The sequence below is a fragment of the Pararhizobium sp. genome, from assembly GCF_035497515.1.
In the GTDB taxonomy this organism is placed as follows: Bacteria; Pseudomonadota; Alphaproteobacteria; order Rhizobiales; family Rhizobiaceae; genus Pararhizobium.
Genome location: NZ_DATJDJ010000184.1, coordinates 1 through 52,826 on the forward strand (window position 1 = coordinate 1; position 52,826 = coordinate 52,826).

Consider the following 52,826-nt stretch of genomic DNA (forward strand, 5'->3'; position numbering starts at 1 on the left):
GATGATACCACTGTCGCGAAGTGCCGTTTGTCGTCAACGGTTTGAGCGCTCCGGAGAGGGCGTCGTCGACGGCCTTGACGACGATATCGGTGGAGGCCGCCGTCTGCAGCAGCGGATAGGTGTGCATCGTGTCGCTTTTCGACGGTTTCATGCGTGTCTGATAGAGAATGCCGCCGGTATCCACGCCGGCATCGACGAGATGCACGGTCGCGCCGAAATTCTCTTCGTCGTCCTCGACCCGCGCCCAGTAACCACCCATCAGGCCGCGATATTGCGGGTTGATGCCGGCATGGAAATTGATGACGGGGCAGGGCATGGCGGCCAGTGTCGCCGGCGACAACATGCGGCAACTGACGAGAAGGATGACGGACGGCAGGAGGGCGTGAATGTGCCGGATCGCCTGCTGGCTGTTGATCGATTCGATGGATGTCGTCGGGATTGACGGGGCGATGCGGTCGCTCACGCCGTAGTCGCGGATGATGTCGTCGGCGCGTTGCTCTGTAAACCGCTTGCCCAGCCGTGAGGCGATCATCGTCGCCAATTGCCCGATGGCGGTGATCCAGCCGAGCTTGCGGGCGCGTCGCTTGACGAAGGTGGCTTTGGATTCCTGCTGTTCCTGCAACACGGCGACGTCGCCAAAGCGCGCTGCCACGGCATTGATGAGGATCTGCGGATTTCTGCCGCCGGCGGTGACGACGAGGATTATTTTGTTGGCGGCTGGCGTCATGCTCGACACTGTTCCGGCCCTAGAAAATAAAGGTCAGGAGCGCGCCGGCGGCCAGCACCACTGCGCCTGCGACGGCAAGCGAGACGATACCGATCAGGGCGCCGGCAGCAAGACCCAATCCGTCCCGCTCCGTATGGGCAAAGCCGATGACGGCGAGTGCGAAAGCGGGCAGCCAGTTGCCGAAAGGAATTGGCAGGAAGATGACGATGGCGAGGATCAGCGCAAGGAGCCCGACCAGGCGTTCGGCAAGCCGGCTGCCAAGAAACCAGGCACGGGGCCGGACCAGCGTTTCGGCACGCTGGAGCCAGGGCGAGATGCGGTTGACGAAAACGAAGAATGTGGCGTTTTCGAAGGCGTAGTCGCCCATGCGCCTGGGCAGCCAGATGCGGGGGCGGCGCGAGGCGAACATCTGCCAGGCAACGAAGATCAGTGGCAGGCCAAGGATGAAGGTGGCGCCCGGCGGCAGCGGAATGAGATTGGGCAGGGCGAAGACGACGAGAAAGGCGCCGAAGGAGCGGTCCTCCATGGCGACGGCGAGATCGCGGAGCGTGATTTTCGGACCGGCATTAAGGGCGAGGTTGCGCAGAAGCTGTGAAAGCTGCTGCGGATGCGCGTGTGCCGCCGTTGCCGGTGAAATCCCCGCCGCGAAAGTGTCCGTCATCCCCGTCGTCCTTTTGTTATGTTTGTAGGACGGAGTGTGGGGCTGAGCCCTTACGATGGGCTTAATCAAATGCGCCTGTCGGAGCAAACTGGGCTCAAGGCTAACAGATCGTTGCTTGCGGCCGACTACGCCTGCAGCAGCGCCGGTGTCAGATCGCCATAGCCGGTGAAACGGTATTGGTATTCAAGACCAAGCGTTTGCGCCGCCTTCTTCGCTTTTTCCTGCAGCTTTTCATCCTCGACCTGCGAGAGATAAACGAGCTTTTTGTAATGGCCGAAATACATGTCACGCAGTTCCGGATGCCTGTCGAGGCCGAGCGGTTCGATCACGAAGGCCTCGAATTGGCGGGCGAGGAAGTCGGTCAGGAAAAACGAGGTGAAATCGTCGTCCCAGCCGGCCTGGAAGGCATCGTTGCCGGCGAAGAAGGAAAAACAGTGCGGCCCGGCGATCCGTTCCACCTTTTCCTCTTCACAGAGCTTGTCGAGCAGGCCGCCGGTGCCGCAATCGGCATAGGCGACGAAGATGCGGCCAAATCCTTCGGCGCGGGCCTTGTCGATCGCCGCCTTCAGGCCAGGCGTGATCTTGTCCGGCGTGTTGTGCCAGATGGCGGGAAGACAGGTCAGGTCGATGTGGCCGAGCTTGTTGACCTCACAGACGGCAAGGATTTCGCGGGCGATGGCGCCACAACCGATGATGTGAACTTTTTCTGCTTTCGCGCGTTCCATAGCCGAAGATCTTTCTTCCACGTCAATCTACCCGTCAAAAGTGTAAGGAATCCAGTCCATGACAGCAAAGACAATCGCCACGATCGGTATCGTTCTGTTCTCGATCACGACACTCGCCTCTTGCGGCAACACCATTCGCGGCATGGGCCAGGATGCAGCCAACACGGTGGACGCAACGCAGGATGCCGGCCGCAAGGTCGATCGCGCCGCCAACTGACGGCTTTTCCAACATATAAGAAAACCGGCCCCGCGTTTCATCAGCGCAGCCGGTTTTCTATGCCCAAATTCGTTGGATCAGGCGCCGGACAGCTGGTTGTGCTTGCGCGTCATGTATTCCTTGGCCGTTTCAACGGCTACGGCGGCGTCGCGGCAATAGGCGTCGGCACCGACGGCCTTGCCGAACTCCTCATTCAGGGGCGCGCCGCCAACCAGAACGATATAGTCGTCGCGCATGCCCTTCTCTTTCATCGTGTCGATCACGACCTTCATGTAAGGCATGGTTGTCGTCAGAAGCGCGGACATGCCGAGGATATCGGGCTTTTCGCGTTCGATGGCGTCCAGATAGTTTTCGACCGGGTTGTTGATACCCAGATCGATGACGTCGAAACCGGCGCCTTCCATCATCATGCCGACGAGGTTCTTGCCGATGTCATGGATGTCGCCCTTGACGGTGCCGATCACGACCTTGCCCTGCTTCGGCGCGCCGGTGGCGGCAAGCAGCGGCCGCAGGATGGACATGCCAGCCTTCATCGCGTTGGCGGAGAGAAGAACTTCCGGAACGAACAGGATGCCATCGCGGAAATCGACGCCGACGATGCGCATGCCCTCGACCAGCGCCTGTGTCAGCACGTCGTACGGTGCCCAGCCACGCTTCAAGAGGATGTTCGTGCCATCCTCGATCTCTTCCTTCAAGCCGTCATAGAGGTCGTCGTGCATCTGCTGCACGAGCTCGTCGTCGGAAAGATCCTCGAGAATGATTTCGTCGTCTGCCATGATAGGTTTCCTCGGTTCCAGGCGGTGTCAGGTCTATGCCTCCCGACGCACGCACTATACTTAGCTTTGTTGTTTCCAAAAGCTCTTTTCGAAAGCGACGTCGCATGCGATGAAAAACGACGGTCATGCGATCGCGCCAAGTGGTCTTACAGCGCCGTGCGTCAAATATGACGCGCGAAGGTCGCTGTAACGCTCTAGTTATGCAGTAGCAAAAACAATAGATTATATGCCGTTCCGGGACGAAGATATGCTATCGGGTCGGCGTGGAACAGGGAGCGCGCCGATGAGCGTCGCGGGCGGAACATTGCGTTGGCGTCGCATGAAGGCAATCGTGTTCGAGTTGCGCCACCCGTTGGCGCATTGAGAACCGTTCGGATGCGAAGGCTTGCTAGCATAGGTCCAGCATTGCGCAGACGAGGCGCGGGAGAGGATAAGACATGACTGAGTTGACGGAACAGACGGAAGAGACCGGTGGCCGCCGTTCGCGTGGCGAAGGCCGGGGCGCCGCTGCACGGCGCGCCTCACGCACCGGTGGCGGTGCTGCACCTTCCTTGCCCAATATCACCCGCAGGATTCGCGAATATGAAGTGCTGGACGAGGAAGGCCTGGCGCTGATCGAGGCCAATGCCGACATCATCCTGGAAGAAATCGGCATCGAGTTCCGCGACGACGCCGAAGCACTGGAACTATGGAAGCAGGCGGGCGCCGACGTGCGCGGCCAGCGCGTGCATTTTCCCAAGGGTCTCTGCCGTGAACTGCTGAAGACCGCGCCGAAGGAATTCACCTGGCATGCGCGCAATCCCGAGCGCAATGTCCATATCGGCGGAAAGGCAACCGTGTTTGCGCCGGTCTATGGCCCTCCCTTCGTGCGTGACCTCGAAGGCGTGCGCCGCTATGCGACGATCGAGGATTTTCGCAATTTCGTGAAACTCGCCTATATGGCGCCGTCGATGCATTCGTCTGGCGGCACGGTCTGCGAACCGGTCGATGTGCCGGTCAACAAGCGCCATCTCGACATGGTCTACAGCCACATCAAATATTCCGACAAGCCGTTCATGGGCTCGGTCACCGCGCCCGAGCGTGCCGAAGACACGATCGCCATGGCCAAGCTCGTCTTCGGCGATGATTTCGTCGAAAACAACTGCGTGACGCTGAACCTGATCAACGCCAATTCGCCGATGGTGTTTGACGAGACCATGCTCGGCGCGCTGAAGGTCTATGCCCGCCACAACCAGGCCTGCGTGGTGTCTCCCTTTATCCTGTCCGGCGCCATGAGCCCGGTGACGGTCACCGGCACGCTGACGCAGATCCTCGCTGAAGTGCTCGCCGGTGCGTCCTTTACCCAGCTCATCCGCAAGGGCGCACCCGTCCTGTTCGGTACGTTCGCCGCCTCGATCTCGATGCAGTCGGGTGCTCCGACTTTCGGGACACCGGAGCCGTCGCTGGTGTCCTACGGTGCGGCCCAGCTTGCCCGCCGTCTCGGCCTGCCGTTCCGTACCGGTGGTTCGCTCTGTGGCTCCAAGGTTCCGGATGCGCAGGCAGCCCATGAATCGGCCAACACGCTGAACATGACGCTGCTCGCCGGCACCAATTTTGTCCTGCACGCCGCCGGCTGGCTGGAGGGCGGTCTGGTATCGTCCTACGAAAAGTTCATGATCGACCAGGATCAACTCGGCATGATGCAGAAAATGGCTGAAGGCATCGATCTCTCGGAAAGCGCCCAGGCGCTTGACGCGATCCGTGAAGTCGGCCCTGGCAGCCATTATCTCGGCTGCGCCCATACCCAGGCGAACTTCCAGACAGCCTTCTATCGTTCGGCTCTCGCCGACAACAATTCCTTCGAACAATGGGAAATCGAAGGTGAAAAGCGTGTCGAGCAGCGTGCCAACGCGCTGGCCCGCAGCTGGCTCGAACATTACGAGCGCCCGCCGCTCGACGCCGCCATTGACGCTGCCCTTCTCGACTTCATCGCCAGGAAGAAGGATTCGATGCCCGACGCCTTCACTTGAAGAGAGCCCGAACAAGCCAGGGAGCAAGGCGGAGCGGCGCAGGTAGCAGACTTCATCCAGAAGGAAGTCTGGCGCCCACATTATGACAGGCAGGGACCGAAACCAAAATGACCGGTCCCGTGGCATCCCATTTCGATGTCTTGAATGAACTTCGTGCCGCGCTTGCGCCGCACGGAGTTTTTTTGCGCGGTGTCGTCAATTTTTCGGAAGGTGATGTCGCGCCATTGTTGCGGGACGGGACCTCTGCCGGCAGCGTCGTATTGCTGGGGAATGTCGGCGGCTCGATCTGGCCGGCGTTTGACCGCTGGCGGGCAGTCATGCCGGACAGGGGTGGCGACAATCCACTCGATGACTGGTCGAAGGCGGTGATCGAGCCGGTCGCACATCTGTTCGGTGCGACGGCCTATTTCCCGTCCGATCCGCCCTGGCAGCCGTTCCAGCAATGGGCGATGCGGGCCGAAGGACTGAAAGCCTCGCCGCTCGGCATTCTTATCCACCCGGTCTATGGGCTCTGGCACGGCTATCGCGGCGCGCTGGGCTTTGACCGTCCTCTGGACGCGCACTCGCCGTTGTCGGGTCGCCATCCCTGTGATCACTGTCCGGACAAGCCCTGTCTCTCGACGTGTCCCGCCGAGGCCGTCCCATCGTCCGGATTCCAGTTGAGGTCCTGCCGCACGCATCTGAAAACCAAGGCCGGACAAGCGGGCTGCATGCAAGGCGGCTGTCTGGCTCGGAATGCCTGTCCTGTCGGTATCGATTATCGCTATTCGGCAGAGCAACTGCGCTTTCATATGGCTGCCCTGACTTTGTAGATTTTCCGCCCCGATTTCGCTTTTGTCGCATGACAAATCGAGGGAAATTGGAGAAGGGTGGACTATGTTTCGTTCCCTGTGCATCGGGCTGGCCATGGCTGCATTTCTACCCTTCGCTGACTCGGCCGTTGCCGCCTGCCGCAGGGTGACGCATCTGACTCAGGATTATGCTGTCTGCGGCTTCGATCCCGCGACGAGCGATATCCGCATCCACCACCGCGGCCGTGACGGGTTGCCCTATGGCGGTTTCGAAAATCTCGCACGGGATCTTCGGCAGGAGGGGGAATATCTGGAATTCGCCATGAACGGCGGCATGTACGAATCCGATCTGACTTCGGTCGGCCTGTTGGTGACGGATGGCGTCGAGCGCAAGCCGATCGACCGGGGGCACAGCTGGGGCAATTTCTACCTGAAGCCCAATGGCGTATTTTTTCTGAAAGGAGACCGGGCGGGCGTGCTGGAAACCGAAGCCTATATGGATGCCGATCCGCATCCGGATTTCGCCACGCAATCAGGGCCGATGCTGGTCATCGACGGCGCCCTTCATCCGGCCTTCCTGCCGCAGAGCGACAGCCTGCAGATACGAAACGGCGTCGGGGTGGATAGCGCTGGCAAGGTCGCCTTCGTCATTTCGCTGGAGCCGGTTCGCTTCCATGATTTCGCGACCCTGTTCCGCGATCAGCTCGATTGCGCCAATGCACTCTTTCTCGATGGCTCGATTTCCAGCCTGTTTGCGCCGGGGCTCGATCGTTATGACAGCATCCATCCGATGGGGGCGATCATCGCGGTGACTCGGAAAATGCCGGGCTTCCAAAAATAATTTCAAACCCGGCCCAAGGATCGGGCGGGACCGAACGTCTTAATATCAGTTGCAATCAATCCGGGCGGAAGACTTGGACGAGGATCTGATCGACAAAGCGCAGCGAGGCGACCGAAACGCCTTCGGACTGCTGATGGAGCGTCACTATGATTTCGTGCATGCCGTCGCCTGGCGTTGGTCCGGCAATGTCAGCGATGCGGAAGATATCGCCCAGACGGTCTGCCTCAAGCTCGCCAGCGCCATTCGCGGGTTTCGCGGCACCAGCCGGTTTCGCACCTGGCTCTATACGCTGACCTTGAATGCGGCCCGCGATCACCAGCGCAGCCGGTCGCGGGAGCGGCGAAACGCCGCAAACTTTCTCGCCGACCCGACAAGCGGCGCCGCCAACGACAATCACGACCAGACGGAGGCGCTCTGGGAGGCGGTTCGGCAATTGCCGGACAAGCAGGGCGACGCGGTGCTGCTCGTCTACGGCGAGGGGCTATCCCATTCCGCGGCGGCCGATGTGATGGGATGTTCGGAGGCGACCGTGTCCTGGCATGTGCATGAAGCCCGCAAACGCTTGAAAATCCTGCTTGGCAGGGAGACGATGTGATGACCGACGATCTGAACAGACTTGGCAGCATGACCCCGCCGGCACCGTCGCAGGCCGCACGCGAACGCGCCATGGCGCTTGCCATGCAGGCTTTCGACGATGCCGAAAATAATTCCAAGGCCACCCAAGGAACCGCCGGCGCCCGACGTCAAAGCTCCATAATCAACTGGCTATGGAGCCCCGTCATGAACAGGAAATTTCTCGCAGGTTCGGCACTTGCCACCCTTCTCGTCGTTCCCGCCGCCTTCCTCACGCTCGAACTGACGCGAGGCGGGTTGCCAGTCGATACGGGGGGGCAGCAGATTGAGGTCGCCGGCAAGGACGGGCCGAAGGTGGCAAAGAAGGAAGATCTGTCGAAGCCGAAGGCCGATACGGTGGCCGACAACAAGACCGTCGCGCAGCCATCCGGCGGGCTTGCCCAAGGTGCGGATTCGCAAGCGCTACCAGAGCCGACAGCTCACGTCAGGACGGATGGCGGCGCCGCATCGAGCAAGGCGGCGCCAGGAATGGCGCAACAGGAATCGGAAGCAGACGAAGCAGCGAGCCCCGCGCGGCGGATGCAATTTGTCGCGCCGCCTTCCACTGTCGCAACGGAATCGCTGGTTGGCGGCTCGGTCGCCGAGATCATGCCGTCACCAATCCCGATGCCGCAGGACACGATCGCCCAGCCGGAAGAAAATCGTGACCGGTTCACCTCCGCCGACACGAACCCGGTCAAATCGGTCGCCACCGATCCGGTCTCCACATTCTCGGCCGATGTCGACACGGCGTCCTATTCGTTCGTGCGCAAGTCGCTGATGGCGGGGCGGATGCCGGATCGCGATAGCGTGCGCGTCGAGGAGATGATCAATTATTTTCCCTATGACTGGGCGGGGTCGGAGAGCAAGGAACAGCCGTTCAAGGCGACGGTCACCGTCCTGCCGACGCCGTGGAATGCCCATACGCGGCTGATGCATGTGGGGATCAAGGGCTACGACGTTGCGCCGGCGACGGCGCCGCGCGCCAATCTCGTCTTCCTGATCGATGTTTCCGGCTCGATGGACGAGCAGGACAAGTTGCCGCTCCTCAAAAGCGCCTTCCGCCTTCTGGTCGAAAAGCTGAAGCCGGAGGACACCGTTTCCATCGTTACCTATGCGGGTGATGCCGGGGTCGTGCTGGAGCCGACGGCGATCAAGGACAAGGCGAAGATCCTGTCGGCGATCGACACGCTGCAGCCGGGCGGATCGACCGCCGGGGCGCAGGGGCTGGAAGCTGCCTATGATCTCGCCCAGCGCGCTTTCGTCAAGGGCGGCATCAACCGGGTGATGCTGGCGACCGACGGCGATTTCAACGTCGGCCCGTCGAGCGACGAGGAATTGAAGACCACGATCGAGGCGAAGCGCAAGAGCGGCATCTTCCTCTCCGTGCTCGGTTTCGGCCGGGGCAACTACAACGACGCGCTGATGCAGACACTGGCGCAGAACGGCAATGGCACGGCCGCCTATATCGACACGCTGGCCGAGGCGCAGAAATCGCTGGTGGAAGAGGCGGGCTCGGCGCTCTTCCCGATCGCCAAGGACGTCAAGTTCCAGGTCGAGTTCAATCCGCAGCAGGTCGCCGAATACCGGCTGATCGGCTACGAGACCCGGGCTCTGAAACGGCAAGATTTCAACAATGACAAGGTGGATGCCGGCGATATCGGCTCCGGCCACCGGGTCACCGCGATCTACGAGATCACCCCGAAGGGCAGCCCCGCCGTTCTCAACGACGATCTTCGTTACGGCAAGAAGCCGGCTGAGGCTGCGGACACACCGGCCGCCGCCAACGGCGAATTCGCTTTCCTGAAGATCCGTTACAAGCAGCCGGATAGCGATACCAGCAAGCTGATCACGACACCGGTGACCGAGACCAATGCCCTGCCATCGCTTGACGCGGCAAGCCAGGACATCCGCTTCTCGGTCGCAGTCGCCGCCTTCGGGCAGAAGCTGCGCGGCACGGATGCGGCTTCAGCCTATCCCTACGGCTCGATCCTCGATCTTGCATCTGGCGCGCGCGGTGAGGATGCCTATGGCTATCGCGCGGAATTCCTGAACTTGGTCCGTCTCGCCAAGAGCCTTGGCGGCGAATAGGCGCGGTCGTCCTCAAAACGAAACGCCCTCCGTGAAAGTGAACGGAGAGCGTTTCGTTTGTCGCAGAATATCGTGGGTCAGGCCTTCGGATAGGCCTTTTCCAGTCCGCCGGACCGCACGAGCCCGGCCCGGAAGGCTGCGTAAGCCGCATGCTGACCGGATTTCGCGGCTTCCATCAGCCGGATCTGCAGGCGGGCAGGGGCATTGGCGCCCAGCCATTCGCCAAGCTTCTCCAGCTTCAGCGAGTTGAGCAGGCGAGACGCCGCGGCGAGGTCGAGGTGACGGTAAAGGCCCTCGACCAGATTTTCATCCTGTGCGGCGTTTTCCATCAGCAGAAGCAGGTAGGATCGCTCGCTCTCGCCGAGTGTCGACAGCCTGGCTGCGACCGAATCGCGGTCCGGGAATGTGGCGCCGTTCATGAGTGCTCCTTTGTCCTTCGCGGCGGGCGGATGGGACCGAAATGCCGGACTTCACCCACACCATTTGTGTCAGTCCTGTAAGAGACGATGCTGGAGCAAAACTGGCGTGGGGCCCTTCAACGGCCTGGAACAGGCCTTGCTGTATTGGGTCTCGGTTTATGCATGAACGGCTGGAAGCAAGAAGCTTCCAGCCGTTCATCTTATCCGGATGTCTCATTCTCGCTCGTCAGCGACGGCGGCTGCCACGTTCGCGGGCCGGTGCCGAGGGGCCTTCATTGGCGGTCTTGTTGCGCATCGGGCCAATGCGCTGGATGATTGTTTCGACCGACGGACGTTCGCCCGGCGTATAGGTGTCGAGTGCCACGCGCATCGCGGCCAGATGCTCGCACGACGTTCCGCAGCAGCCACCGATGATCTTGGCGCCGGCATCGCGGGCAAGGCGGGCATAGTCGGCCATCAGCGGCGGTGTGCCGGAATAATAGATTTCCGAGCCGCGGAATTCCGGAATGCCGCAATTGCCCTTGACGATGATGGCTGCCGACGGATTGGCGGCGGTCATGTCAAGCAGCGAGGAGAGGATGTCGGAAGCGCCGACGCCGCAATTGGCACCGGTCGCGACAGGGCCGTCGCCGATGTCCTGGCCGACGGCGAACATGTCCTTCGGGTGCAGGCCCATCATGGTCTTGCCGGCCGTGTCGAAGGAGCCGGTATAGACGTAGGGCAGGCCGACTTTCACCGCTGCTTCCGCCGCAGCCCGGATTTCATCGGGGGCCGACATGGTTTCGATCCAGGCAACTTCCGCGCCGCCATCCTTCAGGCCTTCGATCTGTTCGACGAAGGCGGCGACGGCGTCCTCGTAGCTCATCGCACCGAGCGGAATCAGCAGTTCACCGGTCGGGCCGACGGAACCCGCCGTAATCACCTTGCGCGGTGCGGCGTCCGCGACCGCACGCGCAATCTCGGCGGCGCGCTTGTTGAGATCGTAGACGCGGTCCTGCGCCTGATGCAGCTTGAGGCGATGGCGCGTGCCGCCGAACGAATTGGTGAGGATGATGTCCGCCCCCGCATCGACGAAATCCTGGTGCAGCTTGGTGATGTTGTCCGGCTTGCTTTCGTTCCAGAGTTCCGGCGCTTCACCGGCTTCCAGCCCCATCGCGAACAGCGATGTGCCGGTGGCGCCGTCTGCAAGCAGCACGCCCTTTTCGGCGAGAAGGTCGGAAAGCGGATTGGCGTGAACGGTCATGGCAGTTCCTGATTCAAACGAGTTATACAATGATATAAAGATATCCTTATGTGATTGCAATAACCTTGGCTTGGATCAGCGCGGCACGCGTACGGCCATTCGCGCCACGAGCCCCAACCCGAAGACGGCAAGTGCCGTCAAAAGCCACATCGGATCCGCCCGGTTGAGGAAGAAGCTCTCCATCATGCCGTTATAGGTCATGAAGATGATCACCATGACGCAGAAATCGGCGAAATGCCGGCTCTGCGCTTGCCGGTTCGCGCGCAGATAATCGTAGAAGGGCTTGACGAACAGCATCAGGATGATGATGACGCCGCCCGGCAGGCCGAATGTCAGCACGGCATCGAGATAGCTGTTGTGGCCCGAGACGATGCCGCGCACGTCCCAGTTCGCCTCGAAATTGGCTTCCATTCCACGGATGACCGGCGACAGCCAGAAACTGGCATAACCATGCCCGAACCACAGATGGTGCGGAAGGCTGGCACTGGCGAATTTCCAGATGTCGTCGCGGCCGGTGAATGTCGAATCTTCCAACAACATCGAAGTGATCGACAGGAATGTGTCGGAATAGATTGTGCCGAGCGTCAGGCAGAAGATGAGGATGGTGAAGATGAAATGGGCCAGCACCATCAAGCCGGGCTTGGCGATGGCGCGGCCGCCGAGCACCAGCATGATCGCCAGCGGCAGGAAGCCGATCGTCGTTTTCGAGCCCGTGTGCAGAACGAAGTTCGCCGCGAGAAGGGCGATGAGCGCTCCGCGCCATGTCGCACCGGCGCGCAAGCAATAGATGCCGAACATGCACAGCACGGAGAAAACGGGTGCCGTGACGTTCTTGTGGATCAGGTGACCTTTCCAGAACCCGGCATGCCAGGGCTCTCCACCGCTCGCCGAATGGATCGCCCTGTCCGGGGCGATGACCAGCGCCGCATAGTTGATCAAGAGGAGGAACAGAATCGCATTTGCCCCGGCATTGACGAAATCCGTCTCGCTGCGCGGCAGGACCAGGACGCCGGCGACGAGAATCATGGCGATCAGGCTGAGCATCAGTCCGCGCGCCGACGCGGTCGGGTCGTAGGATTGCAGGCAGGACAGGAAGGCGATGGCAAAGATGACGATCCAGCTTGGCGACACCACCCGCTTCAAAACCCGCTTGTCGACCACCAGCAGCATGGCGAAAAGATAGATGCCGCCAAGGCCGAGATAACCAATCTGGTTGATAATGTTGCCGTCGTTGGCCGCGCTCGTCTCCGTATCGTGCGGGTTGGGAAACGGCATCAATGTCAGCGCGATCAGAAAGAGGCCGGCGCCGGACAGGAAGGCGGCGAGGCTCGGCATGATCCGGGTCGTCAGCAGGCTATCCCCGGGCAGGGGAGGAACGGCAAGGCGGTGATAATCCCGCGAGGCTGTCGAAGCGTGACGTTGCATGGGACCGGCCGGATTGAAGAAAAGACTGCGCGCCACCGCCTAGGGGCGGTTCCGTTACCATGCCCTGTCGTGGTTAATCCCGCGTGAATTCCGCTGTGCAAACGAAAAAAGCGCCCGTCGCCGGGCGCTTTCCTGATAGGCGTCGGCCTCGGATCATTCCGCGGCCTGAGGTATCTTTTCATGACTGATTGGCGTGACCATGGCGGCGATGATCGTGCCGAGGTCGATCGAGCCGATCGCGCGGCCGTTGTTGTCAACGACATGCGCGATGCTTTGGTTGGACACCGTCATCAGGCGGGCGGCGCTTTCGAGCACCGTTCCGACGACGATCGGCGTGCCTTCCGGATTGCCCGATAGCGGCTTCATGATCGTTTCGACATTGATGACGCGACCGCGGTTCACTTCCTTGACGAAAGCCGTGATGTACTCGTCCGACGGCTTCAGGACGATTTCCTGGCCGGTGCCCTGCTGGATCACCTTGCCGTCGCGCAGGATGGCGATCTTGTCGCCAAGGCGAAGGGCTTCGTCGAGATCGTGGGTGATGAACACCACGGTCTTCTTCAGTTCCTTCTGCAGGTCGAGCAGAACAGTCTGCATGTCGACGCGGATCAGCGGGTCGAGCGCCGAATAGGCCTCGTCCATCAGCAGGATGTCGGCATCGTTGGTCAGCGCACGGGCGAGACCAACGCGCTGCTGCATGCCGCCCGACAGCTGGTTGGGGTAGTGTTTTTCAAACCCCTTGAGCCCGACGCGTTCGATCCAGCCCTGCGCCCGCTTGCGGCTTTCCGCATCCGGAACGCCCTGGATTTCCAGGCCGTAGATCGTGTTCTCGATAATCGTGCGGTGCGGCAAAAGCGCGAACTTCTGGAACACCATCGCCGTCTTGTGGCGGCGGAACTCGCGAAGGTCGTTCTCGTTCATCTTGCAGACGTCGACACCGTCATAGAGCACTTCGCCCGAGGTCGGATCGATCAGCCGGTTGATGTGACGGATCAGCGTCGATTTGCCGGAGCCCGACAGCCCCATGACGACCATGACGCCACCGGCGGGCATGGAGATATTGATGTCCTGGAGCCCAAGCACATGGCCGTGCTTCTCGTTGAGTTCACCCTTGCCCATGCCGGCCTTGACCTGATCGACGAACTCGCGTCCGCGCGGGCCGAAGATCTTGTAGAGGCTTTTCACCTCGATTGCATGACTAGCCATGGATCACCTCCGAATGCTTCTGCAGCCGCCTGCCGTAGGCCTGGCTGGTCCGGTCAAAAATGATGGCGATCGCAACGAGCGCGAAGCCGTTCAGGAAGCCGACGGTGAAGAACTGGTTGTTGATCGCCTGCAGAACGTTGCGGCCGAGACCGCCGACGCCGACCATCGAGGCGACCACGACCATGGCCAGCGACATCATGATCGTCTGGTTGATGCCGGCCATGATGGTTGGGAGAGCCAGCGGGATCTGCACGTTCTTCAGTCGTTGCCATTGCGACGACCCGAAGGCGTCGGCAGCTTCCAGCACTTCCTTGTCGACGAGCCGGATACCGAGATTGGTCAGGCGGATCATCGGCGGTACTGCATAGATGACGACGGCGATCAGGCCCGGCACCTTGCCGATGCCGAAGATCATGACGACGGGGATGAGGTAGACGAAGCTCGGCATCGTCTGCATGACGTCGAGAATCGGATTGATGATCGATTGCGCCCGCTCCGAACGTGCCATCAGGATGCCGATCGGAATGCCGATCAGGATGGCGATCAGCGTGCAGACCGTAACCATCGCCAGCGTGATCATCGTGTCGTTCCACAGGCCGACGAGACCGATGGCGACCATCGACAGGGCGGTGCCGATCGTGATGCGGATGTTGCGGCTGCCGTAATAGACGATCGCGACCATCAGGGCCAGGATGACGATCCATGGTGAATTGACGAAAAGATTTTCGAGAAAATTCAAGAATACCTGGAGCGGCTGAACCAGGACATCGATCGCGTTGGTGTAGGCGCGAACAAGTCCCTTGAAGCCGTCATCGACGCTCTTGCGCACGACGCGGATGGTTGTTTCATCGATAGCCGGAAATTTACAAAGCAGATCTGGTAAGAAACTGCATACTGACGCCATGTCGTTCCCCTTTTTAAACCGGAAATTTTATAGGCCGGCTGCGTCACCAAACTGAGTCGATCAGTTCCAGCGCAGACTTTTGACTGGTCTCTACGGACCCCGGCATGATGATGCGTTGCGCATTTGCGAATAGTCGCGACTTCACGCCTTTGGCATGAAACGCCGGAAACGGTGCTTACCTCCCGTCCCCGGCGGAAATCTCGCAGGTTCCTGTCGCAACCACTTTGTTGTTTGCGACCTGGACAGGCTTCTGCGCATTGCACTTATATCCAGAGGCAAAAAAGCAGCGGGCCTTGCGGACCGCTGCCTCCGTCATGAAGGCTTAGAGAGCGGCCTTGACCTTCTCTGCGACGTCCGGGGCAACCCACTTCGTCCACATATCCGGGAAGTTTTCCAGGAAGTACTTGGCGGCATCTTCGTTGGTGCCCTGGTTTTCATCCATCCAGGCCAAAACCTTGTTGACCGTGCCGTTGTCCCAGTTGCGTGCCTTGACATAGTCCATGGCAACGCTTGCCTTTTCGGAGAATGCCTTGGTGACGACCGTGAAGACGTCCGAGGTCGGGTAGGAGTTGACCTTCGGGTTCGGGCAGTCCGGAACGGCTGTGCAGGCATCCCAATCAGCCTTGTCATGCTCGACGCCGAACGACAGGCGCGTCATTTCGTATTTGCCGAGGATGGCGGTCGGAGCCCAGTAATAGCCGAGCCAGCCCTTCTGTGCGCTGAAGGCGTTGGAGATCGACCCATCGAGGCCGGCAGCCGAGCCGGTATCGACAAGCGTGAAGCCTAAATCTTCGGCCTTCAGGGCCTTGTAGAGGTTTGCGGTCGAAACCTGGCAGTTCCAGCCCGACGGGCAGTTGATGACGGCTGCCTTGGACGGATCTTCCGGAGCCGGGAACAGTTCGGGGTGCTTCAGCGCATCCTGAACCGTCTTGATATCCGGATGAGCGTCGGCGAGGAACTTCGGAATCCACCAGCCTTCGACACCACCCTCGTTGAGGATCTTGGCGGCCTCGATCAGGCGACCTTCCTTGATGGCGGCGTCGAGCGGGGTGCGCACGGCATTGACCCACATTTCCGGAGCCATGTCCGGCTGGCCCTTTTCGTTCATCGAGGTGAAGGTCGGCATGGTGTCGCCGGTTACCAGGGTGACGGTGCAGCCATAGCCATTTTCAAGGATAAATTTATCCACTTGCGCGGCAACGCCGGCCGATGCCCAGTTCATTTCCGCGATGCTGACTTCGCCGCATTCGGCGGCCGAAGCCGAGCCGGCGAGTGCGTAGACACCGGCGGCGATGATGGTGGAAGCGAGGAGCTTCTTCATGTTTAAGACCTCCCAGTCTTATTGCAGCCATAAATCTTTGGGTCGACCAGGGCACTGCACCCCCGGGGAACCCGATTGTTCAGGTCGAAGCAGGCCGGGGGTCTTGGAGGCAAGGCCATTCTTTCATCCCCGCTGCGACGGCGTCAGATTTTTTTTGGCCAGGCACGTTGCTGGCCATCCCTCTTTTTACCGTTGAAGGCAGCGTAAGTGTTCCTTCGCAGAAATCAACCTCCGGAATTGTCTTAACGTGGCCGGCGGCGCACTGAAGGGCACAAAAACGCACGCGCAAGCTGTTGAATTTTAATGAGGCGGGTAACGACTTCGTGCAAAAGCATCGCTTGGCGGCTGCATTTTAGGGCTGGTTCACAAAGGTGCCCGAAGGCCCGTTTTGTCGTAGACAGATTCTGTTCCGTATGCGCCGTCGGGAGCCTTTTTCGTCGCGATGAAAAAAAGTGAAAAAAAAGACGAATTCATCTTTGGTTAAGCTCTCGATAACCATCCGGTAACCCATCTCAAGCTAATTGTTTTCCTGCGACAGGCATCCTGTTGCCCACCCGGATCAGGTTCTGCGTCCCGGGCTGGAGCGATCTCCGGGTGTTTGCCGGGGTGGCCATGCGTCTATTGTGGCAAGCCGCACAGTCCTTAAATGGACTGGTGCGGTTTTCGCGTTTGAAGGGGGAATTCAGCCGTTTGCACATCAGGACGCAAAAAAACCGCGCCACTTGCGAGGCGCGGTCTCAATAATCTGTCTGGGAGATCGTATCAGCCGACGCTGCGTGTGCGGACGAAGCCGAGCGGGCCGAAAGGCGCCGACATCACGATGTTGCGCTCGCGCGACTGGTTTGCCGGAACAACCGAGTTCCATGCGATCTGGACGAAATTTGGCTTGCTGAAGATGAACAACATCGGACTTGACCTTGGGAGTGGAGCGACCCTTCGCTCCTTGTTTGATGGCGCCGATATACGCTTCCTGTGGCGCAAAGCAACCAGCGTTTTTGTCACGCCATGTCGCTTTCTGGATAGTTCGATACCAAAGCCGCACAAGCCTTGCCGCAGTGCGAAACAGTGCGTGATCGCACTCGCCAAAACGCGGCTGAAATGCGGCGAGATATGGCTTTTCCTGTGCGGGGCGTGATGCTACACGATGCGCCATGACAAAGACGATCATGCTTCAGGGAACCGGCTCCGATGTCGGAAAAACGGTACTCGTGGCGGGGCTCTGCCGTGTCGCATCCAATCGCGGCCTGAAGGTTGCGCCGTTCAAGCCGCAGAATATGTCGAACAATGCCGCCGTCTCGGATGACGGTGGCGAGATCGGCCGTGCCCAATGGCTGCAATCTATGGCGGCGCGCATCCCGTCCTCGGTCCATATGAACCCGGTCCTCCTCAAGCCGCAATCGGAGACGGGCAGCCAGATCGTCGTCCAGGGCAAGGTGGCGGGACAGGCGAGGGGACGGGACTACCAGGCGCTGAAACCGAAGCTCATGGGCGCGGTGATGGAAAGCTTCGAGACGATCCGCGCCGGGACCGATCTGGTCGTGGTCGAAGGGGCGGGATCGCCGGCAGAGATCAACCTACGGGCGGGCGACATCGCCAATATGGGCTTTGCCACTCGTGCCGGCGTGCCGGTTGTGCTGGTCGGCGACATCGATCGCGGCGGCGTCATCGCCTCGCTCGTCGGCACGCACACGATCCTGCCTGCCGAGGATCGCGCGATGATCAGAGGTTATATCATCAACAAGTTCCGGGGCGACGTGTCGCTTTTCGACGATGGTATCGCTGCCGTCGGCGGGTTTACCGGCTGGCCCTGCTTCGGTGTCGTTCCGTGGCTGAAAAGTGCCGGCCGCCTGCCGGCAGAGGATTCCGTCGTTCTGGAGAAGCTGGCGCGCGGCGGCGGCAGGGCCTTGAAGGTCGCGGTCCCGGTTCTGTCGCGCATCGCCAATTTCGACGATCTCGATCCGCTTGCCGCCGAACCGGAAGTCGATCTCGTCTTCGTGCGCCCCGGCGACCGCATTCCGGCGGATGCGGGGCTGGTGGTCATTCCCGGCTCGAAAGCGACGATCGCCGACCTCGCGGATTTTCGCGCTCAAGGCTGGGACCGGGACTTGCAGGCGCATGCGCGCCGGGGCGGCCGCGTCATCGGCATTTGCGGCGGCTACCAGATGCTCGGCGAGCGTGTCACCGACCCCGACGGCATCGAGGGCCATGTGCGCGAGATCGAGGGCCTGGGCCTGCTGGCGGTCGAAACGGTCATGGCGCCGGAAAAGACCGTGCGCAACAGCAGCGCCCGCTCGACGGTTTATGACGTCGCGCTCGAAGGCTATGAAATCCATCTCGGCCGCACGACCGGCAGCGATTGCGCCCGCCCGGCGGTGATCATCGACGGCCGTGCCGACGGCGCCGTATCCGCCGACGGCATGATCAGCGGTACCTACCTGCACGGCCTCTTTACCAGCGACGCCTACCGGGCGGCGCTGCTCAGGAGTTTTGGTATTGAGGACGGCGGTCTCAACTATCGGCAGTCCGTCGATCGGGCGTTGGACGATGTCGCAGCGGAACTGGAGACCGTTCTCGACCCGAAATGGCTCGACGGATTGATGTCATGATGATCGGGGATATCCCGGTGGGCGCATTGTCGCATAGGGCCATTTTCGACCATGTCCCGGCAGGGGGCTCCGATTGACAGGGTTCAGCCAAGCGCCTAATCATCGATCATTGGATGGTTCCCGATATGCCGGTGCATGTCGGGAGTAAATGGGAATGTGACGGGATGGACCCAAGCCGGGCATCCTTATCGCAGCCGACCCCGCGACTGTAGAACGGTCAGGGTTCGCCATTCGGGAAAACCCTCCTTCCGGACGGGCCGCATCGGGTGGTCGCGGGAGGAACGGTCCAACCGGAAAAGCCACTGGAGTGTCATTGCGATCAGCCGGGGCCGGACGCCTCTACATCTACGAATCGTCCACCTCATCGCAAGGAAATCAACTCCGGGAAGGCGAGGCGAACCCGTTCGTGCCTTTCAGGCACGTGACGCCGTGAGCCAGGAGACCTGCCACCCACAAGGGTATCGTACCCGAACCAGGGAGAGAGACTCCCGATGCCAGCACGGAGGTTGTCATGGCTTCATCGAACCGTTCCCTGAACGGCATATCCTGTATTTTTTTGCCGACCACCGTGTGGTCGTCTGTCATGTTCGTGCATTCCGCCGCAGCCTAGCCGGGATTCTCTCATGACATCGACACAGTCAGGGCCTGGACTGGCAGGACCCGTGCTGGTCCTCGGCGGCGCCCGCTCCGGAAAGTCGACCTTTGCCGAAAAACTCGTCGTCACGTCGGGTCTCGCCATGCATTACGTCGCGACCGGGAGGGCCTGGGATGGCGAGATGCAGGCAAGGATAAACGAGCATCGCGACAGGCGCGGGCCAGACTGGGTGACCCATGAGGAGCCGCTCGATCTCGTCGCCTGCCTGTCGGCGATCGACGCGCCGGAGCGGATCGTTCTCATCGATTGCCTCACCCTGTGGGTGACCAACCTGATGATGGAAGACCGCGACATGGCGACAGAATTCGAAAGGCTTGCGGCCTACCTGCCGCAGGCGAAAGCCCGCCTGGTATTCGTTTCGAACGAGGTCGGGCTGGGTATCGTGCCGGAAAACCGGATGGCGCGCGATTTTCGCGACCATGCCGGCCGGCTGCACCAGAACGTTGCGGAGAAATCCGCTGAAGTCTATTTTATCGCGGCCGGATTGCCGCTGAAAATGAAGGGTTGATCCATGACCACCGCAAAGTCCGCTCACGGCAAGATCCCGGCAACCGTCATCACCGGCTTTCTCGGCGCCGGCAAGACGACGATGATCCGCAACATCCTCCAGAACGCCGAAGGCCGCCGTATCGCGCTGATCATCAACGAGTTCGGCGACCTCGGCGTCGATGGCGACGTGTTGAAGGGCTGCGGCGCGGACGCCTGCACTGAGGACGATATCATCGAGCTGACCAATGGCTGCATCTGCTGCACCGTCGCCGACGACTTCATCCCGACCATGACGAAGCTTTTGGAGCGCGACAACCGCCCGGACCACATCGTCATCGAAACCTCGGGCCTCGCCTTGCCGCAGCCGCTGATCGCCGCCTTCAATTGGCCGGATATCCGTACCCAGGTCACCGTCGATGGTGTCATCACCGTCGTCGATAGCGCCGCCGTCGCCGCCGGGCGTTTTGCCGATGATCACGACAAGGTCGATGCGTTGCGCGTCGAGGACGACAATCTCGATCACGAAAGCCCGATCGAGGAGCTTTTCGAGGATCAGTTGACCGCTGCCGACCTGATCATCCTCAACAAGACCGATCTTCTCGATTCGACCGGCCTTGCCTTCGTGCGCAACGAGGTTTCTTCGCGCACCAGCCGCAAGCCGGCGATGATCGAAGCCAGGAACGGCGAAGTCTCCGCCGCCGTCCTGCTCGGCCTTGGCGTCGGTACCGAAAACGACATCGCCAACCGCAAGTCCCATCACGAGATGGAGCATGAGGCAGGCGAGGAGCATGACCATGACGAGTTCGACAGCTTCGTCGTCGAGCTCGGCGCAATCGCCGATCCCGCCGCCTTCATAGAAAAGCTGAAGCCGGTCATCGCCGAACATGACGTGCTGCGCCTCAAGGGTTTTGCCGACGTTCCCGGCAAGCCGATGCGCCTGCTGATCCAGGGCGTCGGCAGCCGCATCGACCAGTATTTCGACCGTGCCTGGGCCACCGGCGAAGTCCGCCGCACCCGCCTCGTCGTCATCGGCCTGCACGACATGGACGAAGCGGCGGTTCGGGCTGCGATTGCCGCGGCGGTTTGAGGGTATTTTGACTGGGCTCGAGAATTTCCTCTCCCCAACCCCTCCCCACAAGCGGGAGGGGCTCAACCTGCGTTTGCCGGCCCTCCTTTATCCAGCGTCTGCCGTCACGAAATGCGCGTTGTTCGCTTTAGACTGGTTCGCCCGGAAGGTGCGGCAGTCTAGCCCCGCCCGCTTGTGGGGAGGGGTTGGCGAGGGGTCTTATTCCCTTGCACGGAGGTCTTCATGCATCTTCTTCTAGCCCAGAAGGGCACGATCACGGATGGCGAGGAGGCGATCGATCTTGGTCAGTCGCCGGCCGATATCCTGTTCCTGTCGGCCGCTGACACCGAATTGTCGTCGATCGCGTCAGCGCATCGGACGCGGGGCGGCATGAGCCTGCGCGTGGCGAGCCTGCTGACGCTCAAGCATCCGATGTCGGTGGATACCTATGTCGAGCGCACCGGGCGCCATGCCAAGCTGATCATCGTGCGTGCGCTCGGCGGCGCCAGCTATTTCCAATATGTGCTGGAAGCGCTGCACGCGGCGGCCGTGACGCACAGATTCCAGATCGCCGTACTGCCGGGCTACGACAAACCGGATCCGGGACTTGAACCATTCTCGACCGTGTCCGCCGAAGACCGCAATCAGATGTGGGCCTATTTCACCGAGGGCGGGGCCGACAACATGGGTCGACTGCTGGCCTATGGCGAGGCGCTGGTCGATGGCACGGAAAAGCCGGAACAGGCGGCCCCCCTGATGAAGGCGGGTATCTGGTGGCCGGGGCAGGGCGTGATCGGAGTGGATATTTGGAGGAAGACGGTTGGCCTGTCACGCGCCGACGCCTTCCCCCCCTCTGCCCTGACGGAGGGGGGTAAAGGTTCCGCGAACAACAGGCCGACCGTTGCCCTCTGCTTCTACCGGGCCCTTGTGCAGAGCGGCGAAACGAAACCGGTCGAAGCCCTCATCGAGGCGCTGGCATCTGAAGGCATGACCGTTTTGCCGGTGTTTGTTTCCAGCCTTAAGGATGCCGTGTCGATCGGCACGCTGGAAGCCGTTTTCGGCGAGGTTCCGCCTGATGTCGTGATGAATGCGACGAGCTTTGCGGTCTCGGCGCCTGGCGCCGATCGCCAACCGACCGTGCTGGAAATCACCGATGCGCCAGTGCTGCAGGTGATCTTCTCCGGATCGTCGCGAGCTGCCTGGGAAGCGTCGCCGCAGGGCCTCATGGCCCGCGATCTGGCGATGAACGTGGCGCTGCCGGAAGTCGATGGCCGTATCCTGTCGCGTGCCGTGTCCTTCAAGGCGGCCGCCGTATACGACACGGCGGTCGAGGCGAATATCGTCGGTCACGAGCCTCTGCCGGATCGCGTCGCGTTCACCGCGAAACTCGCCGCCAACTGGGCGCGGTTGCGCCGGACGATGCCGCGTGACCGTCGCGTCGCGATCGTCATGGCAAACTACCCGAACCGCGACGGGCGGCTCGGCAATGGCGTCGGTCTCGACACGCCGGCCGGCACGGTCGAAGTCATGAATGCCATGGCGGCGAACGGCTATGTCGTCGATGGCATTCCAGTCGATGGCGATGCGCTTATTTCATATTTGATGGCAGGCCCGACCAATTCGGCGCGCAGCGATTGCGAGACACGCGAGACGTTTTCCCTGAGTCGATACAAGGACTTCCTCGCGTCTCTTCCGGTTCAGATTCAGAATCAGGTCACCAAGCGCTGGGGCCTGCCTGAAAGCGATCCGTTTTTCCGCGACGGTCATTTCGCGCTGCCGCTGACACGCTTTGGCGAAACACTGGTCGGCATCCAGCCGGCGCGCGGATATAATATCGATCCGAAGGAAACCTATCATTCTCCGGATCTCGTGCCGCCGCACGGTTATCTCGCCTTCTACGCCTTTCTGCGCCAGGAGTTCGGCGCGCATGCGATCATCCACATGGGCAAGCACGGCAATCTGGAATGGCTGCCGGGCAAGTCGCTGGCATTGTCGCAGACCTGTTACCCGGAAGCCGTTTTCGGCGCCATGCCGCATCTCTACCCCTTCATCGTCAATGATCCCGGCGAAGGGACACAGGCCAAGCGCCGCACCAGCGCCGTGATCATCGATCACCTGACGCCACCGCTGACGCGCGCCGAATCCTACGGTCCGCTCAAGGACCTGGAGGCACTGGTCGACGAATATTATGATGCCGCCGGCGGCGATCCCAGGCGATTGCGGCTGCTCAGCAAGCAGATCCTCGAACTCGTCCGCGACATCGGCCTCGACCATGATGCCGGCATTGCCGGAACCGACGGCGAGGACAAGGCGCTGGAAAAACTCGATGCCTATCTCTGCGACCTGAAGGAACTGCAGATCCGCGACGGCCTGCATGTGTTCGGCGTGGCGCCGGAAGGCCGCCTGCTGACGGACCTGACGGTCGCTCTTGCGCGTGTTCCGCGCGGGCAGGGCGAGGGCGGTGATCAGAGCCTGCAGCGGGCGATCGCGGCAGATGGGGGGCTAGGGCTTGCTGTCGGCCGGGCCGACGTCTCGCCCACAAGGGGGGAAAACAACCTGGAACGCTCCTTCGACCCGCTCGATTGCGTCCCCTCCGACCCATGGACCGGCCCCAAGCCTGCCGTCCTTGCCGACCTTACAGACGCACCGTGGCGGACGGCGGGCGATGCCGTCGAGCGGATCGAACTGCTGGCGGGCAGGCTGGTTTGCGGCGATCTGCCGTGCCCTGAGGGCTGGGACGCGACGCGCGCAGTCCTGCATGAGGTCGAAACCCGCCTCAAGCCGTCGATCACCCAATCCGGTCCTGCGGAGATTGCTGCCCTGATGACCGGCCTCGACGGACGTTTTGTCGCTCCCGGGCCGTCCGGGGCGCCGACGCGGGGGCGGCCGGATGTCTTGCCCACGGGCCGCAATTTCTATTCCGTCGACAGCCGCGCGGTGCCGACGCCGGCCGCTTTCGAACTCGGCAAGAAATCGGCCGAACTGCTGATCCGGCGCTACCTGCAGGATCACGGCGACTGGCCGACATCCTTTGGACTGACGGCCTGGGGCACCTCGAACATGCGCACCGGCGGCGACGACATTGCACAGGCGATGGCGCTGATCGGCACGAAGCCGGTCTGGGATATGATGTCGCGCCGGGTGACCGGATACGAAATCGTGCCGCTCGCCGTGCTCGGGCGTCCGCGCGTCGATGTCACGCTGCGCATTTCCGGGTTCTTTCGTGATGCGTTTCCCGAGCAGATCGCTTTGTTCGACGCGGCGATCCGCGCGATCGGCGCACTCGATGAGGACGATGCCGACAACATGATCGCCGCCCGGATGCGGGCGGAGGCGGCGCGACTGGTGGCTGCCGGTATCGATGTGAAGGATGCGCAGCGGCGGGCCTCATACCGCGTCTTTGGCGCCAAGCCGGGTGCCTATGGTGCCGGCCTGCAGGCGCTGATCGACGAGAAGGGCTGGGAAAACCGGGCCGATCTTGCCGAGGCCTATCTCACCTGGGGAAGCTATGCCTATGGCGCGGGCGAGGATGGCACGGCCGAGCGCGGCCTCTTGGAAGCGCGGTTGAAGACTGTCGAGGCCGTCGTCCAGAACCAGGACAACCGCGAGCACGACCTGCTCGACAGCGACGACTATTACCAGTTCGAGGGTGGTATGAGCCTTGCCGTCGAACAGGCCACAGGTACGCGTCCGGCGATCTATCACAATGATCACTCCCGCCCTGAAAAACCGGTGATCCGCTCGCTCGAAGAGGAGATCGGCCGGATCGTGCGCGGCCGCGTCGTCAATCCGAAATGGATCGAGGGTGTCATGCGCCACGGTTACAAGGGTGCTTTCGAGATGGCAGCGACGGTCGATTACATGTTCGCCTTCGCGGCGACGACCGGCGCAGTGCGCGATCATCATTTCGAGGCCGTCTATCAGGCCTATGTGCTGGACGAGCGCGTGCGCCGGTTCATGGAGGAGAAAAACCCGGCGGCGCTGCGAGAAATGACCGACAAGCTGATGGAGGCGATCGATCGCGGCTTCTGGTCGCCGCGCTCCAACTCGGCCCGGTTCGAGCTTCAGCGCTTTTCGGCGGCGGCGGAATAGACCGGTATCGCGACACGGAAACATTCGAAATTTCAAGGAGACATACGATGAGCGAAGACGAAACACAGGCAACGGAAACCGGCCCGGTCAATGACGAGGCTCGCCATGCCATGAAGATGGCGAAGAAGAAGACCGCGCGCGAAAAGATCATGGCGACGAAAACGGACCAGAAGGGCCTGATCATCGTCAATACCGGCAAGGGCAAGGGCAAGTCGACGGCCGGTTTCGGCATGATCTTTCGCCATATCGCCCACGGCATGCCGTCGGCCGTGGTCCAGTTCATCAAGGGCGCCTGGGAAACCGGCGAGCGGGACCTGATCGAAAAGCATTTTGGCGATGTCTGCCAGTTCTATACGCTGGGCGAAGGCTTTACGTGGGAGACGCAGGACCGTTCGCGCGATATCGCCATGGCTGAAAAGGCCTGGGAGAAGGCCAAGGAACTGATCCGCGACGAGCGCAACTCCATGGTCCTGCTCGACGAGATCAACATCGCGCTGCGTTATGATTATATCGACGTTGCCGAAGTCGTACGCTTCCTCAAGGAAGAAAAGCCGCACATGACCCATGTCGTGCTGACGGGCCGCAACGCCAAGGAAGAACTGATCGAGGCGGCCGATCTCGTCACCGAGATGGAACTGATCAAGCATCCTTTCCGCTCCGGCATCAAGGCACAGGTCGGCGTCGAATATTGAGGCCCGTGCCGTGATATCGCCTTACGGTATCACGCTATCTTGCCAATGGCAGGAGCGAGGCCGGAATGCCGATCGATGGCGACCGGTCCGGAATTCCGCCATGCCGGCAATGATCCCGAAAATTTACATCCGGTTTTAGGGGATTGCGGCTTTTACATGCCGAGCCAGAGCCGAAGCGGGTGGGTGGGATCGGAAAGCAGCTTGATTGCCAGCGCGATGCAGGTGACGACCAGAAGCGGCTTGATGATCTTGGCGCCGTTCTTCATGGCGAAGCGCGAGCCGACCTGCGCACCAGCGAACTGTCCGGCGCCCATCAGCAAGCCGACTTTCCAGAGCACTACGCCGTACAGCAGGAACACGACAAAGGCGCCGATATTCGAACCGAAATTGAGGAATTTCGTGTGGGCGGTTGCTTTCAACACACCAAAACCGGCGAGCGCGATAAACGCCATCATGAAGAACGAGCCGGTGCCGGGACCGAACACGCCGTCATAAAAGCCGATCAATGGCACGATCGTCAGCGAAAACAGGAATGGTGTCATCCTTTGCGCCCGGTCGACATCGCCGACGCTGGGCTTGAGCGCGAAGTAAAGCGCGATGCCGACAAGCATGAAGGGCAGGACGGCCTTCAGCACGTCGCCGGGCACGATCGTGGCAAGCAACGCTCCCAAGGCGGCCCCCAGTGCCGACATGACCGCCATCGGCAATTGTTCCCGCAGGTTGACATGACCCTTGCGCGCATAGGCGAGGCTTGCCGAGCCGGAGCCGAACAGCGACTGGAGCTTGTTGGTGCCGAGGGTCTCCAGCGGCGGAATGCCAGCGAGCAACATGGCCGGCACCGTGATCATGCCGCCGCCACCGGCGATGGAATCGATGAAGCCGGCGAAGAAAGCGGCGAGGAACAGCAGGGCGAAGATCTGGGGGGCAAGATCGTGCAAGATGAGACTCGGAAGAAGGGCGAAACGCCGGGGGAACCGGTAGTTGTTTGTCAGAGCTTGCTGCGGATTGCAAAGCCGGAGGCGGTGAGTGGGGACTTTCTTTCGCTCGAGACGATCAATTCTCGTGTCCGGCTGTTGTGTTGTTGGCAATATCGGTCCCGAATCCCCCCTTATGCCGTTGGTCGCATGCAAGATGGCGCAATCCGGTTTGACCGCTCATGCAGGCTCCGGTAAAAAGACTGCATGTGCGACGGCGCCCGCCTCGGTGGGCTGAAAGAGCGTCCGGTGCGGCCGACCCAGTCAGGGGGCTTCATCCGGTGCTGTCCAGACCGCTTCGACGCTTCGGCGTTCGAAGGCCCCGGCGCATCCTCAGCATGCGGCATGGGAGGTCCGTTTCGTGAACCATCTGGACAACGGCGATCAGCAGGCATCGGGGGCCTTCGTGTTGGGATTGGGCTGCGAACGCGGCGCGTGCGCCGATGAGGTCATTGCTCTCGCGGAGCAGGCTCTGCTTTTGGCCGGCATCGATCGCCGCGCGCTGATCTGTGTTGCCACCCTTGATGTGCGCCTTTCCGAGCCTGCCATCCTTGCTGCCGCGGCACATTTCGCCGTCCCTTTGAAAGGATTTCCTGCCGCCGTTCTGGAAGATGCGACGCCACGGCTGGAGACGCCGTCGGATCGTGTTTTCGCGCTGACCGGTTGCCACGGCGTGGCGGAAGCGGCGGCATTGGTCGGTGCGGGCGAGGTGGGTGATCTCGTCGTCCCAAAGGCGAAGTCGGCGCATGCGACAGCGGCCATCGCCGGCTGTTTTTCCGAATCGAATCAGGAGCTTACGGCGTTATCCTCGGTGATTGATTCCGGGGCTTTACGTTTCGATTCAAGGGGTCGACCAATATCACCTGTTGCGGCGGAGGTTTTGGCCTGATGGACAAGCTGTTTTCGGGCTTGCCGAATCTGGAGCCGGGTTCCGTCTGGCTGGTCGGGGCCGGTCCGGGCGATCCGGGCCTGTTGACGCTGCATGCCGTCAACGCTCTGCGGCAGGCCGATGTCATCGTTCATGATGCCCTGGTCAATGCCGAGTGCCTGACGATGGTGAAGACCGGTGCCGTGCTGGAATTTGCCGGAAAGCGCGGCGGAAAACCGTCGCCGAAGCAGCGCGACATTTCGCTGCGTCTCGTCGAACTGGCGCGGCAAGGCAAGCGGGTGCTGCGGCTGAAAGGCGGCGATCCGTTCGTCTTCGGTCGCGGCGGCGAGGAGGCTCTGACGCTGGTCGAACACGGTATTCCCTTCCGCATCGTGCCTGGCATCACCGCCGGCATCGGCGGCCTTGCCTATGCCGGAATTCCGGTGACCCATCGCGAGGTCAATCATGTGGTGACGTTCCTCACCGGCCACGATTCGTCCGGCGTGGTGCCGGATCGCATCCATTGGGAGGGGATCGCAAAGGGTTCGCCCGTCATTGTCATGTATATGGCGATGAAGCATATCGGCCAGATTACCGCCAATCTGATCTCCGCCGGCCGCTCACCCAACGAACCCGTCGCCTTCGTCTGCAATGCCGCGACGCCGGATCAGACAGTTCTGGAAACGACGCTGGAGCAGGCGGAAGCAGATGTGATGGCATTCGGGCTCGAGCCGCCGGCGATCGTCGTTGTCGGCGAGGTCGTGCGGCTGCGGCCGGCGCTCGACTGGCTGGGGGCGCTCCAGGGGCGCACGCTTGAGGCCGATCCACTGTTGAACCGTGCCTTCAAGGACCCGGCATGAGCGGGCTGCTGATCGCTGCTCCATCCTCCGGTTCCGGCAAGACGACTGTCACCCTCGGTCTGCTGCGGGCGTTGCGCAACCGTGGCGTGGCGCTTTCGCCGGGCAAGGCCGGTCCCGATTACATCGACCCGGCCTTTCACACGGCGGCCAGCGGCAAAGCCTGCCTGAATTACGACCCCTGGGGCATGCGCCCCGACCTGTTGCACGCCAATGCCATGGCTGCCACCGCCAATGGCGAGGCTCTGATCGTCGAAGCGATGATGGGTCTTTACGATGCGGCGATCGACGGGCAAGGCTCGCCGGCCGATCTTGCGGCCTTGCTGGGTTTGAACGTCGTTCTGGTAATCGATTGCGGCCGCATGGCACAATCGGTCGCCGCACTGGTGCGCGGCTATGCGGGGCATCGCGACGATGTCCATGTCTCCGGCGTCATCCTCAACAAGGTCGGCAGCGACCGGCACGAGGTGATGTTGCGCGCTGCACTGGAGGCGATCGGCATGCCGGTCTTTGGCGTCCTGCGCCAGAACGCCACCCTGAAGCTTCCCGAACGGCATCTCGGCCTCGTCCAGGCGGGCGAACATGCGGAACTCGATCTCTTCATCGAAACGGCGGCTACCCATGTCGAGGCGGGGTGCGACCTCGACCGGATCCTGGCGGCAGCGCGATCGAAAGCACCGCGGATAGCCGTGGCGGATGCCGCGCCGCTGAAACCGCTCGGCCAGAGGATCGCCATTGCCAGCGACACCGCCTTCGCCTTCACCTACGAACACCTGACGTCCGGATGGCGCCGGGCAGGCGCGGAACTGGCGTTTTTCTCGCCGCTGGCCGATGAGGCGCCGGCTGGCGACACCGATGCGGTCTATCTGCCGGGCGGCTATCCCGAGCTTCACGCCGCACAACTCGCCGAAGCTGGCCGTTTTCGGGCCGGCATGATCTCCGCCAGGGATCGCGGTGCGCGGATTTTTGGCGAATGCGGCGGCTACATGACTCTCGGGGAGGGACTTGTCGCAGCGGATGGCAAACGCTACGCCATGCTCGGCTTGCTGCCGCTCAGCACCAGTTTCGCCGAACGCAAGCGGCATCTGGGCTATCGGCGGGTGAAGCCGGTCGATACCAGCTTTTTCGATGGTCCGCTGATGGCGCATGAATTTCACTATGCCTCGATCCTCTTCGAAGGCGATGCCGACCGGCTGTTCGAGACGACGGATGCTGCCGGTACGGCGCTCGGGCTTGCGGGCCTGAGACGCGATCGCGTGGCCGGATCGTTCATGCATGTCATCGACAGGGCGCAACCGTCATGAGCAGGCCGATCGTGCATGGTGGCGGCGTGACAGAGGCGGCCGCGCTCTTCGGTGGCCATCCGGCGGATTGGCTGGACCTGTCGACGGGCATCAATCCCAATCCGGTCGCCCTGCCGGATATCCCGACCAGTGCCTGGCATAGACTGCCGGATCGGCATCTGGTCGATGCGGCACGGCAGGCGGCGGCGCGCTACTATCGCTGCGGCCCGGGCCAACCTTTGCCTGTTCCCGGCACGCAATCCGTCATCCAGCTCTTGCCGCGCCTCGTCGCGCCGGGACGGCGGATCGCGATCCTCGCGCCGACCTATGGCGAATATGCCCGCGTGTTTTCCGTGGCCGGATATGCCGTGGACGAGATTTCCAGTCCCGACCAGCTGACGCCGGATCACGGACTTGCCGTTGTCGTGAACCCCAACAACCCGACTGGCCGCGCCTATCCGCCATCGGAATTGTCGGCGCTCGCGGAGCGGCTCGAAAAGAACGGTGGCCTTCTCCTCGTCGACGAAGCTTTCGGCGACACGCAGCCGGGTCTCAGCATCGTACCGGTGGCCGTCGAACACGACAATCTCATCGTGTTCCGATCCTTCGGCAAGTTCTTCGGACTGGCGGGCCTGCGGCTCGGCTTCGTGATCGCCGCGGACACCGTGTTGTCGCGTCTTGCCGAATGGCTGGGCCCCTGGTCTGTCTCGGGTCCGGCGCTGGTCATATCCCGTGCATTGATGGAGGGCGATACCGCGCCGGTACGGACCGCCATCCTCGAGCGCAAGGCTGGTCTCGATGCGGTCCTGCGAAAGGCGGGGCTGGACATTGTAGGTGGCACCCCATTGTTCTCGCTGGTCGACCATCCGAAAGCCGGGCGACTGCACGAACAGCTCTGCCGCGCGCATGTTCTCACACGAAAATTCAGCTATGCGCCGACATGGCTGCGGATTGGGCTTGCGCCCGATGCCGCAGGCGATACACGGTTGGAAGACGCCCTGCGTCTCGCCGACCACGCCTGAACGGACCTTCCATGTCGACCGAAATCCTTGCCGTGCTGACCGCAGCGCTTGTCCTCGACAGGCTTGTCGGCGATCCCGAATGGCTGTGGCAGCGCGTGCCGCATCCGGTGGTCTTGTTCGGGTCGATGATCGGCTGGTTCGACCGGACCTTCAACCGCAAGCGCGTCGAAAACGACGTGTTGCGGATTGGCGGTGTGCTGACCATTGCTGTCCTTTTGCTCTGGAGCCTGATCTGCGGCTGGCTGATCCACCGCCTCCTGTCGCAACTCGGCCTTTTTGGCTGGCTGCTGGAGGTCTTGCTGGTCGCGGTCTTCCTGGCGCAGAAGAGCCTTGCCGATCATGTCTCGCGCGTCGCGATGGGCCTGCGTACCGGCGGCCTGGAGGGCGGGCGCAAGGCCGTCTCGATGATTGTCGGTCGTGATCCGGAAACGCTGGACGAGCCAGCGGTCTGCCGCGCGGCAATCGAGAGCCTGGCGGAGAATTTTTCCGATGGCGTCGTGGCACCCGCCTTCTGGTATGCCGTACTCGGCCTGCCGGGCCTGCTGGCCTACAAGATGCTGAACACGGCTGATTCGATGATCGGCCACAAGAGCCCGAAATATTTCTATTTCGGCTGGGCCTCGGCCCGCCTCGACGATCTTGCCAATATTCCCGCCGCCCGCCTGTCGATCCTGCTCATCGCCGCCGGCGCGGCCTTGAAGAGCGGCTTGAGTGCTGCCCGCAGCGCGCTCGCCATCGCACTTCGGGACAATGGCCTGCATCGTTCGCCCAATTCCGGCTGGCCGGAAGCAGCGATGGCGGGTGCACTTGATATCCAGCTTGCCGGCCCGCGGATCTATGCGGGCGCGCTGGTGGCGGAGCCGATGATCAACGGATCGGGACGCGCGCGCGCAACCGTCGGCGATGTCGAAACGGGTGTTTCGATATTCTACGGCGCGTGTACGGCGCTCGTTGCATTGGCGGTTTTTATAGGGGCGATCGTCAGTATTGTATAAAATCGTTACTGTGAACGGAAAAATCCTCCGGTTTTGGTTTAGGCCGAATTTTCCATTTGTCTTAAACGTCTGTCATTGCAATGAATGTAAGGTCTGTGTCGTGTTGGAACACCAGTAAAAAGGTGAATAAATTCGGAGAGGACTTTTATGCGTAAAATCTTCGTGGCCTTTGTGGCCTTTGTGGCCTTGTTGTTCATGCAATTTAACGCGCCTTCTGCCTTTGCCACCAATCTTATTGCCAAAGTAAGCCTTTCTTCTCAAACCATGACGGTATCGCAGAACGGCTTCGTCAGATACCGCTGGAAGGTATCGACGGCGCGCAGGGGGTATGTCACGCCACAGGGCAGCTGGAGCGCCAAATGGCTGTCGCGCAACCACCGCTCGCGCAAGTATGACAACGCGCCGATGCCCTATGCGGTCTTCTTCAACGGCGGCTACGCCGTGCATGCGACGTTCGACCTCAAGCGCCTTGGCCGGCCGGCATCCCACGGCTGCATTCGCCTGCATCCGGACAATGCCGCCGAATTCTTCTCGCTTGCCAGCCAATATGGTTTGAAGAACACCAAGATCGTCGTCACCCGCTGAGCCCGGTGACGACTTATCGCTCCGCCGACTTGGAATAATCATTGAGGTCGGCTGACAATGCCGGCCTCGATGATCGCATAAGTACCGGTTGAACTCGACGACGATCTTGCCGAACGGTCCGCAATCGAAATGATCGAGTGCCGCGACGGCGCTTTGAGAGACGGTGTGTGCGGTTCGTTTGATGTTTGCGCAACACCGCTGCCGCTAAATGCAACTCTTGCTGTCAAGGCCATTGGCTTTTCAGCCGCATTTACCTATAGGTTCGCCAAAACATGTATTCGAAAGAGGTACGCGCGTGACAGCTACATTCGACAAGGTTGCCGACATCATTGCGGAAACGAGCGAAATCGACCGTGAGACGATTACGCCGGAAAGCCACACCATCGACGATCTTGGCATAGACAGCCTTGATTTCCTCGACATCGTCTTTGCGATCGACAAGGAATTCGGCATCAAGATCCCGCTCGAGCAGTGGACCCAGGAAGTCAACGAAGGCAAGGTTTCGACGGAAGAATATTTCGTCCTGAAGAATCTCTGCGCCAAGATCGACGAACTGAAAGCCGCCAAGGGCTGACGATTTCCCCGCGTTTATCCCGCGGGAACACGTGCATGCACGACACCAATGCCGCCTGTCGCGTGGTCTGCGCTTGACAGGCGGCATTTGCGTTTTTACTTGACGGTCGCATGATCACGCCGCCGGCCGGTTTCGAACCGGGCGAATTGAGGCGGGATCGCATGATTTGAAATCCGGAGCATTTCTGGCGCTGTCGCGCGCCGCGCTCCGGGCCAAGCTGGATTGCTCCTGATGCTCCTTGAATATTTCCAGATGATCGATCGGGTCGAGACGGTCGATCTCGCCGCCAAGACGCTTAAGGCGCGCTCGGTCGTTCCCGCCAACAGCCCTGTCTTCGAGGGACATTTTCCTGGTTATCCGCTGGTGCCCGGCGTGCTTCTGATCGAGACGATGGCGCAGGCCTGCGGCTTCCTTGTATTGGCCGCCACGGATTTTGCCGCCATGCCGTTCCTGATGTCCGTGGATAGCGCCAAGATGCGCACCTTCGTCGAGCCGGAAGCGGTCCTCGACATCGAGGCCTTTCTTGAACATGACGGTTCAGGCTTTGCGGTGGTCAAGGCGAAGATCACATCCGCGGGCAAGAAGGTCTGCGACGCTCAATTGAAGCTGCGCACCATGCCGTTCGATCAGGTGCCGCTCGGGCCGATCGTCAGGAAGCGTGCGGAAGAGGTGGGGTTGATGGCGGCGCTTGCGCTGTCGACCGCGACGGGAGAGTGACGATGGTGAAAGCTGCCAATGACGTTGTAATCACCGGTGTCGGCATCGTCACCAACCAGGGTGTCGGCACGGATGTGCATACGTCCCTGCTGACAGCTGCCCAGTCGCCGGTTGCAAGCGTCGAAACCGAGCGTTTCGCGCCCTATCCGATCCATCCGCTCCCGGAAATCGACTGGTCGCAGCAGATCCCGAAGCGCGGCGACCAGCGGCAGATGGAAAACTGGCAGCGTCTCGGTGTCTTCAGTGCCGGACTGGCGCTTGACGATGCCGGTTTCAAGGACAATCTCGAGGCCTGCGGCAGCATGGACATGATCGTCGCGGCCGGTGGCGGCGAGCGCGATATCAATGTCGATTCGCTGATCGTCGATGAGGCGCTGAAGCGCAATGACCGCGAGCAACTGCTCAATGAAAAGCTGACGACGGAGCTGCGCCCGACGCTGTTCCTGGCGCAGCTTTCCAATCTTCTCGCCGGCAATATTTCCATCGTCCACAAGGTGACCGGTTCGTCGCGGACCTTCATGGGCGAAGAGGGGGCCGGGATCTCGGCGATCGAAACCGCCTTCGCCCGCATCAAGGCCGGGCAGTCGACCCATACGCTGGTCGGCGGCGCATTTTCGGCCGAACGTCTCGACATGATCCTGCTGATCGAGGCGATCCAGGGCCATGCGCTGGGCGGCTATCATCCAATCTGGTCGCGCAAGCCGGAAGACGGCGGCGGCATGATCCTCGGTTCCGTCGGGGCGTTTCTGATGCTGGAATCCCGTGAACATGCCGAGGCCCGCGGCGCCCGCATCTATGCAACGATCGACGAGATCGGTGGCGACCGCGGCAGCCGTGACGGCGACCGGCTGGAGCAGCGCCTGCAATATCTTTCCAAGCCTGCGGCTGATGCCGATCCGGATGCGACGATCGTGTTTTGCGGCACGACCGGCTTCCATGATCTCGCTGCCCGCGAAAAAGCCTTTCTCGATGCGCAGTTCCCGAAGGCCGCCATTCGTGCCTATGGCGGGCTCGCAGGCCATGGCCTGGAGGCACATTTTCCGCTCGGTCTCGCCTTCGCGGCACTATCGCTGGGTGCTGGCGCCATCGTTCCGCCATTCGATCCGGCTGAAACGAAAATGAGGATCCCGGCCAGGACCGCCGTCGTCACGACGATCGGCCATGCGCGCGGCGAAGGTATTGCCGTTCTTTCGGCCGAAGAATAAGGAGCGGCAGCCATGAGCAATGCTTACAAGGATCATCTCGGCCGCCCGTTGATCGCCGTCACCGGCATGGGCGTCATCACTTCGCTCGGACAGGGCGTACAGGACAACTGGAAGGCGCTGACTTCAGGCGTTTCCGGCATTCACAAGATCACCCGATTTCCGACCGAGGGTCTGTCGACCAAGATCAGCGGTACCGTCGATTTTATCGAACTGCCCGTCCAGAACGCGGTTGAGCGCTCCTATGCTTTTGCCCGCGAAACGACCGCCGAAGCCTTGGCCCAAGCGGGAATATCCGGTGATTTCAATGGTCCGCTGTTTCTGGCCGCACCGCCGATCGAGCCGGAATGGAGCGCCCGTTTCGAACTGGCCGACCGCGCAAAACCGTCCGAAAAGCCAGGCGACGCCTATAACCGTTTTCTCGCGGCCATGCGCGACCGCGCCGATGCCGATTTCCATGAAGCATCGCTGTTCGGCGCCATTTCCGAGCGCCTGTCCGACCGATTTGGAACGCGTGGCCTGCCGGTGACGCTGTCGACCGCCTGCGCCTCCGGGGCGACGGCGATCCAGCTTGGTGTCGAGGCGATCCGCCAAGGACGCACCGATCGTGCGCTTACCGTGGCGACCGACGGTTCCGTCGGTGCCGAAGCGCTGATCCGCTTTGCGCTGCTCTCTGCCCTATCGACCCAGAATGATCCGCCGGAAAAGGCCTCGAAGCCCTTCTCCAAGGATCGCGACGGTTTCGTCATCGCCGAGGGTGCGGCAACACTGGTGCTTGAATCGCTGGAAGCGGCGATTGCCCGTGGCGCCCGGATCTACGGCATCCTCAAGGGCTGTGGCGAGAAGGCGGATTCGTTCCACCGCACCCGCTCGTCGCCCGACGGTGGACCGGCGATCGCGACGATCCGCGCGGCACTCGCCGATGCGGGCATCGATGAGGCCGGCATCGGCTATATCAACGCCCACGGCACCCCGACGCCGGAAAACGACAAGATGGAGTTCGGCGCCATGTCGGCCGTCTTCGGCGAGGCTCTTGCAGGTATTCCGGTGTCCTCGAACAAGTCGATGATCGGCCATACGCTGACGGCGGCCGGCGCGGTGGAAGCCGTATTCTCGCTGCAGACGATCCTCACCGGCACGCTGCCGCCGACGATCAACTACCAGAACCCGGATCCGTCGATCGTTCTCGATGTCGTGCCAAACGTGAAGCGGGATGCGCAGGTCAATGCCGTCCTGTCGAACTCCTTCGGCTTCGGCGGTCAGAACGCCAGCCTTGTCATGGCGGCGGAACCGGCCTAATCCGACAACGATCCTTTTCGACGACAGACGCCCTCGGGCTCAAGGACTTATATCATGCGCGCTTTGCAACTGGTCGACGACCGCAAGCTGGAAATTACCGACCTCCCGGAGCCCGATGCACCGGGTCCGGGAGAGGTCACGCTGCGCGTCAAGGCGGTTGCGCTCAACCATATCGACGTCTGGGGCTGGCGCGGCATGGCCTTTGCCAAGCGCAAGATGCCGCTGGTCATCGGTGCCGAAGCCTCCGGCGTGGTCGACCAGATCGGTCCCGGCGTCTCCAATGTCCTGCCGGGTCAACTGGTCTCGATCTATGGCGCCCGCACCTGCGGCCTTTGCCGTCCGTGCCGGGAAAGCCGCGACAATCTCTGCGAACATGTCGGCGGCGTGCATGGCTTCCATCTCGACGGTTTTGCCCAGGAGAAGGTCAATCTTCCGGCCCGCCTGCTGGTTCCGGCGCCTCCGGGCGTAGACGCGATTGGCGCAGCCGTGGCACCCGTCACCTTCGGAACCGTCGAGCACATGCTGTTCGATAACGCCAAGCTCGAGCCCGGCGAAACCATCCTCATTCACGCTGGCGGCTCCGGTATCGGCTCGGCGGCGATCCAGCTCGCCAAGAAGATCGGCTGCACGGTCATTACCACCGTCGGGTCGGACGACAAGATAGAGAAGGCCAAGGCGCTTGGCGCCGATCACGTCATCAACTACCGCAAGGACCGATTCGAGGGCGTGACGCGCAAGCTCACCAAGAAGAAGGGCGTCGATGTCGTCTTCGAACATGTCGGCAAGGATACCTGGGCGGCTTCCATGTTCGTCCTGAAGCGCGGCGGCCGTCTGGTCACCTGCGGCTCGACCTCGGGTGTCTCGACCGAAATGAATCTGATGATGCTGTTCCAGCAGCAGTTGAAGCTGCTCGGTTCCTTCGGCTGCCGCATGGAAAACATGGCCGATGCCATGCAGAAGATGGCGCGCGGTCTCGTCTATCCGGTCATCGACACCGAAGTCGGCTTCGATGAGATCGACAAGGCGCTGGAGCGGATGGAAACTCGCCAGGTCTTCGGCAAAATCATCCTGCGAATGGACTGACGATCGTGCGCATGCTGATCACACGACTGGTTCTGGCGGTGGAGCATTTCCGCCAGTGGTCGATCGCGCAATTCGTCTTCCTGCTGCTCGGCACGCTGAAGCTGTTTCCCGCCAATGCGGCAATCGAGTTTTCCGAACGCTTCACGCGCTGGCTCGGGCCGAAGCTGAAGCACCGCCACAAGCTGACGCTTACCAACCTGCGAAACGCCTTTCCTGAAAAGGGCGAGGCAGAGATTCAGGCGATCGCGCTCGAAAGCTGGGGCAGCATCGGTCGGCTTGCCGCCGAATATGTTTTCCTCGACGAAATCTTCGATTTCGATCCGACCGATCCGAAGCCGGGCCGTATCGAGGTGTCCGGCATCCCGCTGTTCCTGGAATTGCGCGACAATCCGCGGCCGTTCATCGTCTTTACCGCCCATACCGGCAATTTCGAGCTGCTGCCGGTCGCCAGCAATGCCTTCGGGCTCGACGTCACAGTACTGTTCCGTCCGCCGAACAATCCCTACGTGGCCGACAAGGTTTTCAATTTCCGCAAGCAACGCATGGGCAATCTCGTGCCGTCGCATGCCGGTTCGTCCTTCACGCTCGCTCGCAAGCTGGAGCGCGGCGGCGGCGTCGGCGTCCTGGTCGACCAGAAGTTCCGCAAGGGGCTGACGACCAAGTTCTTCAACCGCGACGTCCGCACCAATCCGCTCCTGGCCAAGCTGGTGCGTCAGTTCAATTGCGAGGTTTATCCGGCCCGCTCGATCCGCCTGCCGGATGGTCGGTTTCGCCTGGAGCTCGAGCCGGCCATCGAGATCCCCCGCAAGCCCGACGGCGCCGTTGACGTCAACGCCACGGCACAGTTGCTCAACGACAAGGTGGAAAGCTGGGTGCGGGAATATCCGGGCCAGTGGCTCTGGTACCATGACCGCTGGGCGATCAAGAAAAGCCTGCAGGATTAGACCCTTCTCATCTCCATGCCGTCGCGACATCGCAACTGTTCCATTCAGGAATCAGCGATGATATTCGCGTGTAAATAGTTTTTAGTGTAAAATATCGTACAGACTGTGGTTGAATCGCTGCCCTCCTCGCGGAGGCGCGAGAATGTTTCGAAACTGTTATATTTTCTCACTTGGGCCGGCAATTATTTTAACGGAAACGTTTAAGGTCGCAGTCTGACTGTTGAACGGCATTTTATAGAGTGTAAACTCGACCTTGCATGACAAGGGTTGCAAGTGCTTCGGGAATAGGGACAGGCGCCGGTCAATCGATTTAGATCCGGCCGCGCCGGGATTTGCAGCTGCTCGTTCTACTCAGGAGCAATACTGGCTGCGGGGGGAGTGGGATTAAGCAATTGAAGGCATTGATAGACCTTTTTTGGTTCAAGTATTCGCAACTGCAATATGCGGTCAAATCCGGCGACGATCTGCTGATTTCCATTCTCGACCGCGATATTGAACCGGTTCTGAGCGCCATTTATCACGACGAGGCATCTTGCGTCGCCGATGCGCGCCTGCAGTTCCAGTTCGTACTGGATCTCTTGCGCAAGGAAGCGGACGACGTGTCCAGCGTATTGCGGCAGCAAGGCGTGCTGCAATCTCTGTCCGATCGCTATTTCGCCGGTGAAAATGGCAATATCCTCGGCGAAAAATGGCAGCAACCTGCCGCGCCGATGACCGTCCATCGGGGACGTGTCGACGAAGGTTTCCTCAACGAGGCCATCCTCGATTGCATGCCGGATCGCATCGCCGTCATTACGCCGGACTACCGTTACCTTTACACCAATCCGGTGAATGCGGCGCGGCTCGACGAACGGCCGATGGATCTCGTTGGCCGCCATATTGTCGAGTTTGTCGGGATCCAGCGTTTCGAGCAGCGCGTGAAGCCCAATCTGGACAAATGCTTTGCCGGTGAGACGGTCGAATACACCTTCTCCAAGGACGTCGATAACCGCATCCTCGTGGTGCGCTGCCGCATGACGCCGTGCATGTCGAGCACTGGCAAGATCATCGGCGCGATCCTGATCCTGCAGGAAATCGCCGATCGCCGTCGCTCGATCGCAGCCTGACATCCACATATTTCATTCGAAAGGCGAGGGCGGTTGCCCACGCACATCCTTGCCTGTTCTACTTGTCCGACCAGACCGCCAGTTCGTAGCCATCGGGATCGAGAAACTGGAATCGCCGCCCGCCTGGGAAAGAGAACGTCTCGACGACGATACGGGCGCCGGACGCTTCCAGCCGCGCCTGAGTCGCGACGAGATCGTCCGCGTAGAGAATGACAAGCGGGCCTCCGGGCTTCGGCGTTCCCGTCGTCAATCCGCCGGTCAGTCTTCCGTCGGTGAACTCGCAATAGTCCGGACCATAATCGGTGAACGACCAACCGAAGGCCGAACCGTAGAATGCGCGCGAACGTGCGATGTCGCTGACGGCGAATTCGATATTGTCGATCTGCCGGTCAATACCCTTCTGGCCCATCGGTCTCTCCTATTCTTCCAGAATGGTCTTCAGTGCTTGGAGGTCCTTCTTCACCCATTCGGCGTCGGAGGCAAACCGCTCGTCGTTCATATCCGGCAATTTCAGCAGGGTGAACATGACCTCCGCGCCGTCGCCGTTCGGAACCACCCGCAGCGCATTGTGAACCTTCAACCCCGACTCCATCGTGACGAGGTGATCGAGCACGCCGAAATCGTTTGGCGGCGTGAACGTGACGCGGGCATTGCCGAGCGGTCCGCTGGTGATCCAGTCGGTGCCATCAGGCTCCAGTCCGGAACTCAATCCGGATGCCCAGAGCGGCATGTTTTCGGGCTTGGCTGCAAAGGCATAGACGTCGCGCCAGCTTCTCTCGATGCTGATATGGACGATCCTGGATTTCATCACTGTCATGGTCCTGCCTTCCCTCCCTGCTTGTGCCTGCCTGTGCTTTGGAAGCTACTGCATAACTCCTTAGATCGGAATCGATTTAAGGATAAAATTATGCAGCATATTTGAGGTGTTACTGCGACTTCGCGCGTCATATTTGACGCGCCGCGTTGTCACTGGCTCGCTCGGAAAAGTCTCACTTTTAACAACAATCACTTGTCGTTAATCGATTTGAATGCCAAAACTCCGTCAGAATTCGCAGGGCGCGTTCTGGTGTGGATTGCCGGAACCGTTGCCCTGCGCATCTCAATCTGGTGGAGTTGTTGCGCATGTCCAGCCGGACACTGGCCGCTTCACCGTCTAACGGAGGCACATACGTGGCACAGGCGGAAATCGGCCTTATCGGTCTTGGCGTTATGGGATCGAATCTGGCGCTCAATATTGCCGAAAAAGGCAACAGGATCGCAGTTTTCAACCGCACGGTGGAAGCGACCCGGAAGTTCTACGCCGAAGCCGGCGAACTCCAGGGCCAGATCATTCCGTGCGAAACCATCGAGGAATTCGTCGCTGCCATCCGCCCGCCGCGGCCGATCATCATCATGATCAAGGCCGGTGAACCGGTCGATCAGCAGATGGAGCTTCTGAAGCCCTATCTGGAGAAGAACGACATCATGATCGATGCCGGCAACGCCAATTTCCGCGACACGATGCGCCGTTTCGACAATCTCAAGGACAGCGGCCTGACCTTTATCGGCATGGGCGTGTCCGGCGGTGAAGAAGGCGCCCGCCACGGCCCGTCGATCATGGTCGGCGGCAAGGAAGAATCCTGGAAGCGCGTCGAAAAGGTCCTGACCTCGATCGCGGCCAAGTATAACGACGATCCGTGCGTTGCCTGGCTCGGCGAAAACGGCGCCGGCCACTTCGTCAAGACCATCCACAACGGTATCGAATATGCCGACATGCAGATGATCGCTGAAATCTACGGCATCCTGCGCGACGGTCTGAAGATGAGCGCCACCGAAATCGGTGACGTTTTTGGCGCATGGAACAAGGGACGCCTGAATTCCTACCTGATCGAGATCACCGAGAAGGTCCTGAAGGCCGCCGATCCGATCACCGGCAAGCCGATCGTCGATCTCATCCTGGACAAGGCCGGCCAGAAGGGCACCGGCAAGTGGTCCGTCATCGAGGCCCAGAACATGGGCATTCCGGCGACCGCCATCGAGGCTGCCGTTGCCGCCCGCAGCATCTCCTCGGTCAAGGGCGAGCGCGAAGCTGCCGAAAAGGTCCTCGGCCTGCCTGAGGTCGGCGAGTTCAAGGTTGCCGACAAGGCCGCTTTCCTCAAGGATCTGGAAAGCGCGCTGCTGGCCGCCAAGATCGGCGCCTATGCGCAGGGCTTCGCTGTCATGGCGCAGGCTTCGCGCGAGTTCAACTGGAATCTGCCGATGCCGACCATCGCCCGGATCTGGCGCGCTGGCTGCATCATCCGCTCGGTCTTCCTCGATGAAATCACCACGGCCTTCACCAAGGACCCGAACGTCGCCAACCTGATCGTCACACCGGCGTTTTCCGCGATGGTCAAGGAAACCGATGACGCTCTGCGCCGCGTCGTCTCCGCCGCTGCCCTCGGTGGCCTGCCGGCTCCGGCGCTGGCTTCCGCACTCGGCTATTTCGACAGCTACCGCCGCGCTCGCGGCACCGCCAATGTCATCCAGGCGCAGCGTGACTTCTTCGGTGCGCATGGCTTCGACCGCGTCGATGGCGCCGATTCGCATCACGGCCCGTGGGGCAGCGGTCTGAACGCCTGATTGCTGCCACCGGTTTTGACGCCGGATTGCTGAAATTGAAACGGCCGCTGATCGCTCAGCGGCCGTTTTGCTTTATCCGACCAGACGCAAATCCGTCAGGTTTCGTCGGGTGGGTAACTCAAAGTCTGCAATTCGTTTGCCGGTTGCCCATCGATCCGGGCGATGACAGCCTTAGCCAATTCGCGTCCGGCCAGCCTGAAATTTTCCCGCACCGAGATCACTTCCGGTCTCAGCCAGCGAATGATGTCGTTCGACTGTTTCGAGACCATATCGACATCGCGTCCAAGCTGCAGGCCAGCGGCCTCGATCCCGGCAACCAGCGCCACGGCGCCGCCGCCGCTTCCCGAGATGACGCCATCAGGCGCGCCCGGTGCGCGCATCGCCGCCTCACAGGCAACACGAATTTCATCGAGGCTGTTGTCGAGGTCCACGGTGTTGAACGGGACGGGCGTCGCCCCGAAATCACGCAAACCCCGCTCGAATCCGGTGCGCATGTGCATATGATAGGTCAGGCCCGCCGGCGGGTGAAGCAGCATGATCCGCCGTCTTCCGCGCTCCACCAGCATTTGCACGGCGTCATACGCGAACCGCTCATTGTCGAAGTCATGAAACGGATGGGCGAGACCCATGTCCGTGCGGCCGTGCGTCCCGAAAGGAAAGTTCCGCTCCATCATCAGCGCGACGCGCGGGTCCTTCGGCTCCGTTCGCGAGATGATCACGCCGTCGGCCGCGCCCGTTTCCAGCACATAGCGTACCGGATCGAGCGGATCGCTTCGCATGCTGTAGGGCGTGATGACGAGGTGATACTGCGTGGCAGCCAGGATTTCCGAAATGCCGACCACCATGGGGCTCGTCAGGCCGATGAACTCTTCCTCGAGACTGAGGATCAGGCTGATGACATTCGTCTTGCCCGTGCGCAGCCTGACGCCGGCGCGGTTCGGATGGTAACCAACCTGGGCTGCGACAAGTCGCACGCGCTTCTTGGTCTCGGCCCCGATGTCGGGGGCGTTCTTCAGGGCTCTGGAGACTGTCGTGATGCCGAGGCCGGTCATGAAGGCAATCGTCTTCAAGGTCGGACGTTCGTTTGCTGAGGTCGGCGCAGTCGCCTGCCTGTTTTTGGTCTTCTCGTCCATTCCCCCGCCCACCGTTTTCCATGTTCAGGCAGTCTTGTCCCAAGGACAGCGCTACCTGCAGCCAGACCCTTCGGGTCTTTCAGCGCCTTATATACGAAATGTGACAGAGGGGCACCCTTTGCCCATCCTCTCCCTTTGCGGAAAATCTGTAACGATACAGTAGGCTTGTCGAGAGTTTTTTTAGTGTCTTCGGGTGCGTCTCTCGGCCGGGTTGAATCATGCGTTGCACGACAAGGTTAGTGCGTCTGCGAAATGGTCTCGCCACCGAAAAGCATTCCAATCCGTCATTTTCTGACGAAATATCAGCATTTGAAGCGTTTTCTTGAGGTTATTGCTCTGCGGCATGGCGCGGTTTCCGGCTGGCGGGTAAACAGAGAAATGCATCTTTCGATTGTATTAAATATTTTTTCAGGAATTGTGCGTTGTGGCTGTTGCGTCTGTAAATCGATTGAACTAAGTTTTTCCGGTAACGTTACAGTGAGGGAGGAAAAACTCATGAAACTGCGTTTGTTGGCTGCTGCTCTGGCGGCAACTGTGGTGCTTCCGCTCGGCGTGGCTAACGCGACCGATCTCGAAGTCACCCATTGGTGGACGTCGGGTGGCGAGGCTGCGGCCGTGGCCGAGCTTGCCAAGGCATTCGATGCGACCGGGAACAAGTGGGTCGATGGCGCTATCGCCGGTTCCGGTGGTACCGCCCGTCCGATCATGATCAGCCGTATCACCGGCGGCGACCCGATGGGTGCCACCCAGTTCAACCACGGTCGTCAGGCCGAGGAACTGGTGCAGGCCGGCCTGATGCGCGACCTGACGGATGTCGCCACGAAGGAAAAGTGGAAGGACATCATCAAGCCGTCGACCCTGCTCGACAGCTGCACGATCGACGGAAAGATTTATTGCGCCCCGGTCAACATCCACTCGTGGCAGTGGCTTTGGCTCTCGAACGCCGCCTTCGAAAAGGCAGGTGTCGCGGTTCCGAAGAACTGGGACGAATTCGTCGCTGCCGCTCCGGCGCTCGAGAAGGCCGGTATCGTTCCGCTCGCCGTCGGCGGTCAGCCTTGGCAGGCGGCCGGTGCGTTCGACGTTCTGATGGTCGCCATCGCCGGCAAGGACACCTTCTACAAGGTCTTCAAGGACAAGGACGAGGAAGCCGCTGCTGGTCCCGAGATCGCCAAGGTCTTCAAGGCTGCCGATGATGCGCGCAAGATGGCCAAGGGCAGCAATGTCCAGGACTGGAACCAGGCCACCAACCTGGTCATCACCGGCAAGGCCGGCGGCCAGATCATGGGCGACTGGGCACAGGGTGAATTCGCGCTCGCCAATCAGGTTGCCGGCAAGGATTACACCTGCCTTCCGGGCCTCGGCGTCAACGAAATCATCTCGACCGGCGGTGACGCCTTCTACTTCCCGCTGCTGAAGGATGAAGAAAAGTCCAAGGCCCAGGAAGTCCTGGCTTCGACGCTGCTCGCTCCGGCAACCCAGGTTGCCTTCAACCTGAAGAAGGGCTCGCTGCCGGTTCGTGGCGACGTCGACCTTGCGGCTGCCAACGATTGCATGAAGAAGGGCCTCGAAATCCTCGCCAAGGGCAACGTGATCGAAGGCACCGACCAGCTGCTCTCGGCCGACAGCCAGAAGCAGAAGGAAGACCTGTTCTCCGAATTCTTCGCCAATCCGTCGATCACGCCGGAAGACGCGCAGAAGCGTTTCGCCGAGATCATCGCATCTGCTGATTGATCGCAGGCTTTGCTGTCGCAGGCCGGCTCCGTGGATGCGGAGCCGGTCTTTTCCTCTCGGAGCCTGCCTTTAATGGGCTTGGCTGTGTGCAGGGCGACGGCGTTCCCGTCTCTCGCGAAGGCCGCCTGAAGATGGCTGGGGGAAGGGTAACCGAGGGGAGCGCGCGCTGTGCGTGCCAGCTTCCTGATTGCGAAAGCGCCTGTGAGACCGGAGGGCAATTACAATGGCGGGACAAGCGAAAGCGGGCCGACCAAATCAACTACTGCGCAATCTGAATGCAAAGATTGCGTCCATCCCGATGATCCTGACGGCCATGGTCATCTTCTTTGGCGGGACACTCTGGACGGTCCTCTATTCCTTCACCAATTCGAAGCTGCTGCCGCGGCTGAATTTCGTCGGTCTCGACCAGTACGAGCGCCTCTGGGACGCGCCGCGCTGGGTCATCTCGATCCAGAACCTGGCGATCTACGGCTTCTTTTCGCTGATCTTCAGCCTTGTCATCGGCTTCCTGCTGGCAGCCCTGATGGACCAGAAGATTCGCTTCGAGAACACGTTACGAACGATCTTTCTCTATCCGTTCGCTCTCTCCTTCATCGTGACCGGCCTCGTCTGGCAATGGATCCTGAACCCGGAATTCGGCGTTCAATCCGTGGTGCGTTCGCTCGGCTGGACGAGTTTCACCTTCGATCCGCTCTATACGCCGAGCATCGTCATCTACGGCATCCTCATCGCCGCCCTCTGGCAGGGCACCGGGCTCGTCATGTGCCTGATGCTGGCCGGCCTGCGCGGTATCGACGAGGATATCTGGAAGGCAGCCCGCGTCGACGGCATTCCGACCTGGAAGACCTATCTGCTGATCATCATCCCGATGATGCGGCCAGTCTTCATCACCACACTCGTCATCATCGCCTCCGGCATCGTCAAGGTTTACGACCTCGTCGTCGCCCAGACCAGCGGCGGACCTGGCATCGCGTCCGAAGTTCCGGCCAAATACGTCTACGACTACATGTTCCAGGCCCAGAACCTGGGGCAGGGCTTCGCCGCCTCGACCATGATGCTGATCACGGTCGCCATCATCATCGTGCCTTGGGCCTATCTGGAATTTGGGGGAGGGCGCAAGCGTGTCTGATATCGTCATTAACAATCCGGCCGGCGGCGCTGCCGCCATTGCAGGCCCGCAGGGCAAGAAACCTCGCCCGCTGCTTTCGCCGCGCAACATCATGATCTACGGCACGCTGTTCGTCGCCGCCGCCTATTATCTCCTGCCGCTCTACGTGATGGTCGTCACCTCGCTGAAGGGCATGCCGGAAATCCGCCTCGGCAACATCTTTTCGCCGCCGATGGAAATCACCTTCGAACCGTGGGTGAAGGCGTGGTCCACGGCCTGCACGGGCCTGAATTGCGACGGTCTTTCACGCGGCTTCTGGAACTCGGTGCGGATCACCGTTCCTTCGGTGATCGTCTCGATCGCCATCGCCTCAGTCAACGGCTATGCGCTGGCCAATTGGCGGTTCAAGGGCGCGGAACTGTTCTTTTCCATCCTCGTCATCGGCGCCTTCATTCCCTATCAGGTGATGATCTACCCGATCGTCATCGTGCTGCGCGAAATGGGCATCTATGGCACGCTCACCGGCCTGATCCTCGTGCATAGCATCTTCGGCATGCCGATCCTGACGCTCTTGTTCCGCAATTACTTCGCCTCGCTGCCGGAGGAATTGTTCAAGGCGGCGCGCATCGACGGCGCTGGGTTCTGGGCGATCTATTTCCGCATCATGCTGCCCATGTCGCTGCCGATCTTCGTCGTGGCGATGATCCTGCAGGTCACCGGCATCTGGAACGACTTCCTCTTCGGCGTCGTGTTCACCCGGCCGGAATATTACCCGATGACCGTGCAGCTCAACAACATCGTCAATTCGGTGCAGGGCGTGAAGGAATACAATGTCAACATGGCGGCAACGATCCTCACCGGCGCTGTCCCGCTTATCGTCTATTTCGTCTCCGGACGTCTCTTCGTCCGCGGCATCGCCGCCGGTGCTGTGAAAGGCTGATCTCCAATGAATTCAAGTGTATCCATCAAGGACCTGTCTTTGAACTTCGGCGCGGTCCGTGTGCTCGAACATCTCGATCTGGAAATCAGCGATGGCGAGTTCCTGGTGCTTCTCGGTTCTTCCGGCTGCGGCAAGTCCACGCTCCTCAACTGCATCGCCGGCCTGCTCGATATTTCCGAAGGCCAGATCTTCATCAAGGGCAAGAACGTCACCTGGGAAGAACCCAAGGACCGTGGCATCGGCATGGTGTTCCAGTCCTACGCGCTCTATCCGCAGATGACGGTCGAGAAGAACCTCTCCTTCGGCCTCCAGGTCGCCAAGGTGCCGCAAGCGGAAATCGACAAGCGCGTGGCCCGCGCCGCCGAAATCCTGCAGATCCAGCCGCTGTTGAAGCGTAAGCCGTCGGAACTGTCCGGTGGACAGCGCCAGCGTGTGGCGATCGGGCGTGCGCTGGTGCGCGATGTCGATGTCTTCCTGTTCGATGAACCTCTCTCGAACCTCGATGCCAAGCTGCGCTCGGAACTGCGCGTCGAAATCAAGCGGCTGCACCAGTCGTTGAAGAACACGATGATCTACGTCACGCACGATCAGATCGAAGCGCTGACGCTGGCCGACCGCATCGCCGTCATGAAAAGCGGCGTGATCCAGCAGCTTGCCGACCCGATGACCATCTACAATTTCCCGGAAAACCTGTTCGTCGCCGGCTTTATCGGCTCGCCGTCGATGAATTTCTTCCGCGGCGAGATCAAGGACAAGGGCGGCCGTAGGGTTGTCGAAGTCAACGGCGTAGATTTCGGCCTCGAAGCCTATCCGGCCCGAGGACCGCTGGAGGCGGGCCGCAAGGTCGTGCTTGGCGTTCGCCCGGAACATGTGACGGTCGATGAGAGCGTGTCCGGCCGGGAGGTCCACGATGCTGTCGTCGATATCGAGGAGCCGATGGGCGCCGACAATCTCCTGTGGCTCAAGCATGCCGGCCAGACCATCTCGGTGCGTATCGCCGGTTCGAGGCGCTACGCACCGGGAACGGCGCTGAAGATCAGTTTCGACATGTCGATAGCCTCGGTCTTCGACGCCGCGACGGAAAACAGGATTTAGACGATATTGACATGAGCGCAGAGGGGCGCCCCCCTCTGTCCCTCCGGGACATCTCCCCCACAAGGGAGAGATTATCGTTGGCTCCTTGGTCATTGATGAAAAATAATCTCCCCCCTCGTGGGGGAGATGTCGGCGTCGCCGACAAGGGGTGAAAGCCCCGCATACGAACGTATATTGGGTATACCGCATGACCAATACCATCCAGAACAATGCCACTCTCGACCTCTCCGGCACCTGGCAGTTGACCTCGTCCGACGGCAGCCATGCAGTGGCCATCGCTATTCCCGGCGACGTGCACAGTGCGCTGCAGACGGCCGGCGTCATTGCCGATCCCTATGGCGGACGTGTTGAGGATGATGTCCAGTGGGTGGCGCACAAGGACTGGGTGCTGGAGCGGACGTTTCATCTCGACGAGGATGATGTGCCTGGTCACTGGTATCTCGATATCGAAAGCCTCGACACGATCGCCGACGTCTATGTCAACGATCTCCTGGTCCTGCAGGCCGACAATTGCTTCCGGCGGTATCGCCCCGATGTCGGTTCCGCTCTGAAGGCCGGTGAAAACAGGCTGCGCGTCGTCTTGCATTCCTCGATCGCGGCGGGCGCCGAACGGCAGGCGGCGCAGCCTTTCTACATTCCCTATTCGACCGGCAATTCGCCGATTGCCAATGGCAACATGCTGCGCAAGCCGCAATGCCATTTCGGCTGGGACTGGAACATCGCGCTCGCGCCGCTTGGCATCTACGGCACGATCGCGTTGAAGAAGCTCGCGGTTGCCCGCATCGAACATGTGGCGACGCGGCAGGTGCCGCAGGCAAACGGCGCGGTGGATCTGCAAGTGACCGTAACGCTGTTTGCCAAGGAACCCGGCATCAGCGGCATCGACTTCACGCTTGACGGCCAGCGCGAACATCTCGATTGCGCTGTCAACGCCGGCGAAACGCGCGTCACCCATGTCTTCACGGTCGATAGGCCGGCGCTCTGGTGGCCGGCTGGCAGCGGCGAGCAGGCGCTTTCCGAACTCACCGTCTCGCTTGCCGGCGACAGCGTCACGCGGCAGATCGGATTTCGCACGATCGAGCTTTTGACGGATCCGGACGAAGCAGGCAGCCGCTTCGCCTTCCGCGTCAACGGACGCGAAATCTTCTGCCGCGGCGCCAACTGGATCCCCGCCGATGCGCTGGTCTCGCGGGTGACGCCTGAGGGGGTCGAGGATCTCCTGCAGTCGGCGGTCGATGCCAACATGAACATGATCCGCATCTGGGGCGGCGGGTTTTATGAGCCCGACTGGTTCTACGACCTGTGCGACCGTCTCGGCCTGATGGTCTGGCAGGACTTCATGTTCGCCTGCAACCTCTATCCGTCGACGCCGGATTTCCTCGAAAACGTTGCCGCAGAGGTCGATTACCAGGTCAACCGCCTGTCGTCGCATCCGTCGATCGCGCTCTGGTGCGGCGATAACGAGCTTGTTGGGGCGCTCACCTGGTTCGAGGAGAGCCGTAGGGATCGTGATCGTTATCTGGTTTCCTACGATCGTCTCAACCGCGTCATCGAGACTGGCATCAAGGCGGCAGCCCCCGAAGCGATCTGGTGGCCGTCGAGCCCGTCCGTGGGGCCGCTCGATTTCGGCGATGCGTGGCATGCCGACGGTTCCGGCGACATGCACTACTGGTCCGTCTGGCATGAGAACAAATCATTCGACAACTATCGCACCGTGCAGCCGCGCTTCTGCTCGGAATTCGGCTTCCAGTCCTATACCTCGATGCCGATCGTCCGGCAGTTCGCCGAGCAGAAGGACCTGAACGTCGCATCGCCGGTGATGGAAGCGCACCAGAAGAACGCCGGCGGCAACGAACGCATCGCCGCGACGATGTTCCGGTATTTCCGTTTCCCCAAGGATTTTTCGAACTTCGTCTATCTCAGCCAGATCCAGCAGGGACTGGCGATCCGCACCGCCGTCGATTACTGGCGGTCGCTGAAGCCGCATTGCATGGGCACGCTCTACTGGCAGCTCAACGACACCTGGCCGGTCGCCTCCTGGGCGAGCCTCGATTACGGCGGCAACTGGAAGGCCATGCATTACATGGCGCGCCGGTTTTTCCAGCCGGTCGCGGTCGCCGCTGTCCCGTCCAGCGACGGCAAGACAATTTCCTTCTCGATGGTCAACGACACCGCCGAACCGGTGACCGTCGCGTTGCAGACCTTCCTTGTGTCGCTTTCGGGCGAGCGACAGCCATTGACGGCAGCCGCCGGAACCTGCAGCCCGGATCGCGCCGCGACGCTTCTGACCATCGCCGCCTCGGACATCCCCAAGGACACGCTTTTGTTCTGGTCCTTAGAGGCGTCGAACGGCATGCGCGGCGAGGGACATCATGTCGAGGGCACCTACAAGGCGCTCGACCTTCAGCCGTCGGGCCTTGCCATCTCAGTCGCTTCAGCTGGTGACGGGACCTATGACGTCACGGTCGCGGCGACGGGTCTGGCCCTGCATGTGATGATCGAGGCCGATATCGAGGGACGTTATTCCGACAATGCCTTCGATCTGACGGCGGGCGACAGCCGCACGATCCGCTTCACGCCAAAACGGCCACTGGCGGCAGGCCAGTGGCCTGTCTTCACCGGCTATGACCTGCAGTCCTGCCAGGGCAACGGGTAGGGGGCGTGATGCTGCGCAGCGAGGTCAATGCCATCATCGAGCGGAGCGATGCCTTCATGCGCCAGCATGGGTTCATCCTGCCGCCGTTCGCCTCTTGGTCGCCGGAGGAAATGAGATCGCGCGTCGCGTCCGATACGCCCTCTATCCGTGATGGCCGACTTGGCTGGGATATCACCGATTACGGCAAGGGGCGCTTTGGCGAACTGGGCCTGGTGCTGTTCACGCTGCGCAACGGCTCCGCCGCAGCACTCGCCCACGGACGCGGCATGCTCTATGCCGAAAAGCTGATGATCACGGCCAGGGACCAGATCAATCCGCTGCATCGTCACGCCATCAAGACCGAGGACATCATCAATCGCGCTGGCGGCATGCTGGTGCTGCAGATGTACAATTCGCTCGCCGATGGCTCGGTCGATGAAACCTCCGATGTCGTCGTCGCGACCGATGCCCGCCTGCGCACCCTGAAAGCCGGCGCTTTGCTGCGGCTGGCCCCCGGGGAAAGTGTCACGCTTCTGCCCGGCAACTGGCACGCCTTCTGGGCGGAGGGGGCGGATGTGCTGATGGGCGAGGTCTCGACCGTCAACGACGATCTCACGGACAATTATTTTCGCGAACCCGTCGGTCGCTTTTCCACCATCCGGGAAGATTCCCACCCCTCCCGTCTCCTGGTGTCGGATTACGACACCTGGTTCCCATAAAACTCCCAAGGAAGGATACACCATGCAGAACGTGAGCTTTCAGCTTTACAGCGCCCGCAATTTTCCGCCGCTTTCCGATGTCCTGAAGACGGTTGGCGCGGCTGGTTATACAGAAGTCGAGGGGTATGGCGCTCTCTATGCGTCGCTTGATGATGCGGCCCTTGCGGCGCTCAAGGACGACATGACGAAGAGCGGCGTCACCATGCCGACGGCCCATTTCGGCCTCGACCTGCTCGAATCCGACCCGGCCCGCGCGGTCCATATCGCCAAGACGCTCGGCATCAAGGCGATCTACTGCCCGCATATCGCAGCCGACCAGCGGCCGAGCGATGCGAGCGGCTGGAAAGCCTTCGGCGAGCGGCTGGAAAAAGCCGGCAAGCCGTTCTGGGACGCAGGTCTGGATTTCGGCTGGCACAACCATGACTTCGAGTTCGTGGCGCTGCCTGATGGTTCGATCCCGCAGGATCACATCTTCGCCGGCGGCCCGAACCTTAGCTGGGAAGCGGATATCGCCTGGGTCATCCGCGGCGGCGCCGATCCGTTCGCCTATATCGAGAAATACGGCAAGCGCCTGACCGCCGTTCACGTCAAGGATATCGCGCCGGCCGGTGAGAACACTGATCAGGACGGCTGGGCCGATGTCGGCCACGGCACGGTCGACTGGACGAAACTGTTCAAGGCACTTCGTTCGACGCCGGTGAAATATTACGTCGTCGAGCACGACAATCCCAAGGACTACAAGGTGACGGCCGAGCGCTCGATCGCTTCGATCAAGACCCACTGATAGAAAGAACCAGTCATGACACAGCAATCCACTGCGGGGGAACTCGGCGTCGGCATCATCGGATGCGGCAACATTTCCACCACCTATTTCAAGCTTGCACCGCTGTTCAAGGGCATCAAGATCGTCGCCTGCGCGGATATCAATCCGGCGGCCGCCGAAGTCCGTGCCTCCGAATATGGCGTCACAGCCCAGACCATCGAGGAACTACTTTCCAATCCCGAGGTCGATATCGTCGTCAACCTGACCATTCCGGACGCGCATTTCCCCGTTTCCAAGATGATCCTGGAAGCTGGAAAGCACGTCTATTCCGAAAAGCCGCTGGTCCTGTCGCTGGAGCAAGGCGAGCAGTTGCGCGGCATCGCGACGGCGAAGAGCCTCAAGGTCGGCTGCGCGCCGGACACGTTCCTCGGCGGTGCGCATCAGCTTGCCCGCAACTATATTGATGAAGGCCGGATCGGCCGCGTCACATCAGGCACCTGCCACGTGATGAGCCCGGGGATGGAAATGTGGCATCCGAACCCGGACTTCTTCTTCCTGCCCGGCGGTGGCCCGATCCTCGATCTAGGCCCATACTATATCGCCAACCTCGTCAACCTGATCGGTCCGGTCAAGCGCGTGGCGGCTCTGACCTCCATGGCCAACCCGACCCGTACGATCACCAGCGAGCCGCGCGTCGGCGAGGTCATTCCGGTCGAGACTCCGACCAACATCCACGCTCTGCTCGAATTCCAGAACGGCGCGACCATTACCCTGTCGGCCAGCTGGGACGTCTGGTCGCACAACCACGCAAATATGGAGCTCTACGGCACCGAAGGCTCGATCTTCGTGCCGGATCCGAATTTCTTCGGCGGCACGGTGTCGGCCAGCGGCCGCGACAAGGACGTCCAGCCGCTCGAGACCTGGGATCATCCGTTCTCGGTTCCCAACCAGGAGCACAAGCAGGGTCCGATGGCGAACTACCGGACGGCCGGTCTTGCCGATATGGCGATTGCGATCCTCGCAG

At 61.1% G+C, this 52,826-nt stretch carries 48 protein-coding genes and 1 riboswitch; of the genes, 33 read left to right on the forward strand and 15 right to left on the reverse strand.

The features are described 5' to 3' along the window. From VL202_RS19805 to VL202_RS19815, 3 genes are all read right to left on the reverse strand, one after another. Positions 1 to 727: formyl transferase (locus VL202_RS19805; protein ID WP_325465796.1), on the reverse strand; the 727-nt coding region annotated here is incomplete at its 3' end. Between the two features lie 19 nt (positions 728 to 746). Then, on the reverse strand, positions 747 to 1,388 hold the full coding sequence (locus VL202_RS19810) for an exopolysaccharide biosynthesis protein (protein ID WP_325465797.1): 642 nt from the start codon (positions 1,386 to 1,388) through the stop codon (positions 747 to 749). Between the two features lie 125 nt (positions 1,389 to 1,513). Further along, positions 1,514 to 2,134 (reverse strand): DUF1638 domain-containing protein, encoded by a 621-nt coding sequence (locus tag VL202_RS19815; protein ID WP_325465798.1) that lies wholly within the window; start codon positions 2,132 to 2,134, stop codon positions 1,514 to 1,516. A gap of 37 nt (positions 2,135 to 2,171) precedes the next feature. Here VL202_RS19815 and VL202_RS19820 point away from each other — a divergent pair, with 37 nt between their 5' ends. Further along, entirely contained in the window at positions 2,172 to 2,330 is a 159-nt protein-coding gene (locus tag VL202_RS19820) for an entericidin (protein WP_325465799.1), read from the forward strand. Between the two features lie 77 nt (positions 2,331 to 2,407). On the opposite strand, the gene VL202_RS19825 is transcribed toward VL202_RS19820, so the two are convergent. Next, complete coding sequence (locus tag VL202_RS19825; RefSeq protein ID WP_325465800.1) at positions 2,408 to 3,106, reverse strand: B12-binding domain-containing protein; 699 nt, start codon at positions 3,104 to 3,106, stop codon at positions 2,408 to 2,410. A 437-nt stretch (positions 3,107 to 3,543) separates the two neighbouring features. Between VL202_RS19825 and VL202_RS19830 the strand changes: the two genes are divergently transcribed. The 5 genes from VL202_RS19830 (at position 3,544) to VL202_RS19850 (ending at position 9,450) form a co-directional block, all read left to right on the forward strand. Then, entirely contained in the window at positions 3,544 to 5,115 is a 1,572-nt protein-coding gene (locus VL202_RS19830) for a trimethylamine methyltransferase family protein (protein WP_325465801.1), read from the forward strand. Positions 5,116 to 5,222: 107 nt separating this feature from the next. Continuing rightward, complete coding sequence (locus tag VL202_RS19835; protein ID WP_325465802.1) at positions 5,223 to 5,927, forward strand: ferredoxin; 705 nt, start codon at positions 5,223 to 5,225, stop codon at positions 5,925 to 5,927. Positions 5,928 to 5,991: 64 nt separating this feature from the next. Then, positions 5,992 to 6,747 (forward strand): phosphodiester glycosidase family protein, encoded by a 756-nt coding sequence (locus tag VL202_RS19840; protein ID WP_325465803.1) that lies wholly within the window; start codon positions 5,992 to 5,994, stop codon positions 6,745 to 6,747. A 73-nt stretch (positions 6,748 to 6,820) separates the two neighbouring features. After that, on the forward strand, positions 6,821 to 7,342 hold the full coding sequence (locus tag VL202_RS19845; RefSeq protein WP_325465804.1) for an RNA polymerase sigma factor: 522 nt from the start codon (positions 6,821 to 6,823) through the stop codon (positions 7,340 to 7,342). Further along, on the forward strand, positions 7,342 to 9,450 hold the full coding sequence (locus VL202_RS19850; protein WP_325465805.1) for a VWA domain-containing protein: 2,109 nt from the start codon (positions 7,342 to 7,344) through the stop codon (positions 9,448 to 9,450). The genes VL202_RS19845 and VL202_RS19850 overlap by 1 nt, the downstream gene beginning before the upstream one ends. A gap of 77 nt (positions 9,451 to 9,527) precedes the next feature. Here VL202_RS19850 and VL202_RS19855 read toward each other — a convergent pair whose 3' ends face one another. The 7 genes from VL202_RS19855 to VL202_RS19885 form a co-directional block, all read right to left on the reverse strand. Beyond that, a complete protein-coding gene (locus VL202_RS19855) occupies positions 9,528 to 9,869 on the reverse strand; it encodes a hypothetical protein (protein WP_325465806.1) in 342 nt (113 codons plus the stop codon). Positions 9,870 to 10,095: 226 nt separating this feature from the next. Then, the gene (gene bmt / locus VL202_RS19860; RefSeq protein WP_325465807.1) at positions 10,096 to 11,112 is read right to left on the reverse strand and encodes a betaine--homocysteine S-methyltransferase; all 1,017 of its coding nucleotides are present in this window, start codon (positions 11,110 to 11,112) and stop codon (positions 10,096 to 10,098) included. 75 nt (positions 11,113 to 11,187) lie between these two features. Beyond that, positions 11,188 to 12,537 carry an O-antigen ligase gene (locus VL202_RS19865; RefSeq protein WP_325465808.1) on the reverse strand — a complete coding sequence of 450 codons (1,350 nt, stop codon included), beginning with the start codon at positions 12,535 to 12,537 and terminating at the stop codon, positions 11,188 to 11,190. Positions 12,538 to 12,690: 153 nt separating this feature from the next. Continuing rightward, positions 12,691 to 13,743: a glycine betaine/L-proline ABC transporter ATP-binding protein gene (locus VL202_RS19870; RefSeq protein ID WP_325465809.1), complete on the reverse strand. Its 1,053-nt coding sequence runs from the start codon at positions 13,741 to 13,743 to the stop codon at positions 12,691 to 12,693. Beyond that, positions 13,736 to 14,647 carry a proline/glycine betaine ABC transporter permease gene (locus VL202_RS19875; protein ID WP_325465810.1) on the reverse strand — a complete coding sequence of 304 codons (912 nt, stop codon included), beginning with the start codon at positions 14,645 to 14,647 and terminating at the stop codon, positions 13,736 to 13,738. Before VL202_RS19875 ends, VL202_RS19870 begins: the two co-directional genes overlap by 8 nt. Positions 14,648 to 14,969: 322 nt before the next feature. Beyond that, a complete protein-coding gene (locus tag VL202_RS19880; protein WP_325465811.1) occupies positions 14,970 to 15,968 on the reverse strand; it encodes an ABC transporter substrate-binding protein in 999 nt (332 codons plus the stop codon). Positions 15,969 to 16,730: 762 nt separating this feature from the next. Next, positions 16,731 to 16,874 carry a hypothetical protein gene (locus VL202_RS19885; protein ID WP_325465812.1) on the reverse strand — a complete coding sequence of 48 codons (144 nt, stop codon included), beginning with the start codon at positions 16,872 to 16,874 and terminating at the stop codon, positions 16,731 to 16,733. 245 nt (positions 16,875 to 17,119) lie between these two features. Here VL202_RS19885 and VL202_RS19890 point away from each other — a divergent pair, with 245 nt between their 5' ends. The 5 genes from VL202_RS19890 (at position 17,120) to cobO (ending at position 25,568) form a co-directional block, all read left to right on the forward strand. Then, complete coding sequence (locus tag VL202_RS19890) at positions 17,120 to 18,574, forward strand: cobyric acid synthase (protein WP_325465813.1); 1,455 nt, start codon at positions 17,120 to 17,122, stop codon at positions 18,572 to 18,574. A gap of 97 nt (positions 18,575 to 18,671) precedes the next feature. Beyond that, positions 18,672 to 19,039, forward strand: a riboswitch (cobalamin riboswitch). Positions 19,040 to 19,197: 158 nt separating this feature from the next. Further along, entirely contained in the window at positions 19,198 to 19,737 is a 540-nt protein-coding gene (gene cobU, locus VL202_RS19895) for a bifunctional adenosylcobinamide kinase/adenosylcobinamide-phosphate guanylyltransferase (RefSeq protein ID WP_325465814.1), read from the forward strand. Between the two features lie 3 nt (positions 19,738 to 19,740). Continuing rightward, positions 19,741 to 20,805 carry a cobalamin biosynthesis protein CobW gene (cobW, locus tag VL202_RS19900; protein WP_325465815.1) on the forward strand — a complete coding sequence of 355 codons (1,065 nt, stop codon included), beginning with the start codon at positions 19,741 to 19,743 and terminating at the stop codon, positions 20,803 to 20,805. 222 nt (positions 20,806 to 21,027) lie between these two features. After that, positions 21,028 to 24,876 (forward strand): cobaltochelatase subunit CobN, encoded by a 3,849-nt coding sequence (cobN, locus tag VL202_RS19905; protein ID WP_325465816.1) that lies wholly within the window; start codon positions 21,028 to 21,030, stop codon positions 24,874 to 24,876. Between the two features lie 47 nt (positions 24,877 to 24,923). Further along, positions 24,924 to 25,568 (forward strand): cob(I)yrinic acid a,c-diamide adenosyltransferase, encoded by a 645-nt coding sequence (gene cobO / locus VL202_RS19910; RefSeq protein ID WP_325465817.1) that lies wholly within the window; start codon positions 24,924 to 24,926, stop codon positions 25,566 to 25,568. A gap of 152 nt (positions 25,569 to 25,720) precedes the next feature. Here the strand turns inward: cobO and VL202_RS19915 are convergent, their stop codons facing one another. Beyond that, positions 25,721 to 26,506: a TSUP family transporter gene (locus VL202_RS19915; RefSeq protein WP_325465818.1), complete on the reverse strand. Its 786-nt coding sequence runs from the start codon at positions 26,504 to 26,506 to the stop codon at positions 25,721 to 25,723. A gap of 397 nt (positions 26,507 to 26,903) precedes the next feature. On the opposite strand from VL202_RS19915, the gene VL202_RS19920 reads away from it, so the two are divergent. The 13 genes from VL202_RS19920 (at position 26,904) to VL202_RS19980 (ending at position 39,077) form a co-directional block, all read left to right on the forward strand. Then, positions 26,904 to 27,431, forward strand: coding sequence for a cobalamin biosynthesis protein (locus tag VL202_RS19920; protein WP_325465819.1), 528 nt, complete (start codon positions 26,904 to 26,906; stop codon positions 27,429 to 27,431). Continuing rightward, positions 27,431 to 28,270 carry a uroporphyrinogen-III C-methyltransferase gene (cobA, locus tag VL202_RS19925; RefSeq protein WP_325465820.1) on the forward strand — a complete coding sequence of 280 codons (840 nt, stop codon included), beginning with the start codon at positions 27,431 to 27,433 and terminating at the stop codon, positions 28,268 to 28,270. Before VL202_RS19920 ends, cobA begins: the two co-directional genes overlap by 1 nt. Beyond that, the gene (locus tag VL202_RS19930; RefSeq protein WP_325465821.1) at positions 28,267 to 29,571 is read left to right on the forward strand and encodes a cobyrinate a,c-diamide synthase; all 1,305 of its coding nucleotides are present in this window, start codon (positions 28,267 to 28,269) and stop codon (positions 29,569 to 29,571) included. Before cobA ends, VL202_RS19930 begins: the two co-directional genes overlap by 4 nt. Beyond that, positions 29,568 to 30,572: a threonine-phosphate decarboxylase CobD gene (gene cobD, locus VL202_RS19935; protein ID WP_325465822.1), complete on the forward strand. Its 1,005-nt coding sequence runs from the start codon at positions 29,568 to 29,570 to the stop codon at positions 30,570 to 30,572. The genes VL202_RS19930 and cobD overlap by 4 nt, the downstream gene beginning before the upstream one ends. An 11-nt stretch (positions 30,573 to 30,583) precedes the next feature. Then, on the forward strand, positions 30,584 to 31,567 hold the full coding sequence (gene cbiB / locus VL202_RS19940) for an adenosylcobinamide-phosphate synthase CbiB (RefSeq protein ID WP_325465823.1): 984 nt from the start codon (positions 30,584 to 30,586) through the stop codon (positions 31,565 to 31,567). 147 nt (positions 31,568 to 31,714) lie between these two features. Further along, a complete protein-coding gene (locus VL202_RS19945) occupies positions 31,715 to 32,152 on the forward strand; it encodes a L,D-transpeptidase (RefSeq protein ID WP_325465824.1) in 438 nt (145 codons plus the stop codon). A gap of 295 nt (positions 32,153 to 32,447) precedes the next feature. Then, on the forward strand, positions 32,448 to 32,726 hold the full coding sequence (locus tag VL202_RS19950) for an acyl carrier protein (protein ID WP_007760287.1): 279 nt from the start codon (positions 32,448 to 32,450) through the stop codon (positions 32,724 to 32,726). A 231-nt stretch (positions 32,727 to 32,957) separates the two neighbouring features. After that, on the forward strand, positions 32,958 to 33,443 hold the full coding sequence (locus VL202_RS19955) for a 3-hydroxyacyl-ACP dehydratase FabZ family protein (protein WP_325465825.1): 486 nt from the start codon (positions 32,958 to 32,960) through the stop codon (positions 33,441 to 33,443). Positions 33,444 to 33,445: 2 nt separating this feature from the next. Continuing rightward, complete coding sequence (locus tag VL202_RS19960) at positions 33,446 to 34,648, forward strand: beta-ketoacyl-ACP synthase (protein ID WP_325465826.1); 1,203 nt, start codon at positions 33,446 to 33,448, stop codon at positions 34,646 to 34,648. 12 nt (positions 34,649 to 34,660) lie between these two features. Continuing rightward, positions 34,661 to 35,944: a beta-ketoacyl-ACP synthase gene (locus tag VL202_RS19965; protein WP_325465827.1), complete on the forward strand. Its 1,284-nt coding sequence runs from the start codon at positions 34,661 to 34,663 to the stop codon at positions 35,942 to 35,944. A 54-nt stretch (positions 35,945 to 35,998) separates the two neighbouring features. Further along, the gene (locus tag VL202_RS19970) at positions 35,999 to 37,027 is read left to right on the forward strand and encodes a zinc-binding dehydrogenase (RefSeq protein ID WP_325465828.1); all 1,029 of its coding nucleotides are present in this window, start codon (positions 35,999 to 36,001) and stop codon (positions 37,025 to 37,027) included. An 11-nt stretch (positions 37,028 to 37,038) separates the two neighbouring features. Continuing rightward, on the forward strand, positions 37,039 to 37,971 hold the full coding sequence (locus VL202_RS19975) for a lipid A biosynthesis lauroyl acyltransferase (RefSeq protein WP_325465829.1): 933 nt from the start codon (positions 37,039 to 37,041) through the stop codon (positions 37,969 to 37,971). Between the two features lie 392 nt (positions 37,972 to 38,363). After that, complete coding sequence (locus VL202_RS19980) at positions 38,364 to 39,077, forward strand: PAS domain-containing protein (protein ID WP_325465830.1); 714 nt, start codon at positions 38,364 to 38,366, stop codon at positions 39,075 to 39,077. A gap of 58 nt (positions 39,078 to 39,135) precedes the next feature. On the opposite strand, the gene VL202_RS19985 is transcribed toward VL202_RS19980, so the two are convergent. Next, positions 39,136 to 39,486, reverse strand: coding sequence for a VOC family protein (locus VL202_RS19985; RefSeq protein ID WP_325465831.1), 351 nt, complete (start codon positions 39,484 to 39,486; stop codon positions 39,136 to 39,138). A gap of 9 nt (positions 39,487 to 39,495) precedes the next feature. Next, the gene (locus VL202_RS19990) at positions 39,496 to 39,894 is read right to left on the reverse strand and encodes an SRPBCC family protein (RefSeq protein ID WP_325465832.1); all 399 of its coding nucleotides are present in this window, start codon (positions 39,892 to 39,894) and stop codon (positions 39,496 to 39,498) included. Positions 39,895 to 40,247: 353 nt separating this feature from the next. Here VL202_RS19990 and gndA point away from each other — a divergent pair, with 353 nt between their 5' ends. Continuing rightward, entirely contained in the window at positions 40,248 to 41,678 is a 1,431-nt protein-coding gene (gndA, locus tag VL202_RS19995) for an NADP-dependent phosphogluconate dehydrogenase (RefSeq protein WP_325465833.1), read from the forward strand. Positions 41,679 to 41,773: 95 nt separating this feature from the next. Here gndA and VL202_RS20000 read toward each other — a convergent pair whose 3' ends face one another. Further along, complete coding sequence (locus tag VL202_RS20000) at positions 41,774 to 42,811, reverse strand: LacI family transcriptional regulator (protein WP_325465834.1); 1,038 nt, start codon at positions 42,809 to 42,811, stop codon at positions 41,774 to 41,776. 495 nt (positions 42,812 to 43,306) lie between these two features. Here VL202_RS20000 and VL202_RS20005 point away from each other — a divergent pair, with 495 nt between their 5' ends. The 8 genes from VL202_RS20005 to VL202_RS20040 all read left to right on the forward strand — a co-directional run. Continuing rightward, positions 43,307 to 44,542, forward strand: coding sequence for an ABC transporter substrate-binding protein (locus VL202_RS20005; RefSeq protein WP_325465835.1), 1,236 nt, complete (start codon positions 43,307 to 43,309; stop codon positions 44,540 to 44,542). 223 nt (positions 44,543 to 44,765) lie between these two features. Beyond that, positions 44,766 to 45,671 (forward strand): sugar ABC transporter permease, encoded by a 906-nt coding sequence (locus VL202_RS20010; protein WP_325465836.1) that lies wholly within the window; start codon positions 44,766 to 44,768, stop codon positions 45,669 to 45,671. Next, positions 45,664 to 46,590 (forward strand): carbohydrate ABC transporter permease, encoded by a 927-nt coding sequence (locus VL202_RS20015; protein ID WP_325465837.1) that lies wholly within the window; start codon positions 45,664 to 45,666, stop codon positions 46,588 to 46,590. The genes VL202_RS20010 and VL202_RS20015 overlap by 8 nt, the downstream gene beginning before the upstream one ends. A 6-nt stretch (positions 46,591 to 46,596) precedes the next feature. After that, positions 46,597 to 47,685 carry an ABC transporter ATP-binding protein gene (locus tag VL202_RS20020; protein ID WP_325465838.1) on the forward strand — a complete coding sequence of 363 codons (1,089 nt, stop codon included), beginning with the start codon at positions 46,597 to 46,599 and terminating at the stop codon, positions 47,683 to 47,685. Positions 47,686 to 47,872: 187 nt separating this feature from the next. Then, the gene (locus VL202_RS20025) at positions 47,873 to 50,341 is read left to right on the forward strand and encodes a glycoside hydrolase family 2 protein (protein WP_325465839.1); all 2,469 of its coding nucleotides are present in this window, start codon (positions 47,873 to 47,875) and stop codon (positions 50,339 to 50,341) included. Between the two features lie 8 nt (positions 50,342 to 50,349). Continuing rightward, positions 50,350 to 51,039 (forward strand): D-lyxose/D-mannose family sugar isomerase, encoded by a 690-nt coding sequence (locus VL202_RS20030; RefSeq protein ID WP_325465840.1) that lies wholly within the window; start codon positions 50,350 to 50,352, stop codon positions 51,037 to 51,039. 22 nt (positions 51,040 to 51,061) lie between these two features. Next, positions 51,062 to 51,823 (forward strand): sugar phosphate isomerase/epimerase, encoded by a 762-nt coding sequence (locus VL202_RS20035; protein WP_325465841.1) that lies wholly within the window; start codon positions 51,062 to 51,064, stop codon positions 51,821 to 51,823. Positions 51,824 to 51,838: 15 nt separating this feature from the next. Then, the coding region (locus VL202_RS20040) for a Gfo/Idh/MocA family oxidoreductase (RefSeq protein ID WP_325465842.1) at positions 51,839 to 52,826 on the forward strand (988 nt) is incomplete at its 3' end.

Coding starts and splice junctions, on each gene's coding strand:
- VL202_RS19810 (WP_325465797.1), bottom strand. CDS start 1,388: ATGACGGACACTTTCGCGGCGGGGATTTCACCGGCAACGGCGGCACAC.
- VL202_RS19820 (WP_325465799.1), top strand. CDS start 2,172: ATGACAGCAAAGACAATCGCCACGATCGGTATCGTTCTGTTCTCGATC.
- VL202_RS19825 (WP_325465800.1), bottom strand. CDS start 3,106: ATGGCAGACGACGAAATCATTCTCGAGGATCTTTCCGACGACGAGCTC.
- VL202_RS19830 (WP_325465801.1), top strand. CDS start 3,544: ATGACTGAGTTGACGGAACAGACGGAAGAGACCGGTGGCCGCCGTTCG.
- VL202_RS19835 (WP_325465802.1), top strand. CDS start 5,223: ATGACCGGTCCCGTGGCATCCCATTTCGATGTCTTGAATGAACTTCGT.
- VL202_RS19840 (WP_325465803.1), top strand. CDS start 5,992: ATGTTTCGTTCCCTGTGCATCGGGCTGGCCATGGCTGCATTTCTACCC.
- VL202_RS19850 (WP_325465805.1), top strand. CDS start 7,342: ATGACCGACGATCTGAACAGACTTGGCAGCATGACCCCGCCGGCACCG.
- VL202_RS19855 (WP_325465806.1), bottom strand. CDS start 9,869: ATGAACGGCGCCACATTCCCGGACCGCGATTCGGTCGCAGCCAGGCTG.
- bmt (WP_325465807.1), bottom strand. CDS start 11,112: ATGACCGTTCACGCCAATCCGCTTTCCGACCTTCTCGCCGAAAAGGGC.
- VL202_RS19865 (WP_325465808.1), bottom strand. CDS start 12,537: ATGCAACGTCACGCTTCGACAGCCTCGCGGGATTATCACCGCCTTGCC.
- VL202_RS19870 (WP_325465809.1), bottom strand. CDS start 13,743: ATGGCTAGTCATGCAATCGAGGTGAAAAGCCTCTACAAGATCTTCGGC.
- VL202_RS19875 (WP_325465810.1), bottom strand. CDS start 14,647: ATGGCGTCAGTATGCAGTTTCTTACCAGATCTGCTTTGTAAATTTCCG.
- VL202_RS19880 (WP_325465811.1), bottom strand. CDS start 15,968: ATGAAGAAGCTCCTCGCTTCCACCATCATCGCCGCCGGTGTCTACGCA.
- VL202_RS19885 (WP_325465812.1), bottom strand. CDS start 16,874: ATGTTGTTCATCTTCAGCAAGCCAAATTTCGTCCAGATCGCATGGAAC.
- VL202_RS19890 (WP_325465813.1), top strand. CDS start 17,120: ATGACAAAGACGATCATGCTTCAGGGAACCGGCTCCGATGTCGGAAAA.
- cobU (WP_325465814.1), top strand. CDS start 19,198: ATGACATCGACACAGTCAGGGCCTGGACTGGCAGGACCCGTGCTGGTC.
- cobW (WP_325465815.1), top strand. CDS start 19,741: ATGACCACCGCAAAGTCCGCTCACGGCAAGATCCCGGCAACCGTCATC.
- cobN (WP_325465816.1), top strand. CDS start 21,028: ATGCATCTTCTTCTAGCCCAGAAGGGCACGATCACGGATGGCGAGGAG.
- cobO (WP_325465817.1), top strand. CDS start 24,924: ATGAGCGAAGACGAAACACAGGCAACGGAAACCGGCCCGGTCAATGAC.
- cobA (WP_325465820.1), top strand. CDS start 27,431: ATGGACAAGCTGTTTTCGGGCTTGCCGAATCTGGAGCCGGGTTCCGTC.
- VL202_RS19930 (WP_325465821.1), top strand. CDS start 28,267: ATGAGCGGGCTGCTGATCGCTGCTCCATCCTCCGGTTCCGGCAAGACG.
- cobD (WP_325465822.1), top strand. CDS start 29,568: ATGAGCAGGCCGATCGTGCATGGTGGCGGCGTGACAGAGGCGGCCGCG.
- cbiB (WP_325465823.1), top strand. CDS start 30,584: ATGTCGACCGAAATCCTTGCCGTGCTGACCGCAGCGCTTGTCCTCGAC.
- VL202_RS19945 (WP_325465824.1), top strand. CDS start 31,715: ATGCGTAAAATCTTCGTGGCCTTTGTGGCCTTTGTGGCCTTGTTGTTC.
- VL202_RS19955 (WP_325465825.1), top strand. CDS start 32,958: ATGCTCCTTGAATATTTCCAGATGATCGATCGGGTCGAGACGGTCGAT.
- VL202_RS19960 (WP_325465826.1), top strand. CDS start 33,446: ATGGTGAAAGCTGCCAATGACGTTGTAATCACCGGTGTCGGCATCGTC.
- VL202_RS19965 (WP_325465827.1), top strand. CDS start 34,661: ATGAGCAATGCTTACAAGGATCATCTCGGCCGCCCGTTGATCGCCGTC.
- VL202_RS19970 (WP_325465828.1), top strand. CDS start 35,999: ATGCGCGCTTTGCAACTGGTCGACGACCGCAAGCTGGAAATTACCGAC.
- VL202_RS19975 (WP_325465829.1), top strand. CDS start 37,039: ATGCTGATCACACGACTGGTTCTGGCGGTGGAGCATTTCCGCCAGTGG.
- VL202_RS19985 (WP_325465831.1), bottom strand. CDS start 39,486: ATGGGCCAGAAGGGTATTGACCGGCAGATCGACAATATCGAATTCGCC.
- VL202_RS19990 (WP_325465832.1), bottom strand. CDS start 39,894: ATGACAGTGATGAAATCCAGGATCGTCCATATCAGCATCGAGAGAAGC.
- VL202_RS20000 (WP_325465834.1), bottom strand. CDS start 42,811: ATGGACGAGAAGACCAAAAACAGGCAGGCGACTGCGCCGACCTCAGCA.
- VL202_RS20005 (WP_325465835.1), top strand. CDS start 43,307: ATGAAACTGCGTTTGTTGGCTGCTGCTCTGGCGGCAACTGTGGTGCTT.
- VL202_RS20010 (WP_325465836.1), top strand. CDS start 44,766: ATGGCGGGACAAGCGAAAGCGGGCCGACCAAATCAACTACTGCGCAAT.
- VL202_RS20020 (WP_325465838.1), top strand. CDS start 46,597: ATGAATTCAAGTGTATCCATCAAGGACCTGTCTTTGAACTTCGGCGCG.
- VL202_RS20025 (WP_325465839.1), top strand. CDS start 47,873: ATGACCAATACCATCCAGAACAATGCCACTCTCGACCTCTCCGGCACC.
- VL202_RS20030 (WP_325465840.1), top strand. CDS start 50,350: ATGCTGCGCAGCGAGGTCAATGCCATCATCGAGCGGAGCGATGCCTTC.
- VL202_RS20035 (WP_325465841.1), top strand. CDS start 51,062: ATGCAGAACGTGAGCTTTCAGCTTTACAGCGCCCGCAATTTTCCGCCG.